We start from the raw sequence: 57,671 nt of genomic DNA, 5'->3' as shown, positions 1-57,671 counted from the left end.
CCGGGGTCGCCGAGCCGGCGGGTCAGCAGGTCCCGTCCGGCCGGATCGGTCGCCTCGAAGGCCGCCGCCACCAGGTAGGTGCGCTTGCCTTCCCGCAGGTCGTCCCCGGCCGGCTTGCCCGTCTGCCCCGGATCGCCGAAGACGCCGAGTACGTCGTCCCGGAGCTGGAACGCCTCGCCCAGCGGCAGCCCGTACCGGGAGTAGGCGGCCCGGAGCTCGGCGGGCGCGTCGGCGAGGGCGGCCCCGAACAGTAGCGGACGCTCGACGGTGTACTTGGCCGACTTGTACCGGGCCACCTTGCTCGCCCGGTCGACCGAGGTGTCCCGGGTCGCCTGGGTGAGGACGTCCAGGTACTGCCCGATGGTGACCTCGGCGCGCATCTCGTCGAAGACCGGTCGGGCCCGGCTCACCGTCACCGGGTCGATGCCGCTGCCGTGCAGCAGTTCGTCGGACCAGACCAGGCACAGGTCGCCGAGCAGGATGGCGCTCGACTCGCCGAACCCGTCGGGTGCACCGGCCCAGCCGGCCGCCCGGTGCCGGGCGGCGAACCGGCGGTGCACCGACGGTTCACCGCGCCGCGTGTCGGAGCGGTCCATCAGGTCGTCGTGGATCAGCGCGCTCGCCTGCACGAACTCCAACGAGGCCAGGCCGCTGACGATCTCCTCGGAGTCCGTACCGCCCGCCCCCCGGTAACCCCAGTAGCCGAAGGCGGGCCGCAGCCGCTTCCCGCCGCCCAGCACGAACGCCTCCAGCGCCTCGACGACCACGACGAGCCCGTCGTCGACGCTGGTCATCCAGGCTCGCTGTCTGGCGAGGAACCGGGCCAACGAGGTGTCGACCCGCTGGCGGAGGCCAGCGCGGTCTACCGGCGGGACGGGGGCGGGTGCGGTCACGCCATGACGCTAGTAGATCGGTCATCGGGCTGCTCAGGACGGCCGGGCTCGCGTCGCCGGGGCATCCTTTTCCTGGTCTGCCGGTCCGCCGGTCCGGCCCTCGGTGGGCGCGACGACCGACATCCGGGCCGGGAGGTAGCGGCGGGCGGCACCGGCCAGCGCGGCGTGCCGCCGCCCGGCCGGCTCGGTCCGGTACGCGGCGAGCCGCCGCCCGGTGCCGGTCAGCTCCGTTGCCGCCCGTGCCGACCCGGACCGTACGGCGTCGAGCAGTGCCGCGTCGGCCACCTCGGCAGCCTGGTCCAGCTCGCCTAGGTCGAGGTAGGCACGGGCCAGCCAGGCACCGTAGACCGCCGACCTCCTCGGCTGGCCGGGCCGGGTCAGCGCGGCGACGAGCAGCGGTTCGGCGCGCAGCGGCCGGTGCAGCGCGGCGAGGCAGCGGCCGGTCATCGCGGCCAGCTCGGCCTCGTCCAGCCAGTAGAGCCAGCCCGGTTCCCGGGGCGGCTGGCGTCGGTCGGCCGCCCGCTCGGCGGCGGTCAGCGCGGCGTACGCGGGCCGGCGCCGCCCGCACCGCGCCGCCGCGAACGCGATCCGGTGCAGCAGCAGCGCCCGCAACCCGGCCGGCGCGGCACGCCGGGCACCGAGATATCCGGTACGGGCGAGCAGCAGCCCGCCCCGGGGGTCGCCGAAGCTGCTGAGCAGGTGGCTCGCCGAGCCGAGTACGTGCGCGCCGAGGCTCCGGTCGCCGGCCCGGGCTGCGGCGGCCAGCGCCAGCCGGTAGGCGCGGAGTGCGCTGCCGAGGTCACCCGCGTCCGCGTGCCACCAGCCGGCGAGCTGCGCCGCCTCGGCCACCAGCGGCAGTGTCCGGCGTTCAGGGCGACCGGTCGCCCGCCGTGCCGTAACCAGCGTGAGCCGACCGGCCGGCGAGGACAGCAGGTCCTCCCCGCAGACCAGGTCGTCCAGCCGACGCAGCCCGCCGATCCCGGCCGCGTCGAGTGGAAGCTCGGTCGCCTCGGGTGGGATTCCGGTCGCGTCGAGTGGGATTCCGGCCGTCGGGTCGCCGTCCGTAGCCACCGTGCCCGGGATTCTCGCGGTCGACTCGCCCGCGAGATGCGGTGTCGGCTCGGCCGGGAAGGTGGCCGTCAGGCCGATCGGGGAGTCCGGGTCGCTGAGCCAGACGTGTGCCGAGGCCAGCAACTCCTGCCGGGCCCGTGTGGCACCCGGCGCTCCGCCGTCCCCACCGTCGGCCCTGCCGGGCCGGCTCGCGGCGGCGGCGACCGCCAGGTCTTCGACGGGTACCTCGAACACGGCCGCCAGCCAGCACAGCCAGAACTCGCCGGGCACCCGCTGTCGGCGCTCCCACCGGGACACCTCGTGCCGGCTCACCGTCGGTACGCCGGAGGCGGCACAGAGCTGCTCGGCCACCCGGAGCTGGCTCCAGCCTCTGGCCAGCCGCAGTTCGGTCAGCAGTTCGCCGAGCGAGCCCGGCGCGGTGGCGGTGCGGTGGGCGGCGGGATCGTACGGGTGGTGCTCGGGTCGGGGCATGGCGGTCCTTCGGCACGAGACGATCTGACGAACCTGCTGCTGACCCCCGCGCACGACCCCGGAGACGGACGACCCGGCTCCCTGCGCGGCCTACTTCCTACCGCCCGGGTACGACGTTCTGCCCCCGACACCTCTTCAACCTGGGTCGCACGGAAGTCGTGACTGTCAACGTGCCGGGGACAGTGGTCCTCGGCCGGTCCAGCCGACGAATCTTGCGAACATCCCGGGCAGATCGGGATCGACGCTCGGATTGAGCGCATGGAGATCGGTCATCGCCTCGTGCAGTACGGCCACCATCAGGATCGACAGGTCAGCCGCCGCCAACCCGAATGTGTGGCGGAGGTGCAGGCGTGCGGCCGGACAGGGCCACGGTGCGGCGCAGGTACGGCAGAGCCAGAGCGGCCGGATCGGCGGGTGGGGGTGGCTTCGTGGCGGCGGGCGGTCGAAGACGGGTGGACGGTTGGCGGGAGTCATACCTCTAACGGTGCCCTCCGCTCTTGACCCTAGTCAAGGCGTAGGGGCAACGATCTAGCGTCCGAGGTGTGGAGCCTGAGCTTGTCGGAGCACACGAGATCCGTGTGATGCTCGGCGGCATCAGCAAGCAGCGGGTGCACGTGATCACCAGCCACCGCAACTTCCCGGAGCCGTACCAGGAACTGGTGATGGGGAAGGTCTGGCGCAAGTCGGACGTCGAGGCGTGGATCCGGCAGCATCGACCGGACCTGGTCGAGGGCTAGCTTCGGCCGGTGGAGGAACTGGTCGGGGTGGCGGAGATCCGCGACATGTTGGGCGGCAATCTGTCCCGGCAGCGGGTACACGTCATCACCAGCCATCGAGACTTCCCGGCCCCGATCCAGAAGCTGCGGATGGGCAACGTGTGGTTGAAGCGGGACGTCGAGGAGTGGATCAGAAACCGGCAGGCTGCCGGATAGGGCAAGCCCTCCGGCGGCTCGGGGTGGTGGTTCAGGGATGGATGGGGATCATCCCGGATCACTCCGCTGCGCTTCCGACCTAGCGTCGGGGGCCATGTCCTCCCTCGCGCGGCAGACCGATGACCGTAGGAACAGCCGGATACCGACCCGATGGACCCGACCGGTGCAGTACCTGACCGTGGGCTGCTCGGTCCTGTTCGTGATCGGTACGGCGCTACAGAACTTCGTGATCATCGACCTCCGGGCGATGGAGGAGATGATGCGGCTGGCCGGCTCCACCGAGGCGCAGGCCAGCGCCGACGCGCCCGGCTTCCTGACCGGGTTCCGGATCGTCGGCTGTGTCTACCTGGTCGGCAACGCCGTCGGACTGCTCGCCGGGACGGGACGGTCCTGGGTCTTCTGGACGGCGCTGGCGGTGAACGCGACCCAGGCGGCCGGGGTGGTGATGATCCCGCCGGAGGTCTTCGAGGCCACCCGGGACCGGTTCGGCGTACCGGGGCTGCTGCCGTCGTACGCCACGGACGGCGGGGCGTTGGTGCTCGCCGTCGTACTGCTGGCGGTGCTGGTCCGGTACCGGCGGCCGTGGGCGTACGCGAGGACGCCGGCACCCTAGCGCGGACGCCGGCCCAGGGGCCGGTACGGCCGCTGGCCCCGGGGCCAGGGTGCTGGCCCCTCCCCACTGGCTCCTCCGCACCGGCCCGATTCGCCGTTCGATCGACGGCGACGGCCCACCCCGACCGGTACGCCCACCCCGGGCACCGGCCGGCACCGGTGGCCGTCGACGCCGATCGAACAGTCGAGGAGTGCCGCCGTGCCCAGCGAGTTGCCGTTCGACCCGGAGAATCCGCCCGACGAGCCGCCGCCGGAGGTGGTGCAGCCGATGGCCTGGCGGCTGGCCGTACGCCTGCACCGGGAGCACAGCCCGCTGCCGGCCGACCCGTCGACCCTGGTGTCCGGGCCGGCCGGGCCGAACGTCTGTCGCACCTGTGCCGACCCCTGGCCGTGTCACGGCCGGAAGATCGCCGTACGCGGTCTACTCGCCGCCTGCCGGAGGCCCGGGGCCGGCTCGTGACCGGGGCGTCCGGGCCGGGAAGTGACCGGCAGGTGGGATCGAAAAGCCGACTCTCCGCCCCTAACGGGACTCAACGGGGCAGGACCGGGGCGCCGCGACCGGTAGAGTCACGACGTGGCGCTCGGTCTTCCCTCCGTTTTTCCCGACTCGCGGCCGGCGATCGGGGACCTCGTCCGTGGTCCCGCGCCGACCTTCTCGTTCGAGTTCTTCCCACCCAAGACCGAGAAGGGCGAGCGGCTGCTCTGGCAGGCGATCCGGGAGCTGGAGTCGCTACGCCCCTCGTTCGTCTCCGTGACCTACGGCGCGGGCGGGTCGAGCCGGGACACCACGGTCGCGGTGACCGAGCGGGTCGCGACCGAGACCACCCTGCTGCCGATGGCGCACCTGACCGCGGTCAACCACTCGATCGCCGAGCTGCGCAACGTGATCGGCCGGCTGGCCGGCGCCGGGGTGCGCAACGTCCTCGCGGTGCGCGGCGACCCGCCGGGCGACCCGATGGGCGAGTGGGTGCGGCACCCGGCCGGGGTGCTCTACGCCGAGGAACTGGTGCGGCTGGTCCGCGAGGCGGGCGACTTCAGCGTCGGGGTGGCGGCATTTCCGTACAAGCATCCCCGCTCGCCGGACATCGCCACCGACACGCAGTACTTCGTCCAGAAGTGCCGCTCCGGTGCCGACTTCGCGATCACCCAGATGTTCTTCGACGCCGACGACTATCTCCGGCTCCGGGACCGGGTGGTGGCGGCCGGCTGCGACACCCCGATCCTGCCCGGCGTCATGCCGGTCACCCAGCTCAGCACGATCGAGCGTTCCCAGCAGCTCTCCGGGGCGCCGTTCCCGCCCGCGCTGGCCGCACAGTTCGACCGGATCGCGGACGATCCGGAGGCGGTCCGCCGGCTCGGCATCCAGCAGGCCAGCGAGATGTGCCGACGCCTGCTCGACGAGGGCGTGCCGGGCATCCACTTCATCACCCTCAACCGGTCGACCGCGACCCGCGAGGTCTGGCAGAGCCTCCAGGCCGGCGTCGGAGTCTGAGCGGATGCGGCCCGAGCCGGCCCAGCGGCCGGGCGGCGAGGCCCGACACCGTACCCGGGCGCGACCCGGGTCGCCCGGCGGCGGTTGAGCCACCGTGGGCAACCGGTTGACGTGGGACGAGTACGCCAACAAGTGGGCGCGACTGCACGGTGGTTTCGATCCCCGGATGGCGACCACGTCGGTGCGCCGCTGGCTGCGGATGTCGTACGCGCTGGGTTGTTTTCTCGCCCGGCTGCGCGTGCCGCCGACTGCGGTGACGGTGCTCGGCGTGCTGCTCTGCGTCGCCGTGCCGGTCACGGTCGGCCAGGCCCGGCCGGGTCCGGTCGGGCCGCTGGTGGCGGCGGGGTTCGTGCTGCTCGCCGCCGTGGCCGACAGCATCGACGGCGCGGTCGCGGTGGTCACCGGCCAGACGACCCGGCTCGGGTACGTCTACGACTCGCTGGCCGACCGGGTCGGCGAGGTCTGCTGGCTGATCGCCTTCTGGCTGGTGGGCGCTCCCGGCGGGCTGGTGGTGGCCGCCGGGGCGCTGTCCTGGCTGCACGAGTACACCCGGGCCCGCTCGGTCTCGGCGGGAATGAAGGAGATCGGCACCGTCACCGTGGGGGAGCGGCCCAGCCGGGTCAGCGTCGCCGTGGTGGGACTGCTGGTGGCCGGGGTGGCACACCTGATCATGCCGGAGCTGGCGGCCGGCACCATCACCGTGGCCACCGCGATCTGGGTCCTGCTCGGCTTCTTCGGCATGGTGCAACTCCTCTCGGCGGTGCGCCGTTCGCTGGACACCGGCAAGGAGCCGACCGGCAGGGAACCGACCGGAAAGCCGTCGGCCGCAGGCCGCCCCGTCGATGCGGAGTCGTCAGGCCGGCAGCCGCTCGGGGACGAGCTGTCGGGTCGGCAGTCGCTCGGGGACGAGTCGTCGGGTCGGCAGCCGCTTGGGGACGGCCGGCAGTCGCTCGGGGACGAGATGTCCGGTCGGCAGTCGATCGGGGAGGGGCCGGCCACTGGTCCTCCCGGCAAGGAGTTGGCCCGACGTGAGCCGACCGGAGTGGAACTCCGCCGCCGCGAACCGCCCGAATAGCAGCAACGGGTCGGAGCGGGCGGGGACGGGTCAGGGCGGGCCGATTTCGCCCGCGACGATCTGCGCGGAGAGCGCCACCATCGGCAGGCCGCCGCCCGGATGGGTGGAGCCGCCAACCAGGAACAGCCCCCGGGCCGGGCCCCGGTTGGCCGGGCGCAGCAGCCCACCGACGCTGCCGTGGATCGCCCCGCCGGGGGCTCCGGCCGTGCCGACCAGGTCGGCCGGGGTACGCAGCTCCCGGAAGACCAGCCGGTCCCGGACGTCGACGCCGCGCTCGGCCAGTACCGCCAGCACCCGGTCGGCGTACGCGTCCGCCAGCCCCGGCCGGCGCCAGTCGACCCCGCCCAGGGTGCGCGCCTGGCGGGGCGCGTTGACCAGTACGAACCACGCCTCGTGTCCGGCCGGCCGGACCAGGGGATCGTCGGGCACACTGACGAAGACCGTCGGGTCGGCCACCGGCCGGGCCGGTACGCCCCGGCCGGGATCGCCGAACACCGCGTCGAACTCGGCGTCGTAGTCGGTCGGGAAGAAGACGTTGTGGTGCGCCAGCCCGGAATCGCCGCGTACCCCGAGCAGCAGGACGAAGCCGGCCAGGCTGCGCTCGGTCAGCCCGGCCAGCCGGTCCGGGGTCGGTAACAGGTCCCGGTAGAGGGTCAGCGCGTCGGTGTTCGCCACCACGACGTCCGCCGGCACCGGGGCGACGGCACCGGCCAGCCGTACCCCGTGCACCCGACCGCCGGCCGCGTCGATGCCGGTGACGGTGCTGCCGGTCGCCACCACCACGCCCAGGTCGAGGCAGCGGGAGAGCAGCGCGTCGGCGAGGGTGCCGAGCCCGCCGCGCGGGTACCAGCCGCCGAAGGCCAGCTCGGCGTACGGGATGGCGGCGAGCGCGGCCGGTGCCCGGCGCGGGTCGGCGCCGGTGTAGGTGGCGTACCGGTCGAGCAGCATCCGGAGCCGGGGTTCGCGCAGGTAGCGCCGGCCCAGCCCGCGCAGCGTCCCGCCGGGGGCGATCGCGGCCAGGTCGCCGAGCCGCCAGGAGAGTCGCGCCAGGTCCCGGGCCGAGTCGACGGGTCGGCGCAGCACGTCCCGCCAGGAGGCGGTCCAGATCCGCTCGGCGCGGCGCCACAGCCGTCGCCAGTCGGCGGCGGCCTCCACCCCGAACCGCTCCGCGATCCGGGCCGCGAAGACGTCCGGGTCGGCACAGGAGTCCAGCACCGTCCCCGGAACTGCCCGGCCGGCCGCCGCGTCTCCGCCGATCGGCGGGAGACCGGAGTCGGTGGTCGGCTGGAGGCTGGGGTCGGTGGTCGGCTGGAGGCTGGGGTCGGTGGTCGGCGGGAGGCCAGAGCCGGTGGTCGGCGGGAAGAAGTGCCGGACGATCGGGTCGAGCGGCGTCAGGTCGACGTACTCGTCGAGCTTGCTGCCGGTCGCCTCGAACAGGTCGGCGAAGACCTGTGGCAGGGTGAGCAGGCTGGGACCGGTGTCGAACCGGAACGTGCCGACCGGCGTCTCCCGGACGTACCGGCCGAGCTTGCCACCGACCACCCCGGACCGCTCGTAGACGGTGACCTCGTGGCCGAGCGCCGCCAACCGGGCAGCGGCGGCCAGGCCGCCCACGCCCGCACCGATCACGACCACCCGACCCACGCCAGCCCCCTCGTTCCGGTCGACCCGTACCGGTCAACCGCCCCGTTCCGGTCGACCGCCGTCGCCGTCGCCGTACCGCTGGCCGGAGCGGCGCGCGGGTGTACCCCGTCGCCGGCTCGGCACGCCGACCGTCCCCTCCACGGATCAGCGCACCCGTCGGCCCCGCCATGTGAGCCGCCCCCGCCTTCGCAGATGGTACGACCGGATGGTGAGCCAGCCGAGGACCGCGACCGACAACGGATGTGTCAATGCGTCCGGCCAGCCCCGGCCACCGGTCGCCCGGGCGCTGACCAGGCGACCTGTCACGCCCAGCAGATAGCCGAGCAGTCCCGCCAGGGCGGCTGCCGGCGCGCCGGCCAGCGCCGCACCGACGGCGAGCAGCGGCGGCAGGGCGTACAACAGGAGCAGCAGGAGCACGACGGCGGTGGCACCGGCCGGCGGACCGAACGCCGCCCAGAGCGACTTGCCGTAGCCGTCCCGCAGCTCCGACCAGGAGCCGTACATCCGGCAGTCGGCCAGCCGGGAGCCGTCGGCGAGCGCGATCCGCCCGCCGGACCGCTTCACCGCCCGGGCCAGCTCGATGTCCTCCAGGACCCGGTCCCGAACCGCCGCGTGCCCGCCGGCCCGCCGGTAGCCGGCCCGGTCCAGCACCAGGAACTGCCCGCCGGCGGCGGCCAGGCTCGGCCGGGGCGAGCGCTCCATCGCAGGCAACGGCAGGAAGGTCAGCCAGAGCCACTGCAACAGCGGCTGGACCAGCCGCTCACCCGGCGAGTCGGCGAGAATCCTCGGGTACGGGGAGAGCAGCACCGCCGAGGCCGACCGGAGCGTGGTCACGGCGGCGGCGACCGCGTACGGGCCGAGCGTCACGTCGGCGTCCACGAAGACCAGTACGGTGGCGGCCGAGCCGGCCCGGTCGGCGAGCTGCTGGCAGGCGTACGGCTTGCCGAGCCAGCCCGGCGGCAGCGGCGCGCCGTCGAGCAGGCGTACCCGGGGATCTCCGGCCGCGACCGCCCGGACCACCTCGGCGGTGCCGTCGGTCGAACCGTCGTCGAGCACCACGATCTCCAGCCCGGGTACGCCCCGCTGGGCCAGCAGCGAACGAAGGCACGGCCCGACCCGGGTCGCCTCGTCGCGCACCGGCAGCAGCACCGCGACCGGCTCGTCGGTGCCGGCGGTGCCGGGCGGCGGACGGCGCAGCCCACGGGTGGCGTTGAGCCAGGTGTGCGCGGTCAGTACGCCGACGATCGCGGTGAGCGCCCAGCCGAGCGCCGTGCCGCTCACGCCGGTCACGCGGGTGCGGCGGCGGGCTCGGCGTCGGACCGCCGTGGGCGTCGGCGGCGGGCCAGGGTCACCGCCAGCGGGCCGGCGACGGCCGCCATGGCCAGGCCGCCCCAGCCGGCCGAGGCGGGCAGGCCCAGGAAGACCGCGTGCGCGAGGACGCTGCCGGCGTAGGTCCAGAGGTAGAGGGCGTACATCGGCGCGTCCCGGTCACCGGCCAGCCCGGCGGCCCGGCCGGCGACCGGCCCGAGCAGCGCCATCAGGAGTACGGCGAAGAGCAGCCAGCCGAGGTAGTTGCTGACCGGGACGTCCGGTACCCCGGGCAGCGCCGGGCTCGGGTCCCGCCAACTCCAGTAGCCCTCGGCGACCATCTGCGGGTCGAGGAACAGGTCCCAGCCGGCCAGTCCCACTGCGGCCAGGGCGACCCGGCCCGCCCTGCGCCGGGTCAGCCGGGCGGCGGCGAGCCAGGCCGGCCAGGCCATCCAGGTCCAGGCCAGCGGGATCACCAGCGGCACCCCGGCGAGTTTCGGGCCCAGCTCGCCGGAGTAGGCGTACCCGCCGAACGGCACGCCGGTGGCCACCCCGAGTGCCTCGACCGCCAACCCGCCCCCGGTGGTGACCAACACCAGTCCGGCGGCCACCCGGGGACCCCGGCTGAGCAGGGCGTGGCTCACCGACAACAGGTAGCCGAGGCAGACCGTGACGACGGTCAGCCGAGCCCGGTCGGTGCCCCCGGTCAGCGGATAACCGATCTGGGCCAGCACCAGTACGCCGAGCACCAGCCAACTCGACCGACCCGACCAGCTCGGCTGACTTGACCAGCGCAACGGGTCCGGCCGGGGTGCCGATCCGGCGGCCTCGGCGGCTTCATCGGCCCCGGTGGGTCCGGCGGTAGTCCGGCCGGGGGTCATCGTCCCGGTGGGGGCAGCGGCAGGTCCCGGCCAAGTACCGCGAAGGACCGCTCGTCGCCGGGGAAGCGGAAGTTCCGCAGGACGTCCACGAAGCCGAACCGCCGGTAGAGCCGCCAGGCCCGGGAGGTGCGCTCGTCCGCCTCCGGGGTGGAGAGCAGGGTGGTGCTGCCGTCGGCCATGCCGAGCAGGGCGCGGAGCTGGCGGGCACCGAGCTGGTGTCCCTGGGCGGCCGGGCGGACGTGCAGCTCGACCACCTCGAAGCAGTCTGTGAACCAGGTCTTGCGGGCGTCAGCGGAGAGCGCGTTGTAGACCTGGTCGTGCCACCACTGCCCGGGTGCGGAGAGGTATCCGTAGCCGAATCCGACCAGGTGGCCGTTGGTGCTGAGGGTGGCGACGGCGCGGAACCCCGGTCGGCGTACGTGGGTCGCGATGTAGCCGCGCCGGGCCTCCAGCAGTTCGGCCCGGTACCCCATCGCCTCGCCGTAGACCGACACCACGTCGTCGAGCCGCCGGGCGAGGTCGTCCGGTTTCCACGGCACCAGCCTCATGGTCGTCCGCTCCTCACTACCTGGCCGGTGCCGGGCTCCGGGTCACCGCCGGACGCGACCCAGCCGAGTACCGCCGGGTCACCGGCGAGATTCCGTACCTCGAACCGCGCGAACAGTTCCTCGGCGTACCAGCGTTGGCTGGCGGTACGAGTGATAGCCGTGCGGTGCTCCGGGGAACGGTACGCGAACTGACGCAGGTACGTCGCGTTCCGCCACACGCTGACCGTGCCCTGCCAGCCGAGCGGCGCCTCGCCGATGCCGAACCGGGCCAGCAGGCCGGGAGCGTCCCGCAGTGCGGCGGCGACGGGGGGCACGGCCCGCCAGAAGGTACCGGCCCGCAGCGGGCGCAGCCGGGCCCGGGTCAGCGCCAGTACCGGCGCCGCTGCCGCTGCCGGCCCGCCCGCCGACCCGGACCGGGGCACGCCGGACGGTTCGCCGTCCCGCCCGGAGCCGGGCACGCCGGACGACCCGGACCGGGGTACGCCGAACGGCTCGATCCCGGACCACCGGCCCCGGCTGGCCAGCGGGCGTAGGTCGAGCCGGGCGCCGGCCAGCGCGACCTGTCGCCAGGCCCGCCCCACCGGGGTCTCGTCGAACGTGTCGGCCCGAGCGGGGTCGGACCAGACGACCAGTGCGGCCCAGCGGGTGAGGTCGGCGTCGGTGGGCCCGAAGCCGGTACCCGTCCCGGTGCCGAGCAGCTTGCCGAACCGTACGCCGGGAACGGCCCGCAGCCGGCGCCGGTCGACGGCCATCCGGGTCAGCACCCGGGGCAGGGCGCCGGGCGCCACCCGCCAGACGTGCAGGGTGACCAGCGGTCCCGGGGCCGGCTCGCCGGGCGGCCCGCCGGACACCTCGCCGCCCACGCCACGGTCCGGCTCGCTCACGTCACAGTCCGGCTTGCTCATGCCACGGTCTGGCTCGCTCACGCCCTGGTCCGGCTCGGTCATGCCGTGGTCCGGCTCGGTCATGCCGTGGTCCGGCTTGCTCATGCCATGGTCCGGCTTGCTCACGCCACCTCGGCGGAGGTGCCGGCGGTGATTCGGAGCAGTTCGGCGTAGGTGGTCGGGAAGACGGCCCGGGGCACGCCGCCGGCCGCCCAGATCTCCGGGTAACCGGCGAGCGCCGCGTCGACCAGGGTACGGATCGGTTTCGGGTGCCCGAGCGGGGCGACTCCGCCGATCGGCTGGCCGGTGTGCTCGCGGACGAACTCCGGGGTGGCCCGCTTCAGCGCGGTCAGCCCGAGTTCCGTGGCGACCCGGCCGGTGTCCACCCGGTGTGCCCCGGAGGTGAGCACCAGCAGCGGATCGCCGTCCGCGTCGAAGATCAGCGAGTTGGCGATCTGGCCGACCTCGACTTCCAGGGCGGCGGCTGCCGCAGCGGCGGTGTGTACTGCCTCGGGCAGGATCCGGATCAGGCTGGCCGCGCCTGAGCCGTCGCGCCCGCCCGCGTTGTCCAGCGCGTGCTGCACCGCCTGCACGTTCGGATGTGGCTGCATGGACTCCATCTTGCCTCCCGGAACAGTGGCCTCCCCGCCTCCCCGCCTCCCCGCTTCCCTGCCTCTCTGCCTCCTCGCCTCTCTGCCTCCCGCTTCCCTGCCCTCCGTCCCCGGGGTCGGCCGTCGGCCGGCCGGGCTGACGAAGGTCGTACGGTCGGGATGACCTTTGGGTGGGGTGGGCGCCGGAAAAGACGACTATCTTGAGGCGCTATGCGGGTGTTGCGGCGAATTTTGCTGGTGGTGCCGACGCTTCTGCTCGGCGGAGCGGCGGTGGCCGTGCTGGCGCCGGGCGGGCTGGGCGACCCGCGACCACGGGTGGTGACCGAGGGACCGTCCGCCGAGGCGTACCGGGACGTGGTCGGGCAGGCCGGTGAGATGCCCGGCTGGCTGCACAACCTCGGCGAGTACGGCGGGGCGGCCGGTCTGCTCGTCCTCGCCGGCCTGCTGGCCCGGTTGGGCTGGCTCGGCTGGCGGCGCAGCCGTACCCCGGACACCCTCGGCGTGCTGCTGGTCGGCCTGGGCACGATGCTGGCGTACCTGGTCAGCGAGGCGCTGAAGCTGGTCGTCGACCAGGAGCGGCCGTGCCGGGCGTTCGACGTGGTGGTCTGGGTGTCCTGCCCGCCGGCCGGGGACTGGTCGTTCCCGAGCAACCACTCGACCCTGGCGGGTGGGCTGGCGGCCGGGCTCGTCCTGCTGGCCCCGAGGCTCTGGTATCTGGCGGTGCCGGTGGCCGGCGCGGTGGCGGCGTTGCGGGTGGTGGCCGGCGTGCACTACCCGCACGACGTGCTCGCCGGGCTGCTGCTCGGCGCGGCGGCCAGTACCGCACTGCTGGTCGCGCTGCGGCCCGGTACTCGCCGTTGAGCCCCTGGCCGGGACACTCCGCAGGTCGCTAGGTCGCTAGGTCGCTAGGTCGCTCCGGGAAGGCCGCTCCGTCAGCCGGTCGACGAAGGGGGGCCGGCAGGCCGGTCCGCCGGTTCCGGCCTGGCGACGACGGGTCAGCGGGGTACGACGACCGCGTCGGGAGCGGGGACGGGTGGTGTACCGGACGGCGGCTCGGCGGTCCGCTCGGTGATCCGGGCCGTCTCGGCGAGCGCCACACCGGCCAGTACCAGCAGCCCGCCGCCGAGCTGGGCGGCGTTGAGCGCCTCGCCGGCACCGAGGGCGATCCAGGCGACCGTGGCGGCGATCACCGGCTCGACCATGCCGAGGATGCCGACACTGGTCGCCGGCAGGTGCCGCAGCCCGCCGGTCACCAGCAGGAACGGCACGATCGAGCCGAGCAGCACGACGTACCCGCAGAGCAGCGCGACCGGCACGCCGCCGCTGGTCTCCGCCAGCGGTGCCCAGCCGCCGGTGCCGTGGGTGACCGCCCGGGTGAGCAGGCCGGCCACGGCGGAGGCGCCGAACGCCCAGGTGGTCAGGGAGAGCGTGTCGTGCTCCCGGACGCCCCGGGCGCCGAGCACGTAGTAGGCGGCCAGCACCACGGCGGCGCCGAGACCGGCGAGTACCCCGAGGCCGTCCAGTTTGAGTTCTCCCCAGATCTCGGCCACGCAGGCCAGACCGGCGAGGCTGGCCGCCAGCCCGACCCAGAGCCGGGGGCGTACCCGCTGGTGCTGCCCGAACCGGGCCCAGAGCGCGACCAGCAGCGGTGCGGTGTATTCGAACAGCAGCGCGATACCGACCGGCATCCGGGAGATGGCGACGAAGTAGAGCATCGGGGTCAGGAAGAACCCGGCCAGGCCGTAGACGACCAGCAGCGGCAGTTGTTTCGGGGTGATCCGCAGTCGGCGGGCACCGGGCCGGAGCAGCAGGCTCAGCACGAGCAGGCCGGCGAACGCGCCCGCCGCCCGGATCAGGGTGAGCTGCGCGGCCTCGATACCGGCCTGGAGCACCAGTTTGGAGACGGTGCCGTTGACGGCGAACAGCACTCCCGAGGAGAGCACCAGGAGTACGCCGAGGGCGGGTCTGCGAGTCGTCACCGGGTGAGGGTAGCCGGCTACCGGTCAGGAGCCGAATAGCTTTTGGTCATTACCGCACCGCCCACTGCCCACCGCCCACTGCCACCGCCCGCCGGCTGCCGCCTTGTCGCCCATGGCTGCCGCCTTGTCGCGCATCGGTCTCGCCGGCTGTCGCCCCGCTGCCGCCGCCCGCTGACCGCCGTCTCGTCGCCCCGCCGATCTCGCAGGCCCGGCGGGGCGGTATCGAGGTCATCCATCGATGACGTTGACTTGATTGAAACGGTTCGATACGTTGCCGACGTCGGGAAAGCCCTTTCCGATCCGGTCCTGTCCCACCGGTGCGCCGAGATCCGACGCCGGGTGCGGCAGCAGGCCGGTGCCGACCGGGCGGCCGACCTTGCCGCCGCGTCGCCTCGACGTACCGGCTCCGGTGGTTGTCCCGGCGTGCCGTCCCCGGCCGTCGCCCGGCACCGGGCCTTCCCGGCCACCGTTCCCAGCTCAGGAGGACCCATGACGTTCACCACCATCCACCGCAGGCCGCCGGACGGCCGCCCGCGACGACGCGCGTGGCGGGCCGGCCTGGTGCTGGCGCTCACGACCGTGCTGGTCGGCGCCGGCACCGCCGTCGCACTGCCGCCTGCGGCGGCGGCCACCATCGACACCAGCGCCTACTACGTGTTCGTCTCCCGGCACAGCGGCAAGGCGCTCGACCTCTACAACTTCGCCACGAACGACGGCGCGCCGATCGTGCAGTGGGCCCGCAGCGACGGCAACCAGCAGCAGTGGCAGTTCGTCGACGCCGGCAGCGGCTACTACAAGATCCGGTCGCGGCACAGCGGCAAGTTCCTGGAGATGCCGAACACCTCGGACGGTACCCAGTTGATCCAGAACGCCGACAACGGCACCACCCGCCAGCACTTCGGGGTCGCCGACTCCGACGGCGGGCACGTACGCCTGATCAGCCGGCACAGCGGCAAGGCGCTGGACGTCTGGGAGTGGTCCACCGCCGACGGCGGGATCATCGCCCAGTTCCAGGACCTGGGTGGCTACAACCAGCAGTGGCAGATGGTCAGGATCGGCTCCGGCGGCGGGGGTAGCGGCTGCGGCAGCGGCTCGTTCAACGCCGAGGCGGTGCTGAACGGCAGCACCTGGACCGCCCGCAACGGCAGCAGCACGGTCTACACCGGCGGCGACATGCGCTCCGCGATGCAGGCCGCGGTGAACAGCCTCTCCTCGGGGCGTACCTCGAAGCAGCGGGTGGTGGTCCGGGGCTCCGGCTCGATGGGCGCCGGTACCCGGCTGTCGCTGCCGAGCTACACGATCCTGGACGTCTGCGGCACGATCAACGTGACCGGTTCCGGCTCCGGCGACCAGGCCCCGGTGTACGCCAGGGGCGCCACCGACATCGAGGTGCAGCACCTGAACCTGACCGGTTCGCCGCTCTACGGCATCTTCATGCGCAACGTGAACAACCTGACGCTGGGTCAGATCGACATGCGACTGAACAGCGGTCTCGGGGTGCGGATCGACAACCACGGCGGCGACCGGGCGGTGAAGGTCCGCAACATCCGGATCGACAACGTGTACGTGCAGGGCACCAGCAGCCAGGGCGTCGAGACGTACGGGGTGGACGGGCTGACCGTCGGCACCGTCACCGCGCGCAGTGTCGGCGAGTCCGGGCTGCTGCTCAACGACACGGTCAACGCCACCGTCGGTACGGTCGACGCGGACAACGCCGGCGCCGGCACCGGGTACGCGGCGTTCCGGATGGCCAACCGCAACGGCCGGGTGGGCAGCAGCTACCCGACGAACATCCGGGTCGGCAACGTGATCGCCCGGGGCGGCGGGCGCGGGATCTTCTGCGTCTCGGAGAGCGGCGGCGCGGTGATCGACCGGGTGACCATCGCGAACACCGGCAACAACTCGATCCTGATCGAGAACTGCTACAACGTCACCATCGCCGGGCAGTCCGGCACGGTGACCGGTGGCGGCGAGGTCCGGATCGCGGCGCGGAGCGAGTTCCCGATCTCCTCCGGCATCACCCTGCAGAACCTGACGGTCTCCAACACCAACATCACGCAGAACCCCTGCGGTGGCGCCAACAACGTCATCCGGAACGTCACCCGGAACAACTCCACGCTGAACTGGTGCTGACCCGTACCCGACAGGTGCACCGGCCGGTCGCGTTCGCTTGCGTTTTTGTCGGTGCCGGGGTGTACTCTCTCCAGTAGTTAGAACGAGTGTTCGATTGGGCGGGGCTCGATGGAAGTCGGCCCGCCGGCCGGGCGCTCGGGCTGACGCCGGGGGCGGCGTTCGCGGCGTAACCCCCGAGTGCGGTTTCGCGGACCGCACGGGATCCGGACCCGCGAATCCGGACCCATCAGGCAGGTCGTCGTCCGCCGCCCACGACCCCCGGGCGGCGGACGACGAACCCGCCGGTTCGGTCGGCCGGGTGTGGTGTGGGGAAGCGTCCACATCCGGCCGGCTACCGCCGATGCGTCTTCCTCCGCAGCGGCCATCTCGACCAGGTGCGTCAACCCCCGGCCGCCGCGCTGGCACAGGCCAGCACGGTCGTTCCGGCCGACGGCGCTGACGCGGTGAAACGGGTACGCGGAGGAGACAGTCCCATGCCGACCAGCCAGGCTCAGGCGCCGACGGTGCCGTCGCACGTGCTGCCGCACCGCACCCCCGCCCAACTACTGACGATCGCCCGGAGAGGGCTGGCGGAGGCCGCCGAGACCCGCCCCGACGGCCTGCGGTACGCCGCCGCACACCTGGCCGCGCTGCGGGCGGCGGCGGCGATGCTCGCCGCCCGGGCCCGTCCCGCACCCACCCGCCGGAACCGGGTCACCAGTGTCTGGGCGCTGCTGGTGGTCGTCGCCCCGGAGTTGGGGGAGTGGGCCAACTACTTCGCCACCGGCGCCACCAAGCGGGCCGCCGCCGAGGCGGGCATTCCCCGGGTGGTGAGCGCCCGGGAGGCCGACGACCTGCTCCGCGCGGCCGAACAGTTCGTCGCGGTGATCGAGGTGGCGCTCGGCGTGGCGCACCAGCCCGTCCTCGACGGGATCGCCGCCTGACCGCGACGGACCGAGTACGGAGACGACGGCGGGCGGCAACGGAACACACGGGGGAGCAGGGTCGAGATGGCGGGGCGGATGGCGGCCGGTTCCGCCGCCCTGGCTGACCTGGTCCGCCCGGCGAGCGGCACCGACCCGGCCGGCGCGCACCGGCTGCTTCCGGTACTCCCCGAGCTGGCCGGACTGCTGCCCAACCGAGGACTGCGCCGGGGCAGTACCGTCGCGGTCGGTCCCGGCCATCCGGCCCGGGGCGGTAGCACGTCGCTGATGCTGGCGCTGCTCGCCGAGGCGTCCCGGGCCGGGTCGTGGTGTGCCGTGGTCGGGGTGCCTACCCTCGGCGCCGCTGCCGCCGCCGACCTCGGCATCGAACTGGACCGGCTCGCCCTCGTCCCCTATCCCGGCCCGGAGTGGGCGACCGTGGTCGCCGCGCTGATCGACGGGGTCGACGTCGTGGTCACGGCGGTGCCCGGCACGGTCTCCGCCTCGGTCGTCAGCCGGCTGGCCGCCCGGGCCCGGCAACGCGGCAGCGTGCTCGTCCCGTACGGCCGCTGGGCCGGTGCCGACGTGACGCTCCAGGTGGTCCGGGGAGCCTGGGAGGGGCTGGAGCAGGGCCGGGGCAGGTTGCGCCGCCGGGAGGTGACGATCTCCGCCCGAGGTCGTGGCGCGGCGGCCCGGCCCAAGGAGATCCGGGTGTGGCTGCCCGGCGACCGGTCGACCCGCGCGACGAAGCCGACGCCGTCCCGGCGTACCTCGCTCACCGTCGTCGGAAAATAACGTCCCGCAGTTTCCGGGCCGGGTCACCATGAATCGAACACACGTTCTAAGATCGCATATCTGCTGGTCGAGGGAGGTGTGCGGTGGCGCCGGTGCGCACGATGCTGCTCTGGTGCCCCGACTGGCCGGTGATCGCGGCGGAGATCGTCGACGGGGTGCCGGCAACCGCCCCGGTCGCGGTGCTGTACGCCAACCGCGTGGTCGCCGCCTCCGCCGCCGCCCGTGCCGAGGGCGTACGCCGAGGGCTGCGCAAGCGGGAGGCGCAGAGCCGCTGCCCCCGGCTGACCGTGCTGGACCACGACCCCGGTCGGGACGTACGCGCCTTCGAGCCGGTGGTCGCCGCCGTCGAGGAGGTGGTGGCCGGGGTCGAGGTGATCCGGCCGGGGGCGTGTGCGGTCGCCGCGCGCGGCCCGAGTCGATACTTCGGTGGCGAGGAGCAGGCCGCCGAACGAATCGTCGAGCACGTCGCGCAGACCTGTGAGGTGGAGAGCCAGATCGGGATCGCCGACGGGGTCTTCGCCGCCGGACTGGCGGCCCGGTCCGGTCGGGTCGTCCCGCCCGGTGCCACCGCCGGGTTCCTCGCCGGCCTGCCCGTCGAGGCGCTGGGCCGGCCGGGGCTGACCGACCTGCTGCGCCGGCTCGGGCTGCGTACCCTGGGCGACTTCGCGGCGCTGCCGGCCGGGGACGTACTGGCCCGGTTCGGTTTCGACGGCACCCTGGCCCATCGGCTGGCCGGCGGTGACGACCACCGTCCGCTCGCGGTCCGCCGCCCGCCGCCGGACCTGGCGGTGACCGAGACGTACGACGATCCGCTCGACCGGGTCGACGCGGCCGCGTTCGCCGCCCGGACGCTCGCCGAGCGGCTGCACGAGACGCTCGCCGGGCACGGGCTGGCCTGCACCCGGCTCGCCATCGAGGCGGTCACCGCGCACGGCCAGGAGTTGCGCCGGGTCTGGCGGCACGACGGGCTGCTGACCGCGGCGGCGATCGCCGACCGGGTGCGCTGGCAGCTCGACGGCTGGCTGACCGGGACCAGCCGGCGGCCCGGCTCCGGTCGGGTCGGCCCGCCCCGGCCGACCGCCGGGATCATCCGGCTGCGGCTGGTTCCCGAGGGGGTGCTGGCGCACGTCGGCCTGCAACCCGGGCTGTGGGGCGAGACGGGGGCGGAGCGGGAGCGGGCACACCGGGCGCTGAGCCGGGTGCAGGGCATCCTCGGTCCCGAGTCGGTGGTGACCGCGGTGCTCGGCGGTGGGCGGTCTCCGGCCGACCAGACCCGGCTGGTGCCCTGGGGCGACGAGCGGGCGCCGGGCCGGCCGGCAGCTCCACCGTGGCCCGGTCGGCTGCCGTCCCCGGCACCGGCCGTCGTGCTGCCCGAGCCGCTGCCGGCGGCGGTCTACGACGCCACCGGAGAACTCGTCCGGGTGACCGCCCGACTGGAGATCAGCGCCCCGCCGGCCCGCCTGGAACTGGCCATCCCAGCGCCCGGCAGAGCCGCGCCTGTGCCGCCGCCGGCCGCTGTGCCCCCGACGGTCACTGCGCCCCCGACGGTCACTGCGCCGTCGAGGGCCGCTGTGTCGTCGAAGGTCGCCGGGGCGTCGACGGTCGCCCTGCCGTCGACGGTCGCCGGGGCATCGACGGCCTCTTTGCCGTCGAAGGTCGACGGGGCGCCGTCGACCTCCGGGATACCGGTAGCCGCCGGGGCCCCGTCGACCTCTGGAGTGCCGTCGACATCTGGAGTGCCGACGGCCCCCACGGCCTCCATGGTCTCCACAGCCTCCACGGCCTTCGTCGGGTCGGTGGAGATCGTCAGTTGGGCCGGTCCGTGGCCGGTCGACGAGCGCTGGTGGGCTCCGGCGGAGGCCCGGCGGCGGGCCCGGTTCCAGGTGGCGCTGACCGACGGGACGGCGCTGCTGCTCTCCCTGGCCGGCGGCACGTGGTGGGTGGAGGCGATCTATGACTAGGCGGGCCGGCATCGGGCGGCCCGTGGTCGAGCGGTCTGTGCCCGGGTGGTCTGTGGTCGGAAGGTCCGTGGTCGGGTGGGCGCGGCGGACCATCACCGGGCGGACGCCGTGGGCTGCGCCAGCCGGCATATCTCCGCCGACAGATATGCCACAGAGGCATAAGTATGCCTCTGTGGCATGGTCCTCAATTGGCATGTGCCTGCTCGGGCGGCCACACCCGGTGACGGTGCACCTGCCGTCGGCGCACCTGCTGCTGGCCCGTCCGGTGACGGTCCACCTGCCGCCGGCCCGTCCGGCGGCTGCGCACATGCCGACGCCCCTCCCGCCGCCGACCCGGACGGCGTTGCCCGGCGGAGACCACCGATGAGCTTCCACAACCCTGACATGCCCTGGTCGGAGCTGGAGCGCGTGCTCTCCGGCCGACCCGGGGGGCCGGGCGAGCCACGGCTGCGCGTGGTGGACCCGCTCGCGGTCGACGCCGACGGCGGCGACTCCCCGGCCTGGACCCGCAGACGGCCCGGTTACACCCCGCCGGAGCCGCCGGCCCCGGTCGAGGGCGCGGTGCCGTACGCCGAACTGCACGCGCACACCAACTTCAGTTTCCTCGACGGGGCCAGCCATCCGGAGGAACTGGCCGAGGAGGCGGCCCGGCTCGGCCTGACCGCACTGGCGGTCACCGACCACGACGGGTTCTACGGGGTGGTGCGGTTCGCCGAGGCGGCCCGGGCACTGCGGCTGCCCACCATCTTCGGCGCCGAACTGTCGCTCGGGCTGCCCGGCCCACAGAACGGCGAACCGGACCCGCTCGGCCGGCACCTGCTGGTCCTCGCGCACGGCCCGGAGGGGTACGCCCGGCTGGCCAGCACCATCGCCCGGGCACAGTTGCGCGGCGGGGAGAAGGGCCGCCCGGTCTACGGCGAGTTGGAAGAGGTCGCCGAGGCGCTGAAGGACCACGTACTCGTGCTCACCGGTTGCCGGAAGGGGACGGTGCCGGCGGCGCTGCTCACCGAGGGGGTCGAGGCGGCGGCCCGGGAACTGGACCGGCTGACCGCGCTGTTCGGGGCGGAGACGGTGGCGGTGGAGTTGACCGACCACGGCGACCCGTACGACGGCGACCGCAACGACGCGCTCGCCGAGTTGGCCGCCACCGCCGGGCTGCCCACCGTGGCAACCAACAACGTGCACTACGCCACCCCGTCCCGGCGACGGCTGGCGACCGCGCTGGCGGCGGTACGCGCCCGGCGCAGCCTGGACGAGATCGACGGCTGGCTGCCGGCGGCCGGTACCGCACACCTGCGTAGCGGCGCGGAGATGGCGGCCCGGTTCGCGGCCTATCCCGGCGCGGTGGCCCGGGCCGCCGAGTTCGGTGCCGAGCTGGCCTTCGACCTGAACCTGGTCGCCCCGCGACTGCCGGACTACCCGGTGCCGCCGGGGCACACCGAGATGAGCTGGCTGCGCGAGCTGACCATGGAGGGCGCGCTGCAACGTTACGGCCCCCGCGACGCGCACCCGGAGGCGTACCGGCAGCTCGAACACGAGCTGGAGATGATCGAGGCGCTCGGTTTCCCCGGCTACTTCCTGGTGGTCTACGACATCGTGAAGTTCTGCCGGGACAACGACATCTACTGCCAGGGCCGGGGCTCGGCGGCGAACTCGGCGGTCTGCTACGCGCTTTGGATCACCAATGTGGACGCCGTCCGGCACCAGCTCCTCTTCGAGCGCTTCCTCGCCCCGGAGCGGGACGGCCCGCCGGACATCGACGTCGACATCGAGTCCGACCGCCGGGAGGAGGTGATCCAGCACGTGTACAAGAAATACGGCCGGGAGCACACCGCGCAGGTCGCCAACGTCATCTCGTACCGGCCCCGGTCGGCGGTGCGGGACATCGCCAAGGCGTTCGGTTTCTCGCCCGGCCAGCAGGACGCCTGGAGCAAGCAGATCGACCGGTGGGGCAGCGTGGCGGCGGTCGACGTGGACGACATCCCCGAGCACGTGATCACCTATGCCAACGAGTTGCAGACGTTTCCCCGGCACCTCGGCATCCACTCCGGCGGGATGGTGATCTGCGACCGGCCGGTGATCGAGGTGTGCCCGGTGGAGTGGGGGCGGATGCCCGGCCGCACCGTGTTGCAGTGGGACAAGGACGACTGCGCCAGCGCCGGGCTGGTCAAGTTCGACCTGCTCGGCCTCGGCATGCTCTCGGCGCTGCACTACGCGTACGACATGATCGAGTCGACCCTCGACCTGAGTTCGATGTCCCTGGACGACCCCGAGGTCTATGCGATGTTGCAGCGGGCCGACTCGGTCGGGGTGTTCCAGGTGGAGAGCCGGGCGCAGATGGCCACCCTGCCCCGGCTGAAGCCGAAATGCTTCTACGACCTGGTGGTCGAGGTGGCGCTGATCCGGCCCGGCCCGATCCAGGGCGGTTCGGTGCACCCGTACATCCGGCGCAAGAACGGGCTGGAGCCGGTCGACTTTCCGCATCCGCTGATGCGTAACGCGCTGGAGAAGACCCTCGGGGTGCCGCTGTTCCAGGAGCAGTTGATGCAGCTCGCGATCGACCTGGCCGGCTTCGACGCCGGTGGCGCCGACGAGCTGCGCCGGGCGATGGGCTCGAAACGCTCGGCCGAGCGGATGGCGCAGATCCGGGACCGGCTCTACGCCGGGATGGCGGAGCGGGGCATCACCGGCGACGTCGCCGACGACGTCTATCTGAAGCTCTCCGCCTTCGCCAGCTTCGGCTTCCCGGAGAGCCACGCGATGAGCTTCGCCTATCTCGTCTACGCCAGCTCCTGGCTCAAGCGCTACCATCCGGCGCCGTTCCTGGCCGCGTTGCTGAACGCCCAGCCGATGGGCTTCTACTCGCCGCAGACCCTGGTCGACGACGCCCGCCGGCACGGTGTCGAGGTACGCCGCCCGGACATCAACGCCAGCAACGCCAAGGCGACGCTGGAATCCACCTATCAGACCCGGTGGGGGAGCGAGCCCGGCGAGCCGCCGCACCGGTGGGGGCTGGGCGGCCCGGCGGTCCGGCTCGGGCTGTCCGGGGTACGCACCATCGGCGACGACCTGGCGGAGAAGATCGAGCGGGAGCGGACGGCGCACGGGGCGTACCGGGACATGGCGGATCTGGCCCGCCGGGTCGGGCTGACCGCCGCACATCTGGAGGCGCTGGCCACCGCGGACGCCTTCGCCTGCTTCGGGCTGACCCGCCGGGCCGCGCTCTGGGCGGCCGGCGCGGCGGCCCAGGACAAGCCGGACCGGCTGCCCGGCACCATCGCCGGAGCCGAGGCGCCGACCCTGCCCGGGATGGACGCGGTGGACCGGCTGGTGGCCGACGTCTGGGCCACCGGGCTCTCCCCGGAGAGTCATCCGGCGCAGTTCGTCCGGGCCCAGCTCGACGCGGTCGACGCGGTACCGATCGCCAGGCTGGCCCGGTGCGAGCCGGGGCAACGGGTCCGGGTCGGCGGCATCGTCACGCATCGACAGCGTCCGGCCACCGCCGGTGGGGTCACCTTCCTCAACCTGGAGGACGAGACCGGCATGCTCAACGTCACCTGCTCACCGGGGCTGTGGCAGCGCTACCGGAAGGTGGCCCGGACCAGCACCGCGCTGATCGTGCGGGGCAAGCTGGAACGGCACGACGGGGTGACCAACCTGGTCGCCGACCGGCTCGACGCGATCACCCCACCGGTCACCCCCGCCTCCCGCGACTTCCGCTAGCCAGCGCATTAGGCTCGTCGGGGTGGAGCGAACTCAGAGCCGTCCGGCCGGCCCGGCGAGCGGCCCGCGTACCGCCGTCGTCTGGACCGTGCTGCGCCGTGAACTTGCCCGGCAGCAGGGCAGGGCGCTCACCGTGCTCGACGTCGGCGGCGGGACCGGCGGATTCGCGGTGCCGCTGGCCGAGGCGGGCCACCGGGTGACGGTGGTCGACGCCAGTCCGGACGCGCTCGCCGCGCTGACCCGGCGGGCCGCCGAGGCCGGGGTCGCCGATCGGGTACGCGCGGTGCAGGGCGACGGTGACGCCCTCGCCGGGCTGGTCGAGCCGGCCAGCGCCGACCTGGTGCTCTGTCATGCCGTGCTGGAGGTGGTCGACGATCCGGCCGGGGTGGTCGGGGCGATCGGCACCGCACTGCGGCCGGGCGGCGCGGCGAGCGTACTGGTGGCGAACCGGGCCGCCGCCGTGCTGAGCCGGGTCACGAACGGGCACCTGGACGTCGCCGCCGCGCTGCTACGGGACCCGGACGGGCACGCCGGATCCCGGGACACCCTGCGGCGGCGTTACGACGCCGACGGCGCCGCCGCGCTGCTGGAGGCCGCCGGGCTGGCGGTGGAGCAGACCCACGGGGTACGCGTCTTCGCCGACCTGATCCCGGCGGTGGCCGCCGAGGCGGACCTGCCGGCCCTGCTCGACCTGGAGTTGGCCGCGTCGGCCCAGCCGCCGTACCGGGACATCGCCGCCCAGTTGCACCTGTTCGCCCGCCGTCCGGCATGACGAGTCCCGGCAACCCACTCGACCTGGTCCGGCCGCACTACTTCGGCGGCAGCCTCGCCGACGTGCTGCCCAGCGCGCTGTCGGTGCTCGGCGTACCGACCGGCGACTCCGGGGCGGTCGACCGGGCCGACCCGCTGGGACTGGCCGGGCAGCTCGCCGGGGTACGCCGGATCGCGGTGCTGCTGGTCGACGGGCTCGGCTGGTACCAGTTGCCGACCGCCGCCCCGCACGCGCCGACGCTGACCGACCTGGCCGCCCGGTTCGGACGCCCGCTCACCTGCGGTTTTCCCTCCACCACCCCGACCAGCCTGGTCAGCCTCGGCACCGGTGCCGCGCCCGGCGCGCACGGCGTGCTCGGCTTCCGGGTCAACGTCCCCGGCACCGACCGGGTACTCACGCACATCGACTGGCCGAGGTCCCCGGTCGACGGCCCGACCTTTCCCGGCGGCGGCCCGGGTTCCCCGGTCGGCGGCGACCGCCCCAGCGGCTCCTGGCCGCCCACCGGAGTCGTCGAGCTGCCCGGCGGCGATACGTTTCCCGGTGCAGGCGCGTTTCCCGGTGTCGACACGTTTCCCGGTGTCGGCGGGCCGGCGAGCCCGGCGGTGCCGCACCTTCCCGGGGCGCCGGCCGGTGGCCCGGTGCCCACGCCCGCCGCCGGATCGGGCGACGACCCGGATCCGCACCGGTGGCAGCCGTTGCCGACCCAGTTGCAGCGGGCCGAGGCGGCCGGGGTCGCGGTGACCGTGGTCAGCCGGCCGGCGCTGGCGAACACCGGACTGAGCGTGGCCGCCTACCGGGGCGGAACGCATCGGGGCGCCGACGACGTAGACGCGCTGGCCACCGAGATGCTCGGCGCGCTCACCGCCGGGGACGGCCCGACCCTGGTCTACGGCTACCACGCGGACGTGGACCGGCACGGCCACCACAGCGGCATCGACTCCGCCGACTGGCGGGCCGCCGTCACCGAGGTCGACGCGCTGGTCGCCCGGCTGGTCGACGGGCTGCCGCCGGACGCCGCGCTGCTGGTCACCGCCGACCACGGGCAGCTCGACATCCCGGCCGAGGGCCGGTACGACCTGGACACCGACCTCCGGCTGCGGGCCGGGGTACGGGTGGTGGCCGGCGAGGCCCGGGTCCGCTACCTGCACACCCTGCCCGGGGCGACCGCCGACGTGGTGGCCGCCTGGACCGAGGTGCTCGGCGAGCAGGCGTGGGTCGCCACCCGGGAGGAGGCGGTCGCGGCCGGCTGGTTCGGCCCGGTACCCGAGGCACACCTGCCGCGCATCGGTGACGTGGTGGTCGCCTGCCTCGCCCCGACCGTCGTACTCGCCTCGAAGACGAACCATCCGATCGAGACGACGCTTGTCGCCTACCACGGCTCGTGTACGGCCACCGAGATGACGATCCCGCTGCTGGTCGTACCGCCACTGCGAGGTTGACCCCGCGCCCGGCTCAGGCTCCGGCCGCGGCGAGTCGGGCCAGGTGCTCGTCGGTGAGGGTGAGGTCGAGCGCCGGTAGTGCGGCGGCGTACTGCTCCGGGGTGCGGGGGCCGAACAGCGTGACGAACTCCGGCTCCCGCTGGTGCAGCAGCCAGGCCAGCACGAGCTGGTTGCCGGTGACTCCCAGTTCGGCGGCCAGCTCGGCGACGGCGGCGAACCGGGCGTCGGTGTCCGCCCCCCGGTACGACTCCATCACGTGGTGGTCCCGCCGCTTCGCCAGGTCGTCGTAGCTGCCCTTCAGGATCGGCGAGTACGCCACCAGCGTCACCCCGTCGTTCGCCCGCAGGTAGTCGAGCTGTTCGTCGTCCACAATCGACAGCGTGTCGGCGCCGGGGCGGGGGCGCAGGTAGGAGTGCTGCTGTTGCAGGGCGACCGGGGCCGGCCAACCGTACCGGTCGGCGAGCTGGCGGATCCGCTCCAGCCGCCAGGTGCGGACGTTGGACCAGCCGACGTACCGGATCTTGCCGGCTGCGACCAGTCCGGCCAGCGCCTCCAGGGTCTCCTCCAGCCGGGTGTTCCGGTCGTCGACATGCACGTAGTAGAGGTCCACGTGGTCGGTGCCGAGCCGGCGCAGGCTGTCGTCGAGCGCGCGGCGCAGCGTGTCGCCGCCGGCCCCCTCGTACTGCCGGCTGGCCGCCTGCGGGTCGTGCGGGTTGTCCCGTACCGCGGCCACGTCCCGGATCCAGGCGCTGCCCTTGGTGGCCAGGAACACCTCGTCGCGCCGCCCGGTGCGGTGCAACCAGCGGCCGAGCAGCCGCTCGCTCTCACCGCCGACGAAGGGCGGGCCGGGCCACCAGGCGTAGCAGTTCGCGGTGTCCAGGAACGTGCCGCCGCCGTCGAGGTAGCGGTCGAGGATCGCGTACGACGACTCGTCGTCGGCGAGCGTGCCCATCAGCATGCAGCCGAGCGCGAACTGGCTGACCTGCTCACCGGTCTGCCCGAGTGGCACCGTCTTCATCGGCTTCCTCCCCGTGTCCGTGCTGTGCCGGACCGCCAATGGTAGGAGCCGAAGCAGGCGGGGGCCACCGGGGTCGGGCTCGCGGTTCCGTCGTACCCCCGGGTTAACCTGCCGGTATGGGTCGTAGCCAGTCCGTGCCGCGCGGCAGTGATCCGCGCTTCGGCCCGGACGCCGACGACTCCGGCTCGCCGATCCTGCACGTCGACATGGACGCGTTCTTCGTCGCGGTCGAGGTGCGCCGCCGACCCGACCTGCGGGGCCGGCCCGTCGTGGTCGGCGGGGTCGGCCCGCGCGGCGTGGTCAGTTCGGCCAGCTACGAGGCCCGGGAGTACGGCGTCCGCAGCGCGATGCCGACGATGCGGGCCCGGGCGCTCTGCCCGTCGGCGGTCTTCCTGCCGCCCGACTTCGCGCAGGTCACGGCCGCCTCCCGGGCGGTGATGGAGATCTTCCGCGACGTGACCCCGCTGGTGGAGCCGCTCTCGCTGGACGAGGCGTTCCTCGACGTGGCCGGGGCACGCAAGCTGCTCGGCCGGCCGGCGGAGATCGCCCGGCTGATCCGGGCCCGGGTCGCCGAGCAGGAGGGTCTGACCTGTTCGATCGGAGTGGCGCCGACCAAGTTCGTGGCCAAGCTCGGTTCCACCCGGGCCAAGCCGGACGGGCTGCTGGTGGTGCCGGCCGGCCAGGTGCTGGAGTTCCTGCACCCGCTGCCGGTGGAGGCGCTCTGGGGAGTGGGGGAGCGGGCGGCGGAGACGCTGCGCCGGCTCGGCCTGCGTACGGTCCGGGACATCGCCGAGGCGCCGGTCGGGCTGCTCCGGAGCAACCTGGGCGAGGCGGCCGCCGCCCACCTGCACGAGCTGGCCTGGGGGCGGGATCCGCGTCGGGTCAGTCCGGAGCACGCGGAGAAGTCGATCGGCGCCGAGGTCACCTTCGACACCGACCTGGCCGATCCGGAGACGATCCGGCGGGCACTGCTGGCGCTCGCCGAGAAGGTCGGCGTCCGGCTGCGCCGGGCCGGGCAGGTCGGCCGGACGGTGTCGATCAAGGTACGCTTCGCCGACTTCCGGACGGTCAACCGGTCCCGCACCCTCGGCGGTCCGACCGACGTCACCCGGGAGGTGTTCGACACCGCCTGGGCGCTCTTCGACGCTCTCGGCCCGGGTGACCGGATCCGCCTGATCGGCGTCCGCGTCGAGGGGCTCAGCGACGGCGACCAGACGCCGCGACAGCTCGCACTCGACGCGCCCGAGCACGGTTGGCGCGAAGCGGAGGCCGCCGCCGACGCCGCGGCTGCCCGATTCGGGCGTTCCATGGTGCGTCCGGCGAGTCTGTTGGGGCGCGGCGACCTGCGGCGGACGGAAAATCCGGCGCGGCCATAGGTCGTCCCGCTTTCCGACCCGCGACCCCCCTCGTAGACTGGCGGGTAAGCAGCCGGTTGGCTGCCACGGTCTGTCGGTCCGAGCGGACCGGCCAGCATGACCGGGGAGGAGTGCCGTGCCGCTCTCGGAGCACGAGCAGCGGCTGTTCGAGCAGATCGAGCAGTCGCTTGCCGAGGACCCTAAGTTCGCCTCGGCTGTGCGCGCCAGCGATCCGCGTTTCCACGCGCGGCGTCGCCTGCTCGTCGCGGTCAGCGTGATCATCGCTGGCCTAGCATTGGTCGTCTACGGCACGGTGAGCAAAACTCCGCTGCTCGGAGTAGCGGGCTTCGTGGTGATGCTCGGTGCGGCCGCGTTCGCGATGCTGTCGCAGCGTAAGGCGCAGTCACCGGATCTGCACGTGGTCGGCGGCACCACCAGCCGCCGGGTTCGCGGGCGACGCCTGTCGTTGATCGACCGACTCGAGGAGAGGTGGCGTCAGCGGCCGGAAGGCCACCGCTGACCGTTTCCCGTCCGGGGGGCCAACCCCGCTGACGGGGTCGCCGGGATCAGTCCCGGCGACCACTGACGATTCTCCATGCCTGCACACCATCGTCGGCGGCTTGCCACCGCCGGCCATTCGCGTCTTCCGGGCCTGCCCGACCTGCCGTTGTCCGCCGCACCCGGCCTGCCGCCGTTGTCCGCTGCGCCCAGCCCGGCGTTGTCCGCCGCACCCGGCCCGGCGTTGTCCGACCGCACCCGGCCTGCCGTGATCGGCGGCGCGACCTGCCGGCCGGACGACCTGCCCAACCTCCGGTAGCCCGAAGGGCCCACCCCGGCGCTCGCGGGGTGGGCCCTTCGGGTTGGTGCGGGTCGGGTGGACCGGGTGATCCGGCCTCCCGGCTCAGCGGGACGGGCGGTTGGCCAGCACCCGCCGAGGGCTCCAGCGCAGCAGGCGGTCCCGGAACCGGCCGGTGAACCCGACGAAACCGGCCGACAGGTCCATCGCCGCCAACCGCCAGCGGTACAGCACCGACGGCGGGAGGGTGGCCGCCACCAGCCGGGTACGCCGGTCGGCCCCGGCGCTCAGCGCCCGGCGTACCGAGCGGAGGGCGTCGGCCAGCGGGCCGTGCCGAAGCGGCTCGCGGGCGTACCTGGCCCGTTCCTCGGCGTGCCCGAGCAGGCGTACCGCCTCGTCGGCGGTGCCGGCGGTCAGCCCCTCCCGGACCAGTCGGTCGGCGGTGGCCCGGGGCGTCTCGGCCGGATCGACCCGGACCCGGAAGTCGACCAGGGTGTCGACCAACTCGTCCCAGGCGGCGTGCGCGTCGGCCCGGGCCCGGGCCAGTTCGGAGTCGCTGAGCACCACCCGGGCCACCCCGGGCGGTACGTCCCCGTCCGCCGTCACCGAGGCCAGGGTGCTGGCCGCGGCGGCGGCCCGGACCTGACGGCGCCGCCGGAGCAGCACCCGCCGCAGTGCCGGCACGGTGAGCAGCAGGACCAGCAGCACCGCCACGGCCACCACCCAGAGCGGCCAGCGGGGACCACTGTCCGGGGCGATCCCGGCACCGCCGTCGAACGCCTCGTCGAGCGGGCGCTCCGCGCCGTCCGGCGACTCCGCACCGGCCGACGGGTCGGCGGTCGGGCCGGCCGAGGCCGACGGGGCGGTCGGGGACTGCTCGGGCGCGTCCGGGTCCGGTGCCCACTCGGAACGCCACGACCCGGTGATGCTGGCCGCCGGGGTCGGGTCGAACGGTACCCAGCCGATGCCGGTGAAGTAGACCTCGGTCCAGGCGTGCAGGTTGTTGTTGGTCAGGGTGTACGTGTTGCTCGACCGGTTGGCGCTGGTGAAGCCGAACGCGACCCGGGCCGGTACGCCCGCCTCGCGGACCAGCCAGGTCATCGCGGCGGCGTACTGCTGGCAGAAGCCGACCTTGTTGGTGAGGAAGTTGACGATGTCCTGCCCGCTGGTGCCGCCCTCGGTGTTCAGGGCGTAGCTGAACCCGTTCTTCCGGGAGAAGTGGTCGTAGATGGCCCGTACCCGGTCGTAGTCGTTGCGCTTGCCGGTGGTCAGCCGTCCGACGAGTTCCTCCACCTCCCGCACCGGCTCGACCGTCGTGTACAGCTTCCGGAACGCGTGCTCCGGCGCGAGCTGCGGTGCCGCCGCGAGCGCGGCCGGGGTGTACTCCGAGCGGACGAACTCGAACGAGTACTTCTTGTTCCGCGAGGACGCCCGCTCCGAGTAGAGGACCTGCATGGTCGGGTCGTAGCGCCAGTTCCCGTCGACGTTGCGGGTGCTCACCGGTGCGGTGTAGACCGGCAGGAACGGCATGGCGAAGTCGACGATCTCCACCTCGGCCTGGTACTGGGTACGGGTGATGCCGGCGTTCTGCTCCCGGCTCATGTCGCGCGGGTCGGGCAGTCCCTGGGTCACCGGCGCGCCCTCCGGCGAGCGCGGCCCGAAGCCGGTACGCCCGAAGTCGTCGGCGACGGCGAACCGCAGGTAGAACGGGTCGGGGTCGTTGGTGGTCACCTTGACCATGTCGCGCTGCTCGGAACGGTTGAGTTCGCCACTGAGCTGGGCGAAGAGGTTGACCCGGCCCGGCGAGCCGCCCTGCCCGGGCCGACCGTTGCCCTCGCCACCACCACCGGTGCCGAGCTGGCTGAGCAGCCCCGAGGTCATCCCCGGTACGGCCAGCGGCAGCAGTACGGCGACCGCGACGCCGATCACCGCCAACCGCCGGCCGGCGGCGGCCAGCGGGGACGGCTCCCACACGTCCACGTCCCGCCCGTCGCCGGTGAACCGCCGTCCGAAGTGGCGTACCCGGTCCACGTTGTCGGCGGCGAGCAGCCACAGGAAGCCGACCGCCCCGATCACGAACGGCACCGCCGAGACGCTGTCGACGTGCACCGCCACCGGCACCGAGTAGATCGCCAGCATCGGCAGCCCGGCCAGGGCGGGACGGCGCATCCCGACGGTGAGCAGGTCCACCACGATCGCCACCCCGCCGACGCCGAGCGCGGTGATGAACAGCAGCGAGTCGAGGTCCTGCACCGGGACGCCGTACGAGCGCATGTCCTCGCCGGAGCTGGCGAGCAGCGAGCCGAAGTGGGTGAGGGTGCCCGGCGTGGGCAGCAGGGAGACCAGTTCCTGCCCGCTCGGGAAGATCCAGGTGAGCCCGAGCAGCAGCGCCGCGACCATGCTGAGCCCCTGGGCCCACACCGGCGCCCGCCACCACCGGGTCAGCGTGGCCGCGCCGGCGATCAGCCCCACGACGACGGCGCACTGCACCAGCCAGGTCCACCGGTCGTAGATGGTGGACATCGGGGCGGCGGCGAGCAGGGTCGCCGCTGCCGCCACGAACCCCAGGTGTCGGCGTCCCCTCATCAGTTCTCCCTGTCCGTGCCGGCGCTGCCGGTCCGCTTCATCCCGCCGCCCTCATCCCGTCGCCGGTACCGCTTCCGGCTCGTGCGACCGGTCACCGCACCCCGCCGGCGACCGTCTCGGCCAGTACGGCCCGCCAGGCGAAGCCCTGCGAGCCCCGGGCCGCCTGCGGCCAGAGCGCCGGCAGCTTGCTGCCGTGTTCGACACCCACCACCCGCCAGCCGCTCTGCATCAGGGCCAGCGCTGCCGCGCCGTGCGCGTGGTTCGCCTCCTCGCGGGCCTGCGGCGTCAGGTTGAGCCAGGTCGAACTGTCCACCAGGAAGGCGATGCAGGTGGCGCCGTTGCCGCGCAGCCCGGCCAGCAGGTCCGCCTCGGCGGTGGTCAGCGTGCCGAGCAGGGCGATGACGAGCCCGCCGTCGGAACGCTGCCGAACCCGTTCGACAAGTGTCGCCACGTCGCCGCGCTGGGTCAGCCGGACGTCGGCGAGGTAGTCCAGCAGCAGCCCTTCGCCACCGGCGTCGTTCGCGCTGGCGTCGATCCCGGAGTCGCTGACCAGCCGGAGCTTGTAGCCGGCCTGCCGCAGGTGGACGGCGATGCTGGCGACAGCCGACACCGCCCACTCGAAGCTGGCGGTCGGACCCTCGCCCCGGTGCGCGAACGCCCGGGTGTCCAGTACCACCGTCGCCCGGCTCTCCCAGGGCTGCTCCTCCCGGCGCACCATCAGCTCGCCGGTGCGCGCGGTGGACTTCCAGTGCACCCGGCGCAGGTCGTCGCCGCGCCGGTATTCCCGAGTGGCCGCGTCGTCCTCGCCGTGCACCGCCACCGAGCGGGCCCGGCTCTCCCCGGTGCCCGCGTACTCGCCGGCCAGCCGGACCGAGGGGAGCGGGGCGACCTGCGGGATGACGGTCAACGGGTCGACGCTGGGGAACGCCCGGGTCAGCTCGCAGAGCCCGAACGGGTCGGTGAGCCGGATGACCAGCGGGCCGACCTCGTACCGGCCGCGTACGTCGGCCCGCACGGTGTACGCCACCGAGCTGGCCTGGTGCGCGCCGAGGCGTTCCAGCACCACCCGGGGACGGCTGCCGAGGGCGTACGGCAGCCGGTCCTCCAGCAGCAGCGTCCCGGTCGGCAGCCGGGACATGTTCTGCAACCGGAGCACCACCCGGGAGCTGGCGCCGACCGGCACCCGGTGCGGCTCCAGCGAGCGGCTGCACGCCAGCTTGTAGCGGCTGCGGCCGACGTAGAGCGCGGCCAGCAGCGGCAGTACGCCGAGCAGGACGGCGACCCTGAGCAGGTCCTTCTCGCCGAGGATCAGCGCGGAGATCGCCGCTGCCACGGCGGCGGCCAGGAAGGACCGCCCCCGGGTGGTGAGGCCGCGCAGCGCCTCGCGCACCGTCACCGCCTCCGCGGCTCGTACTGCGAGCGCCCGGTGCCGTCGCCGGACGGCGGCCGGGTGTCGTACGGCGACCGCTGCCGCTCGTGCGGCAACGCCAGCCGGTGCACCAGCTCGGAGACGATCGCGTCGGTGGTACGCCGGGCGAGCTGCGCGTCGGCGGTGGGGATCACCCGGTGCGCCAGCACCGGTACGGCGAGCGCCTGGAGGTCGTCGGGGAGTACGTAGTCGCGCCCCTCCAGCGCGGCGACCGCCCGGGCGGTACGCAGCAGTTGCAGGGTGGCCCGGGGGGAGGCGCCGAGCCGCAGGTCGGGGGATTCCCGGGTGGCGGTGACCAGGTCGACGGCGTACTGCTTGACGGCGTCGGCGACGTGCACGTCGCGTACCGTCGCGATCAGCTTGCGTACGGTGGCGGCGTCGGAGACCGGACGTAGCTCGTGGATCGGGTCCCGGCCGCCGTGCACGTCCAGCATGGCCAGCTCGGCACCGGGGTCCGGGTAGCCCATCGCGATCCGGGCGGTGAACCGGTCGCGCTGCGCCTCCGGCAGCGGATAGGTCCCCTCCATCTCGATCGGGTTCTGCGTGGCGATCACCATGAACGGCGTCTGTAGCTCGTAGGTGACGCCGTCGACGGTGACCTGCCGCTCCTCCATGCACTCCAGCAGCGCGGACTGGGTCTTCGGCGAGGCGCGGTTGATCTCGTCGCCGACCACCAGGTTGGCGAAGACCGCGCCCGGCTTGAACTCGAAGTCGTGCGTCTCCTGGTTGTAGACGCTGACCCCGGTGACGTCGCTGGGCAGCAGGTCGGGGGTGAACTGGATGCGTCGGACCGAGCAGTCGATGGACCGGGCGAGCGCCTTGGCCAGCTTGGTCTTGCCGACCCCCGGTACGTCCTCGATCAGGAGATGCCCCTCGGCCAGCAGTACCGCGAGTGCGAGCCGGACCGTGGCGGTCTTGCCCTCGATGACCTCTTCGATGTTGGCCACGATCGCGTCGCTGGCGGCACGAAACTGGTCGCTCGGCAGCGTGCCACCCAGTTCGTCCCAGGTCTGTTGAGTCACGGGCCTCCTCCTCGTCGGTCACGGCCGCCGCCTAATAAGAGTCCTTGGGCCGGCCGTATGGTTCGCGGGAGAATACGTCCGTCCGGAGTAACCGGATCAGTGACCGGATCACCCGCATCACTCAGGCTAGCCGTATTCGGCGGGAGAGCCGAGCACACCCGAGAGCCCGGGGTCGGATCCCCGGCCGGTAGCGGCGGCGTCCCCCGGCCGGTATCGGGTGCGACAGCCCTGCCCGGGGCGCGGTACGATGGCCCCATGTCCAGGGTCCACCTGCTCCTTAGCGAGCCGTGCTGACGCGACAGACAGCGACAGCACGGCCACCCCTCCTGCGTGAGGGGCTTTTTTATGCCCGGAGAACGGACCCGGCCCACAAACCTGAATTTCGATGCCCCGCCAGCCCGGTCGACCAGGGCGAGCGACGACGGACGTAGCGAGGAGACGACATGACGACCGAGGCAGCCGAGCCGGCGGCGGACATCCCGCCGTTTCGGTACACGGCCGAGCTGGCCGGCGAGATCGAGGTGCGCTGGCAGGACCGGTGGGCCGAGCAGGGTACGTTCCGGGCGCCCAACCCGGTCGGTCCGCTGGCCGATCCCGGCCATCCTCGGGCGGACGCGGAGAAGCTGTTCGTGCTGGACATGTTCCCGTACCCGTCCGGGGCGGGACTGCACGTCGGGCATCCGCTGGGCTACATCGGCACCGACTGTTACGCCCGCTACCAGCGGATGGTCGGGCGGAACGTGCTGCACACGATGGGCTTCGACGCGTTCGGGCTGCCCGCCGAGCAGTACGCGGTGCAGACCGGCACCCACCCCCGGACCACCACCGAGGCGAACATCGGCTACTACCGCTCGCAGCTACGCCGGCTGGGACTGGGGCACGACGACCGGCGCTCGGTGGCGACCATCGACACCGACTACTACCGCTGGACCCAGTGGATCTTCCTACAGGTCTTCAACTCCTGGTACGACACCGACGCCGCCAGGGCCCGGCCGATCGCCGAGCTGGTCGCCGAGTTCGAGGCGGGCACCCGGGCCACCCCGGACGGCCGCGCGTGGGCCGAGCTGACCGCCGACGAGCGGCGCCGGATCGTCGACGACCACCGGCTGGCGTACGTCTCCGAGGCGCCGGTGAACTGGTGTCCGGGGCTGGGCACGGTGCTGGCCAACGAGGAGGTGACCCCGGACGGCCGCTCCGACCGGGGCAACTTCCCGGTCTTCAAGCGCAGCCTGAAGCAGTGGATGATGCGGATCACCGCGTACGGCGACCGGCTGATCGAGGACCTGGACGCGCTGGACTGGCCCGAGCCGATCAAGCTGCAACAGCGGAACTGGATCGGCCGGTCGACCGGCGCGCACATCGAGTTCCCGACCGACGCCGACCCGATCCGGGTCTTCACCACCCGGCCGGACACCGTCTTCGGGGCCACCTACATGGTGCTGGCCCCGGAGCACCCGCTGGTCGACACGCTGGCCGGTACCGCCTGGCCGGCGGGGACCCGGGACGTCTGGACCGGTGGCCAGGCCACTCCCCGGGCCGCCGTGGACGCCTACCGGAAGTCGGCCGGGGCCAAGACCGACATCGAGCGGCAGGCCGAGAACCGGGAGAAGACCGGCGTCTTCGTCGGGGCGTACGCCACCAACCCGGTCACCGGTGCGCAGATCCCGATCTTCATCGCCGACTACGTACTGGCCGGCTACGGCACCGGCGCGATCATGGCGGTGCCGGGGCAGGACGAGCGGGACTGGGAGTTCGCCGAGGTCTTCGAGCTGCCGATCGTACGTACCGTGCAGCCGGCGGAGGGCTTCGACGGCAAGACGTACACCGGGGAGGGGCCGGCGATCAACAGCGCCGCGCCAGAGCGCGGCCTGGACCTGAACGGGCTGTTCGTCGCCGACGCCAAGGCGAAGATCATCGAGTGGCTGGAGGCGAACGGGCACGGTTCCGGCGCGGTCACCTACCGGCTGCGGGACTGGCTGTTCAGCCGGCAGCGCTACTGGGGCGAGCCGTTCCCGATCGTCTACGACGAGCAGGGCAACCCGGTCGCGCTGCCCGAGTCGATGCTGCCGGTCGAGCTGCCCGAGGTCGACGACTTCGCGCCGCGCACCTTCGACCCGGAGGACGCCGACTCCGACCCGGAGACCCCGCTGTCCCGGCGCAAGGACTGGGTCGAGGTCGAGCTGGACCTGGGCGACGGGCCGAAGCGGTACACCCGGGAGACCAACGTGATGCCGCAGTGGGCCGGCTCCTGCTGGTACGAGCTGCGCTACCTGGACCCGACCAACGCCGAGCGGTTCGTCGACCCGGCCAACGAGGCGTACTGGATGGGTCCGCAGTCGCCCGGCGACCCCGGTGGCACCGACCTGTACGTCGGCGGCCAGGAGCACGCCGTGCTGCACCTGCTGTACGCCCGCTTCTGGCACAAGGTGCTGTTCGACCTGGGCCACGTCTCGTCGTTCGAGCCGTACCGTCGGCTGTACAACCAGGGCATGATCCAGGCGTACGCCTTCAAGAACGACCGGGGCGGCTACGTCGAGGCGGCCGAGGTGGAGGAGGTCGACGGCCAGTACTACTTCGCTGACCAGCAGGTCACCCGGGTCTACGGCAAGATGGGCAAGTCGCTGCGGAACGTGGTGACCCCGGACGAGATGTGCGAGGCGTACGGCGCCGACACGTTCCGGGTCTACGAGATGTCGATGGGCCCGCTGGACGTCTCCCGGCCCTGGGAGACCCGGGCGGTGATCGGGGCGTACCGGTTCCTGCAACGGGTCTGGCGGACGATCGTCGACGAGCAGACCGGCGAACTGCGGGTCACCGACGCGCCGGCCGACGAGCAGACCCGCCGGCTGCTGCACCGGATCGTCGACGGGGTCCGGGGCGACCTGGACGGCATCCGGATGAACACCGCGATCGCCAAGCTGATCGAGCTGACCAACGGCCTGACCCGACTGGACGCGACCCCCCGTGAGGTGGCGGAGCCGCTGCTGCTGATGCTGTCGCCGTTCGCCCCGCACATCGCCGAGGAGCTGTGGCAGCGGCTGGGGCACGCCGAGTCGCTGGCGTACGAGCCGTTCCCGGTGGCCGACCCGAGCCTGCTGGTCGCCGCGACGGTGACGTACCCGGTGCAGGTCAACGGCAAGGTCCGGGGCCGGGTCGAGGTGCCGGCGGACGCGGCCGAGGAGGCGATCCGGTCCGCCGCGCTGGCGGCGGTCGCCGACCAGTTGGGCGGTCGAGAGCCGCGCAAGGTGATCGTGGTGGCCGGCAGGATGGTCAGCGTCGTCGCCTGACCGCTCGGTCCGGCCGGCACCGCGCTGCCGGGTGGCGCGGTGCCGGCCGGGCACGCCGCGTCGGCACCGCAGCCCGTGACCCGATCGGCGGCGCCGGGGACGACACGGACGGGCTCCGGCCTGCCGGGTGGCTCTTTCTCCGTCGACCTGGACACCAGGTGCGTTACCCATGCCGGGTAGCGCATCTGGTGTCCAGGTGAGCGGCGGCGGACGGCGCGGCGGCGGGGCTACTGCGCGACGAGGCGGAAGGACTGGGCGGCGGTGCCGTTGCAGGCGTACTGCACCAGTTGCACGCTGTCGGCGGTGGCGGCGCCCGGCACGTCGAGGCACTTGCCGCTGAGCCGGTTGACCAGTCGGTAGTAGCCGTCGGCCTCCGCCACCGGCTGCCACTGCTGGTTGTTGCCGCCGCTGTAGGTCCAGAGCTGGACCGGTGCGTTGTCGGCGGTGGACACGTTTGTCACGTCCAGCGACCGGGCGCTGTTGCCCCGGTTGTTCACCCGGACGTAGCCGCCGCTGGTCGGTTGGAACTGGTACTGCTGGGCCAGGCTGGCGTTGCAGGCGTACTGCTGGATCGCGGTGCCGTTGGCGGTACCGGCGGCCCGGGCGTCCACGCACTTGCCGCTGCTGCGGTTGACCAGGGTGTACCAGGCGGTCGGGGAGATCGGGTCGGCCGGCGGGGGAGTGCCGCCACCGCCGCCACCGAGCCAGCGCAGCCCGTCGACCAGGAAACGGTTCTGCGTCTCGCTGGCGAAGGTGGAGGAGAGCGGCACGTTGTTGGCGTAGTCCATCGCGTTGTGGCCGAAGTTGGCGTACAGCATCTTGTAGTTGCTGTTGGTCCAGACGATCGGGTAGTAGCCGCTCCGCCAGGTCTGGTTGGGGTCGGTGCCGAGCGGAAAACTGCTCGGGTCGACCGAGGCCAGGATGTCGATGTTCGGGTTGGTCCGCAGGTCGCGGCTCCAGGAGTACCACTCGCTGACCGACGAGGTGAAGGTGGCCGGCAGCCCGGTGGTGGACGGGTGGCTGCGGTCCTCGACCCGCAGCACGGCGGTGGTCGGTCCCCAGGTGTTGGACTGGAAGGCCCCGGTGCCGAGGAACTGGTTGTGGTACCAGTCCCAGCCACCCGGGTTGGTGGTGAACGCCGAGACGTGGAAGCCGAGCCAGGCCCCGCCGTTCCGCATGTACTGCTCGAACGCGGGGCGCTGGGCGACCGGCGGCAGATCGTCGAGGAAGACCACCACCTGGTAGTTGGCCAGGTTGGCGGTGTTCAGCCGGCTCCAGTCGTTGGTGGCGGTGTAGCTGAAGTTGTGCTGGGCGGCGGTCTGCGGGAACCACCGGTTGGCTTCCTGGACGAAGCTGATGTGCGCCGCGTCCCAGGTGCCGTTGTAGAAGGCGATGACGTTGAAGGCCGGTGCGGCGGCGGCTGCGGCCCCGGCGTTGCCGTGGGCGGGCTGGGCGAAGGCGGCCACCAGGGCCAGACAGAGCGCGAGGAACTGGGCCACCTTCCGGGGCACGGTGTGGCGGCGGGTACGGGCTCTCATGCGCGTCCTCTCGGTCGCCGTCGCGCAGGCGGGGGTGGGCGCGACGATCGATGACACGCTATGGCTGGAAACGATCTTGTGTCAATATCCGACTTAACCGGAGTGTGCAATTCGCCTGTCTTGTGGCGATGCCCGACCTAACTGTAATGAAAGCTTACCAATCCACCGGCCAGCCAGAGCGCACCCGGCGTGCATCCGTCGTGCTGACTGCCCGGGGAAGTTGTCCGGAGCGACTAGCCTGCGTTCCGGCAGCGTGCGGCCGGCTGCCGTCGTCGTTCGGGCCAGCCGGGGAAGGGACACGGACGGGCATGGCGGATCGGGAACTGAACGGGTACCGCGCGGACCTCGCCGCGCTGGCGGAGGGGTCGCCGTCCGACCGGCTCGCGGCGGTACGCCGGCTGCTGACCGTCGCCGACCGTCGGCCCGAACTCCGACAGCCGGTCGCCGACGCGATCTGTGACCACCTGCGGAGCCCGGCGCCGCCGACCGACGACGGGAAGCGTGACCCGGTCGCGGGTTACGGGGACGCCGAGCAGCGGCGGGTCGTTCTCGATCTGCTCGCCGGGCGGCTGCGTTCCGACGCGGGCGGGCACTGGTCGGAGATCAGCCTCGACCTGTCCGGCACCACCCTGGTCGACCTCGACCTGCGCGGCTGTGCGCTGGCCGAGGGGCGGTTCGCCGACACCCGGTTCGTCGGAACGGCGTCGTTCGACGGGGTCCGGTTCGACGGCGAGGCGCTGTTCCCGCGTACGGTCTTCGAAGGTGACGCCCGGTTCGACGGCGCCCGCTTCGGCGACGAGGCGGTCTTCGGCCGGACCCGGTTCCGGAGGACGGCCAGCTTCACCGGCGCCGAGTTCGGCGGGATCGCCTGGTTCGGCCGGGGCGCGGAGACGCTCTGGGAGGACGACCCGGCCTGGGAGACGATCGAGGAACTGACGCCGCTGGCCTGGGACGAGCTGAACGAGACCGATCCGGAGTGGCCGGTCGCCGTCCTGATCGAGGACTACCAGGACTGGGAGGAGGGCGGCGACGGAGCCCGGTTCGCTGGGCCGGTTTCGTTCCGGGATGCCCGCTTCGGCGGCCCGGCCTGGTTTCATCACGCCCGGTTCGGTGCGTCGGCAGACTTCCGGGACGCCGTGTTCGCCGCCCGGGTGCACCTGGACCAGCCCGCCGTCGAGCTGACCGGTGCCCGCTGGTCTAACGAGAACCATGACGGGTACGGGGCGACGTACTGGCCACTGGGCTGGGTGACCGAGTCCGGCAGTGGCCGGCTGGTGCCGGACGACGACGTCCGCCCGTACGCCCGACAGCTCGGCGAGCCGGATCCGGACGTTCGGCGTACCGGGCCGGTGCTGCTGGCCGAGCTCGGTGACACCCGTCCGGAGCTGCGGGAACGGGTGGTCGACGCGCTCTGCGCGTACCTGCGTACGCCGCTGTCGTTCCTGGTCGGTGGCGAGCTGGATGCCGCCCAGGCCGAGGAGCTCCGGCTGCGTCAGGAGATCCAGCGGGTACTCGCCGCCCGGCTGCGCCCCGCCGCCGACCCGTACTGGCCGGAGACGAACCTCCGGCTCTGCGGCGCCACCCTGGTCGACCTCGACCTGAGCGGCGGCAACGCCGGGTACGCCGATTTCGTCGGCGCCCAGTTCCACGGCACCACCAGCTTCGCCGGCTGCCGGTTCGAGCGGGCCGCCTTCGACCTCGGCGCCGGCAGCGGAGTCGCCACCTTCCACGGCCCGGTCGACGTCACCGGTGCCCGGCTCGGCACCGAACTGCCGCTCGTACCCGACACCAGCGGCGATTTCGGCCGACCCTGACCGGCGCCGCCCGGATCAACGCGCAGCACGATCAGCCGCAGCGCCTCGCCGGCCTGGAACAGGTCGGTGAGGGCAGGCAGAACCGGCAGACTCAGAGCAGGTCCTCGACGGTGATCGGCAGGTGGCGGATCCGTCGCCCGGTGGCGTGGTGTACGGCGTTGGCGATCGCGGCGCTGGTGCCGACGATGCCGATCTCGCCGACCCCCTTCACGCCGAGCGGGTTCACCACCGGATCCGGCACCTCGATGGTGTCGATGGTGATCTCCGGGACGTCGGCGTTCACCGGTACCAGGTAGTCGGCGAGACTGGCGTTGGCCCAGCGTCCGGTGTTCGGGTCCATCCGGGTCGCCTCCAGCAGGGCCTGGCTCAGCCCCCAGAGCATCCCGCCCATCAACTGGCTGTGCGCGGTCTTGCGGTTGAGTATCCGGCCCGGGGCGAAGACGCCGACCAGCCGGCGTACCCGGACCAGGCCGAGGTCGGCGTCGACGGCCACCTCGGCGAACTGGGCCCCGAAGGTGTGCATCGCGTAGTCCGTCATGGGCGCCAGCACCGGCATCCAGGTGCCCACCGTCTCGACGTCCGGAATGTGGTTCCGGCCGAGCAGTTCGGCGTACGTCTCGCCGACCTCGGGCCGGTCGCGCAGGCACATCCGGCCGTCCCGGACCACCACTGCGGCCGGGTCGGCGCCGTGCAGCGGCGAGTGCTGGTCCGCCACCGCCTGCCGGACGAGCTGGTCCCGGAGTTGGGTGCAGGCGAGGTGCACCGGCGAACTGGTGGCCCCGGAGCCGGCCGAGCCGACCGCGGCGGCGACGTTCGGCAGGTCGGTGGTGCCGCCGACGAACCGTACCCGGTCGACCGGCAGGCCGAGGCCGTCCGCCGCGACCTGCGTCATCGCGGTCAGCGCGCCGGTGCCGAACTCCGAGATGCCGGCTTCGACGACCACGCTGCCGTCGATGTACATCCGGGCCCGGGCCCGCTGCGGGCTGATCGGGGCGGCCACCGGATAGGCGGCGGTGGCCATGCCGGTGCCGATCTGCCAACGCCCCTCCCAGCGGGTGCCGGGCGCCGGGTCGCGGCCGGCCCAGCCGAAGAGTTCGGCACCGCGTTGGTAGCACTCCCTGAGCCCCTTGCTCGACCACGGCTTGCCGGTGTCGGGGTCAACGTCGGCGTGGTTGCGCAGCCGCAGCTCCACCGGGTCGATTCCGATGGTGTGCGCCAGTTCGTCCATCGCGGACTCCAGGGCGAACATCCCGGTCGCCTCGCCCGGACCACGCGTGAAGGTCGGGGTGATGGTGTTGCCCCGGGCCAGCCGGTAGCCGCCGGCGTAGTTCGGCGCGGCGTAGGTGATCGCGGGCGACTCCAGGGAGGTCTCGGCCCAGTCGTCGAAGTGCGAGGTCAGCGAGATCTTGTCGTGGGTGAGGGCCGCCAGCCGCCCGTTCCGGTCGGCGCCGAGGCGGATCCGCTGCTCCTGCTCCTCCCGGTGCCCGCAGGAGTGGAACATCTGGTCCCGACTCAGGGTGAGCCGGACCGGCCGGCCGACCTGGCGCGCGGCGAGCGCGGTGAGGGTGACGTGCGGCCAGATCAGTGCCTTCGCTCCGAAGCTGCCGCCGACGAAGTGGCTGACCACCCGGATCCGGGTCGGTGGCAGGCCGAGCAGTTCGGCGACGCTGAGCTGGGTGGCGGTCGGCCCCTGGGTCGAGTCGTACAGGGTGAGCCGGTCGAGGTCGTCCCAGACCGCCGTGGTCGTCGACATCTCCAGCGGGTTCTGGTGGTTGGCCGCGAACCGGTAGGTCAGGTCGAGGGTCAGCTCGGCGTCGCGCAGTCCGGACTCCGGGTCGCCCCGGTCGGGATTGCGGCCGGGTACCAGCCCACCGAAGATCCGCTGCGGCTCGTACGCCTGGTCGCGTACCTGGTCGAGCAGGGTCGCCGACGGCGTCTCGGCGTAGTTCACCTGGACCAGGCTGCCCGCGTACTCGGCGCGTTCGACGGTGTCGGCGACGACGACGGCGATCGGCTGCCCGGCGTAGTGCACCACGTCGTCCTGCATCGGGAAGAAGCTCTGCCCGTGTGCGGTGAGTCCGGCCAGCGACGGGAAGAGCTTCGGCTGGGCGGCGACCCGGGGCAGGTCGAGATGGGTCAGTACGGTGTGCACACCGTCCGCGACGCTCGCCTGCCGGCAGTCGATCCCGATGATCCGGCCGCTCGGCACCCGGGCACCGACCAGTACCGCGTGGGCGAGGTTGGGCAGGTTCAGTTCGCCGGAGTAGCGGGCCGCGCCGGTGACCTTGGCCCGGCCGTCCACCCGGTCCAGGGCTGCCCCGAGTACCGGGCTCACGACACTGCTCCGCTCATGGTGGGTTCCCGTCGTCGCTGACCATCCGGGCGTCGCCGGTGACCGTGCTCAGGGCCCGGACGATGGTGCGCCGGCCAAGTTCGATCTTGTACGCGTTCATCCCGTGCGGTACCGCCCCGGCCAGTTCGGCGTCCGCCGCCGCCCGGAACGACTCGATCGTCGCCGGGGCGCCGACCAGCACCGACTCGGCCTGTCGGGCCCGCCACGGCTTGGTCGCCAGCCCGCCCAGCGCCAGCCGTACGTCGGTGACCACGCCCGCGTCGATGGCGACGGCGACCGCCGCCGAGGCGAGCGCGAACTCGTACGACTCCCGGTCCCGCACCTTCAGGTAGATCGAGGTACTCGCCATCGGCAGCGGCGGCACCTCGACCGCCACCACCAGTTCGCCGTGCGAGATCGCGTGTTCGCGGTCCGGGGTGTCGCCGGGCAGCAGGAAGAAGTCGTCGGCGAGGATCTGCCGGTGCCCGGCCGGCCCCTGGGTGAGCACCACGGCGTCCAGCGCGACGAGGGCCACGGCCAGGTCGGCGGGGTGCGTGGCGATGCAGTGCTCGCTGGTACCGAGGACCGCGTGGCCCCGGTTGACGCCGGTCAGCGCCGAGCAGCCGGTACCCGGTTCGCGCTTGTTGCACGCCGCCGCCACGTCCCGGAAGTAGCCGCAGCGGGTCCGCTGCATCATGTTGCCGCCGATGGACGCCATGTTGCGCAGTTGCGGCGAGGCGCCGAGCAGCAACGCCTGCGAGATCACCGGGAACCGGCGCCGTACCGGCAGCGCCTGGGCCACGTCGCTCATCCGGGCGACGGCGCCGATCCGTACCCCGCCGCCGGGCAGTTCCTCGATCTGTCGCAGCGGCAGGTCGTTGATGTCCACCAGCCGCCTGGACCGGGCGACGTGGATGCGTTGCAGGTCGACCTCGTTGGTGCCGCCGGCCAGGAAGGTGCTGCCCGGGTCGGCGGTGACGGTGCCGATCGCGGTGGCCACGTCCGCCACCCGGGAGTAGCTAACCGGTCGCATCGGGTCCGCCCGTTCCGGCCTCGTCCCGGACCTGCCGGATCGCGGCCCGGATGTTCGGGTACGCCGCGCACCGGCAGATGTTGCCGCTCATCCACTCCCGGATCGCGTCGTCGTCGGCGGCGTGCCCCTCGGCCAGGAACGCCACCGCCGACATGATCTGCCCGGGGGTGCAGTACCCGCACTGGAAGGCGTCCTGGCTGACGAACGCCGACTGCATCGGGTGCAGGTCCACCCCGTCGGAGAGCCCCTCGATCGTGGTGACCTCGCGGGTCTCGCAGGTGATTGCCAGGGTGAGGCAGGCCAGCACCCGTCGCTTGTCCACCCAGACCGTGCAGGCGCCGCAGGCGCCCTGGTTGCAGCCCTTCTTGGTGCCGGTGAGGTCGAGCCGGTCGCGGAGCGCGTCCAGCAGGCTGACCCGGGGCTCGACCAGGATGTTCCGGAAGGTGCCGTTGACGGAGAGCCGCACCACGACGGAGTTCGGGCCGCGTACCACGGCGGTGTCGGCAACCTCCACCGCGCCGGCCGTCTCGGCGTACGACTTCACCCGGTCACCTCGCTGACCATCGGCTACTGGACCTCGGCTTCCGCCGGGTGTGCCGGTCCGGCGGCGGGAACGCCCACCGCCGGGGCCGGGGATCGCCCGGCCCCGGGGTGAGGCTCGACCAGCCGTCCTCCGGGGGCTGCCGCTCGGGAGGACGGTGGTGCCTTCAGCGTATCGGCGAACAGTCCTTATAGGGCAAATACCCCGAAATGCACACGCCGCCCGAGGTCCTCGCTCGGGACGCCCGCCCGCTGCCGACTACTCCGGATCCGGGACCGGGTTCGGGGCCGGGCGGGCGGTCCGGGCGGCGCGTTCCGCCCGCCACCAGCGCACCGCCAGCACGGCGGTGGCGACCAGACCGAGCGCGCCGGGGCTGACCGCCAGCCAGTTGATCTCGTCCGGGGAGACCGCCGCCGCGCCCACCGCCGCGTACCCGAACGCGGACGGGGCGGCGGCCAGCACACTGCCCAGCAGGAACGGGCCCAGCCGGGCGCCGGTGGTGCCGTAGCCGTAGCTGATCAGCCCGAACCCGCCGATCGGGATCAGCCGTACGCTGACCACCCCGAGCACACTCTGCCGGGCGAACCATCCGTCGAGCCGGGCCAGCCGGCCGCGTACCCGCTCCGCGACGAACTCCCGACCGAGCAGTCGGCCGACCGCGAAGCCGGCGGACGCGGCGATCAGGGCGGCGGCCAGCGTGTAGCCGGCGCCGAGCAGCGGCCCGAAGATCGCTCCCCAGACCACCGTGATCGCCGTCCGGGGAACCAGTGCGACCAGCAGCAGCGCGCCGCCACCGATCGCCGCGACCGGCGCCAGCGGACCGAGCCGATCGGCCAGCCGGGGCAGCTCGGCCACCTCGGGCCGGGGCGCCAGCAGCAGCCCCAGGCCGAACAGGCCGAGCACCAGGAGCAGTAGGGTGAACCGCGCGACCGACCGCTGCCGGAGCAGTTGCCGGACGCGCCCGGTCACTGCCGTACGGCGGCCAGGGCCGCGCTGCGTTCGGCCCGGAGCCGGTCCGCCCAGGTGTCGTCCAGCGGCGGAAGCTGCTGCCACCCGGTCGCCCAGCGCAGCAGCAGGTCGGCCAGGGCCGGGTTGCGGGCCAGCGCCGGACCGTGCGAGTACGTGCCGAGCAGCTTGCCCCGCCACGCCCCCTCGGTACTGCCGTCGTTGCCGATCCCGGTGCTGACCCGGGCCAGCGCGGAGACCCCGGGCCCCAGGTGGGTACGCCCGCCGTGGTTCTCGAAGCCGCTCAGCGGCGGCAGCCCGAGCCGGGGGTCGATGGCACCGGCGAGTTCGCCGACGGCCCGGGACGGTCCCCGGTCGGAGTGCAGGTCCAGCAGGTCCAGCCCGGCGCACTTGGTGCCCTTGGCGAAGAACGAGCCGCCGAGCAACTGGTAGCCGGCGCAGACCGCGAAGACCACCGAGCCCTGTTCGGCGGCCCGGCGCAGCCCGCCGTCCGCGATCAGTCGCTGCGCGCCGAGGGCCTGCGGGCCGTCCTCGCCGCCGCCCAGCAGGTAGATGTCGGCCGAGACCGGCAGCCGTTGGTCGGAGCGGACCTCGATGCATTCCACCGGCATGCCGCGCAACCTGGCCCGGCGCTCCAGGATCAGCATGTTGCCCCGGTCGCCGTAGGTGGAGAGCAGGTCCGGGTAGATCCAGACGATGCGCAGGCTGCTCTCTCCACCGCCCTGGCCGGGCATGCGGTAGGCGGGCTCAGTTGACACGGTCCAACTCCGCTCGGATGTCCTGGAACGCCGTGTAGTTGGCGATGACCTCGAGCCGGCCCGGCGGGACGCCCGTGATCGCTTCGGTGAAGGTCCGGACGTGCTGGAACGGCACACCGTTGACGTCCAGCCGGACCGCCAGGTCGTACGCCCGGTCGCCGGTGATCAGCACCTGCCGGCCGCGCAGCGGGGCGAAGTCGACGTCGAACAGCCACGAGGTGTCCAGTCCGTCGGGGTCCCGGGCGTTGATGGACAGCAGGGTCGGCGCCTCCTCGGCCATGTCGAACGCCTCCAGCCAGCTCGCCGGGTTCTTCGCCAGCAGCAGTCGGATGGTGCGCCCGTCCTTGACCACCTGGGCGTACCGACCGGCGACCGAGGCGACCCCACCGAGCCGGGACACCGCGTCGGTCGGCCGTACGCCGAACTCGGCGGCCACCGCCAGCGCGGTCGCCGCGTTGCCGAGGTTGACCCGGCCGGGCAGTTGCAGGACCACCTTGTGCCAGTCGCCGGCCGGGTCGACCACGCCGTCGTCCTCGACCACCCACTGCGGCTCCGGCCGGCGCAGCCAACAGCCGGTGCACCACCACTGGTCCGCCATCCGCTCGATCGGGGCGCCGCACTCGGGGCAGACCCACGAGTCGTCGTGCCAGCGCTGACCGGCGCTGAACCAGGTGACGGCCATCGGGGCGAGCTGCGGGCTGCGGGTCGCCGGTGGCGTCGCCGCCCAGACCACCATCGGGTCGTCGGCGTTGGCGACCACCCGTACCGACGGGTGCCTCACCAGCGCGGCCCGCCAGAGCTGGGCCATCATGGCGACTTCCTTGGCCCGGTCGAGCTGGTCCCGGGAGAGGTTGAGCAGCGCCACCACCCGGGGCTCGGTCGCCTCCAGCACCTGGGCCAGGTAGTGCTCGTCCACCTCCAGTACCGCATAGGGGGTGCTGCCGGCCTTGGCCAGTGCCGAGGTGTGCCCGGTGGGCATGTTCGCCCCGAACGAGTTGGTGGCCACCTGCCCGAGTACCCCGACCGCCGCCGCCGTCAGCCGGGTGGTGGTGGTCTTGCCGTTGGTGCCCGAGACCAGCGCGATGGCCCGGCCGGACGCCAGGTGGGCCAGGAGATCGGGATCGATCTTGAGACCTATCCACCCGCCGATCACCGAGCCGTCGCCCCGGCCGGCAGCCCGGGACAGGGCCGCGGCGGTCCGCGATACCGAACTGGCCACCTTTGCCCGGAGAGGCATCTTCCCGTCCGTCACGCGAGCGAGGTTACCGGACGACGCGGGCCGGATGACCGCCGCACGAAACTACCCGGCTCCACCGGGCCGCTCCGGCCCCTGACCGCCGACGCCGCGACGGCCGCTCCGGCACCCGACCGTCGGCGCCGCGACGGCCATTCCGGGCGCCCGACCGCCCGCCTGCGGCGGTGGCGATCGGCTCCGGTCCGGCCCCGGGAACCGGTGTCCGTTCCGGGGCCGGTCGTCCGGTACCGCCGGTGCGGTCCGATCCCGGCACGGCACCTCGGCGGGGTACCCGATTGCTACGCTCGGCGCCCGATGAACTCCTCCGTCGCCGCCGTGCTGCGGGCCCTCGCCGACCTCGCACCGGCTGCCCCGGAGCGGGTCCTCGACGTCACCCGGCCCGGCCAGCCGCTGATCTGGCTCGCCGATCCCCGGTCCTGCCGCCGGTCCCGCGAGGTGGAGCGGCTGGCCGCCGCCGACCTGCTGCACCGGGACGAGCGGACGCTGCGCCGTGGCTGGGGACTGGTCGGCGGGGTGGTCGAGACCGACGGCGGCACCCGGAAGGTGCGGTTGCCGCTGCTGTACGAGCCGGTCCGGCTGGAACGCACGCTGCGCGGCTACCGGGTCGTACCGGCCGGGGATTTGGAACTCACCCCGCTGGTCGAGGACCGGGACCTGGCCGCCCGGTTGGAGGCGGCGCCGGGGCTGGGCGCGGCTGACTGGCTGGACAGTACGGGCGCCGAGGCGTGGTTGCGCACCGTCGCCGAGGCGGCCGGCCTGCCGGTGGGCGAGGTCGACCGGACCCGGCGTACCGGTCGGGCGAGCTTTCCGGCCAGGGCGCCGGTGCTCTACGTCTCGGCGGTGCTGTTCGGGGTACGGGACGTCGCCGGGCTCGCCCTCGGCGACCGGCTGCGTGCCTGGGCCGGCCGCCCCGACGTCGAGTCCAGCGCCCTGGCCCTGGTGTACGGCACGGCCGCCCCGGAGCAGCCGGCCGGTCCCGCCGACCCGGCCGACCCGGTCGACTCGCCGCTGCCGCTGAACGAGTCCCAGACCGAGGTCGTACGCCGGGTCCGGCACCAGCCGGTGACCGTGGTCTCCGGCCCGCCCGGCAACGGCAAGAGTCATGCCGTGGTGGCGTCGGCGCTCGACGTGGTGGACCGGGGCGGCAGCGTCCTGGTCGTCACCCAGTCCGCGCACGCCGCCGACGTGCTCGGCGAGCTGCTGGACCGCTATCCGGGCCCGCGACCGGTGCTGTTCGGCGATGCGGAACGCCGCTCCGCGCTCGCCGCCTCCCTGGAACTCGGCGCGGATCCGGAGGTGACGGCGGCGACCCTGGCCGCGGACCGGGTCGCGGTGGCCGAGGCGACCACCGAGGTGGCGCGGGTGACCGGCCAGCTCACCGAACTGCTCGACCTTGAGATGCTGGCCGGCTCGGTCGAGCGCTGGGCGCCGGTGGTCGGCGGGCTTCGACTCGACGTACCCGGTGCCTTCGTGCCCGGGGCGGACCTGGCCTGGGCCGTCCGGGCGGCGGAGCGGGCCCGGGCCTCGGCCGGCGCGTGGTGGCGGCGCTGGCTGCCCTGGCCACCGGGTCGGCGGTTGCGGCGCCGGCTCGGCGCGGCGGGCACGGTGTCGCTGGACCGGCTCGACGACGCCGTCGCGGCGGCCCGGGCGGAGGTCGCCGCCGCCCGGCTGGCGACCGTCGGCGGTGCCGACCCGGGTCCGTTGTGGCCGGTGCTGGCGCAGGCCCGGCAGCGGTTGTCGACGGCGCTGGGTACCGCGATGCGGCATCGCAGCCGTGGCCCGGACCGGTGGGACCCGGCCGGCCGGCGCAGCGCCGCCGCGCTCGGCGGTGCGTTGCGGGCCGGCCGCAACCGGCGCCGGGAACTCCTCGCCGAACTGAGTGGGGAGTCACTGGTCCGGGCGCTGCCACTGTGGATCGGTACGGTCACCGACGTCGAGGAGCTGTTGCCGCCGATCGCCGGGCTCTTCGACCTGGTGATCCTGGACGAGGCGTCGCACACCGACCAGATCCGGGCGGCACCGGCCCTGGCCCGGGCCCGCCGAGCCCTGGTGGTGGGCGATCCACGGCAGCTACGGTTCGTCTCGTTCGTCGCCGACGTCGACGTGGCGGCGACGCTGGCCTGGCACGGCCTCGACAACCGGGTCGACGTACGCCGGGTCAGCGCGTTCGACCTGGCCGCCGGGGCCGCTCCGGTCACCTGGCTGGACGAGCACTACCGCTGTGCACCGCATCTGATCGAGTTCTCCGCGCACCGGTTCTACGACGACCGGATCGCGGTGGCCACCCGTCATCCGGGCAACGAGACGTCGGACGTGATCGACGTGCGGACGGTGCCGGCGGCCGCTGCCGAGGCGGGGGTGAACCGGGCCGAGGTGGCGGCGGCGGTGGCCGAGGTACGCCGACTGGCCGAGGCGGGCCGGGTCGGCATCGGAGTGATCACCCCGTTCCGGGCCCAGGCCGACGCGCTGGAGTCGGCACTGGTGGCAGCGTTTCCGGTGACCGAGATCGAGCGGCTCGGGCTGCGGGTCGGCACGGTCCACTCGTTCCAGGGCAGCGAGGCGGAGACGGTACTGGTGTCGCTGGCGGTGACCGATCCGGTCCCCGCCGGGCGGATGCGTTTCCTGACCGATCCGAACCTGTTCAACGTGATGGTGACCCGGGCGCGGCGCCGGATGGTCGTACTCACCTCGCAGTCCGCCCCGAACGGCCTGCTCGGCGACTACCTGCGGTACGCGGCGGTGCCGCCGGAGCCGCGCGGCGAGCCGGTCGCCGACGCGGCGTCAACCTCGCCGTCCAGGGCTGGGGCGAGCAGCCGGCCGAGCCGCTCCGGCGTGGCGCCACCCACGGCCGGGCCGGCCGCGCCGACCGGCGGCGGTGGGTCGGCGGGCGCGGTGCCGGTCCGGTCCGAGGCGGGGTTCCCGGTTCCGGTCGGCTGGCCGGCCGCGCTGGCCACCGAGTTGACCCGGGTCGGGCTGCCGGTCCGGCGTCGCTATCCGGTCGGGCGCTGGACGGTGGACCTCTGCGTCGGTGCCGGTGGTGCGGCGGTCGGGCTGAACTGCGTGGTGCACCCGGGCGGCCCGGCGGCGCACATCGCCCGGCACGACGCGCTCGTCCAGGCCGGGTGGGTGGTCGTCGACGCCTTCGCCAGTCGGTGGGGCGGCGATCCGGTCCGCGCCGCGCTGGACGTCGCGGCCCGTTGGCCGGAGCTGACCTGAGCCTTTGCCGGCTCTCGACTGCCGCCGTCGTCCCGGGTCGGGGCGGCGGGGCGGCCCGCGCCGCGAATTTTTCCTCCACTTTCCTCCCCACCCCGGTAACCGAGGGCCGTCCGACGAGCGGATGGGTCCGGAAAAAGGGTGTATTTCCGGGCGCCCGATCTCCGGCGTACCGCTGTCGGATAGTGGACCTTCGCGTGGGGGTGCCCATTTCCCTCCACCGACGGCCACCCCTTCTGACGTGCGGTTTCATCCGGAGGACAGCCGGTCTTTCCGGGCGATTCCGGTTGCGGGTGGAGGGAAGTGGAGTAGAGTGGGGCGCGATGGGGGGCCAGGAAGGCCCGCCGGCCCGGGGGGCAGCGGCGCCGCGAACGTCGCTGGTTGGGCGAGGGGGTTGGGCCGGTGTTTCTCGGCACGCACACCCCGCGCCTGGACGACAAGGGCCGGCTGATCCTTCCGGCCAAGTTCCGGGACGAGCTGGCGGGAGGTGTCGTGATCACGAAAGGGCAGGAACGCTGCCTCTACGTCTTCCCGATGCCCGAGTTCCAGCGGATCGCCGGGCAGTTGCGCGAGCAGCCGATGACACACAAGGCGGCCCGGGCCTACAGCCGGGTCTTCTTCGCCAGCGCGCACGACGAGATCCCGGACAAGCAGGGCCGGGTGACCATACCGATCCACCTGCGGGAGTACGCCGCACTGGATCGTGAGCTGGTGGTGATCGGGGCCAGCACCCGGGTGGAGATCTGGGACAAGCGAGCCTGGGAGACCTACCTCTCGGAGAGCGAAGAGGACTTCGCCGACATCGAGGAGGGGGTGCTGCCGGGCGGACTGTAGGGCGGCGCGTGCCGACGCCCGACGTACTGCGAGATCTCCACCCGCTCGAAGTTCCTGGCGCCTCTTCCCCGGTGCCAGGCGCGATCCCCCGACGGTCCGAAGGTCGGCCCGGGGGAGCAGAGCGGATGGGGATCTGGCGGTACGACGAGCGCAACTGATACCGGGCACGTCCGGACGAGACAGCGGTCACTGGGGGTCGACATGGGGGAGCTTCGCGGTACGCACGTGCCGGTGCTGCTTGAGCGATGTCTCGAGCTGCTCGCCCCCGCGCTGGACCGGGCCGACGGCCGGACGACCGTCTACGTCGACGCCACCCTCGGACTGGCCGGCCACGCCGAGGCGGTGCTCGCGGCGCATCCGCGTACCGTCCTGGTCGGACTCGACCGGGACACCGAGGCACTGGCCCACGCCCGGGCCCGACTGGAGCGATACTCGGACCGGACGCACCTGGTGCACGCGGTCTACGACGAGCTGCCCGAGGTGCTGGACCGACTCGGCTACGACCGGGTGGACGGCATCCTGTTCGACCTGGGTGTCTCGTCGCTCCAACTCGACGCGCCCGACCGCGGGTTCGCCTACGCGCAGGACGCGCCGCTGGACATGCGGATGGACCAGTCCGCCGGTACGACCGCCGAAGAGGTGGTCAACACCTACTCGCACGGCGAGTTGGCCCGGGTGCTCAAGGTCTACGGCGAGGAGCGGTTCGCCGGCCGGATCGCCTCGGCGATCCTCCGCGAGCGGGAACGGAACCGGCTCACCTCGTCGGCCCGGCTGGCCGAACTGGTCAGGGAGTCCATTCCGGCACCTGCCCGACGTACCGGGGGACATCCGGCCAAGAGGACGTTTCAGGCTTTACGGATCGAGGTAAACCGGGAACTGGCGGCGCTGGAGACGGCGTTGCCGGCCGCCCTGGACGCGCTGTCCGTGGGTGGTCGCGCGGTGGTGCTGTCCTACCACTCGTTGGAGGACCGGATCACCAAGCAGGTGCTCGCCGGCCGTGCCCGGAGCACCGGGCCGGTCGACCTTCCGGTCGAACTGCCCGGTACCGGGCCGATGCTGCGGCTGCTCAGCAGGGGAGCTGAGCTGCCGGGCGAGGCGGAGGTCCAGGTCAACCCGCGGGCCGCCTCGGTGCGGCTGCGGGCGGCCGAGCGGATCGAACGGGACGGCGGTAGCAGCACGACGACGAGGAGGGCCGTCCGCGAACGGCCCGGCCGGGTCGTCGGGGAAACGGGTTCGACCGGTGCGGGGGCATCGAACGGGTCCGACGGAGCGCGACGGGAACTGCCGCGGCCGGCAACCGAGGGCGGCGGCACGACGGTACAGGGGGAGGGAAGATGAACGTCAACAAGCGCGAGCGCCGGGAACAGCCCGACGCGACGCGCGACGCGCAGCAGCGCACACCGCGGTCGGGGGGCCGGACCACGGTGCAGCGGGCGCAGCGGGCGGGCGACGGCCGGTCGAACCCGGCGTCGGAGGCCCGGGTACGGGGGACGCGACGGTATCCGACCCAGGGCAGTGCCGCCCTGCGTGAACGGGACTGGGAGCAGCCGGCGGAGTCCGCCCGGGGCCTGCGGGTCTGGGACAGCTCCGACGAGCAGCCGGACAACTCGGCGGAGGCAGCGGCGCCGGCCCGGCGGTCCCGGCTCCGGGTGGCGCCACCACTGCCGGTGGCGCGGCCACGGGTCTCCTTCGTGGCGCTGATCCTGGTGCTGGTGGTCGGCGGGATGCTCGGCATCCTGGTGGTCAACAGCAAGGTCAACGAGAACGCGTTCCGGCTGGAGCGGTTGCAGCAGCAGCAGTCCACGCTGGACATCCAGCAGCAGGAGTTGGAGCAGAAGATCGCCGAGGCGGAGGTGCCGGGCAACCTGGCGGCCCGGGCCCGCCAACTGGGCCTGGTCGACTCGGGGCCGCCCGCCTTCATCCGGCTGCCGGACGGCCGGGTGATCGGGGTTCCGCAGCCGGCGGGTGGCGAGCCGGCGATCACCAGCCAGCAGGGCGCCGGGGGATGATCCGGTGACATCGCGGTCCGACGAGCCGCGCCGGGACGCTTCGGTGTCCCGGCGCGGCTCGTCGCGTGCCGGCCGGGATTCCGACGACCGTGGCTCCGGCACCGGCCAGCCGACCCGGTCCGGTTCCGGGCTCGGCGGCATCTCCGACGCCCGGGCGTACACCCCTCGGGGCCGGACCGTGCGGGACAGCCCGGAACTCCGGCGTACGGCGGGCGGCGCGGGCGGTTCCGGCGACCCGGCCGGGCGGTCCCGGCGTACCCCCAGGACGGGACGGTCGGCGGACCCGTTCCGGCCGGCGTTGCAGGTGCTCGACGGCGGCCGGGCCGGCGCGGCCCGGACCGCCCGGCGGACCGTGCCGGCCGGCACCGGACGCACCATCACGCCGCGCCCGGTCCGGGGCGGCGACGTCGCGAAACCGGTACGCCGACGCCCGGCCGACCCGGCCGGTGGCCCGAGCGGGGCGACCGCCGGCTCGCCACCCCGGCGCCCGGCCCGGCGCCCCCGCCGGCCACCACGGCTGGCCGACGCGCACCGGCGGCTGCGGCTCGGCACGCTGCTCGCGCTCGCCATGTTCACCACCATCGGCATCCGGCTGGTCGCCCTACAGGTCGTGGACGCCCCGGAGTACGCGGGCGGCGGCGTCGGCGACCGGCTGCGCACAGTCGTCCTGCCGGCTCCCCGGGGCGCCATCTACGACCGGTCCGGGGCGGCGCTGGCACAGAGCGTCGAGGCCCGGTACGTCTACGCCGACCCGGAGATGATCGAGGACCCCGGCAAGCACGCCACGAAGCTGTCGCCGCTGCTCGGCCTCCCGGTCTCCAAGCTCACCGAGGAGATGAGCAAACGGAAGCGGCCGGACGGGCGCCCGACCCGCTTCGAATACCTGGCCCGGAGCGTCGAGATCAACACCGCCGAAGAGATCATGAAGCTGAACCTGGCCGGCATCGGCACCGGGCGGGACGAGCGGCGCGAGGTGCCCGGCGGCGACCTGGCCGCCAACCTGCTCGGCTTCACCAGCCAGGACCGGGTCGGCCTGGAGGGCATCGAGGCCCGCTACGACGAGCTGCTGCGCGGCGTGAACGGCGAACGGGAGTACGAGGTCGGCAACGGTGAGCTGGCCGCCGAGATCCCCGGTGGCTACAACAAGGTCACCGCGGCCCGGCCGGGCAGCTCGCTGCAACTCACCATCGACCGCGACCTGCAATACATGGTGCAGCGGATCCTCGCCAAGCGGATGCAGGAGGTCGACGGGCTGACCGGCGCGGCCGTGGTGCTCGACGTACGCACCGGCGAGGTGCTCGCCCAGGCCAGCTATCCGACGTACGACGCGGCCGACTGGGACAAATACCAGGCCAGTGACCGCAACGACGCGGCAACCAGCTTCGTGGTCGACCCCGGCTCGGTGCACAAGGCGATCGTCTTCGGCGCCGGGCTGGAGGAGGGGGTGATCACCCCGAACACCGCGTGGCCGACGCCGTACAGCATCCGCAAGGGCGACCAGCCGTTCCGGGACACCCACAACGCGCAGGGCCGCAAGCTGAGCGTCGCCGGGATGCTCGGTTTCTCCTCGAACGTCGGCACCATCCGGATCGCCGACAAGCTCGGCGCGCAGAAGCTCTACGAATACCAGCTCAAGTTCGGGTTGGGCCGGCCGACCGGCGAAGGGGTGCTGGGCGAGGCGTCCGGGCGGGTGCTCAAACCGTCCGAATACAGCGGCTCGACGTACGGGTCGGTGCCGATCGGGCACAGCGTCGACGTCACCCCGTTGCAGATGGCCGCCGCCTACGCGGCGATCGCCAACAACGGCACCTGGGTCCAGCCGCACCTGGTGCGCGAGATCATCGGGCCGGACGGCAAGCGCAAGCCGGTACCTGCCCCGGAGACCCGGCAGGTGCTGCGGCCGGAGACCGCCGCCGCGCTGCGTACCCTGCTGGAGGCGCCGGTCACCATCGAGGGCGGCACCGCCACCCAGGCGGCGATCAAGGGGTACCGGGTCGCCGGCAAGACCGGTACCGGGTCGCGGGTGGTCGACGGCCGGTACGCCCCCGGCGAGGTCGCCTCGTTCATCGGGATGGACCAGGCCGACGACCCGCGTTACGTGATCGCGGTCTTCGCGCACACCCCGGCCGGTGGCGGCGGGGACGTCTCCGCGCCGGCCTTCAAGGAGATGATGGAGTACGTGCTCCGTCACTATCGGGTGCCCGCCACCGGCACCGCACCGCCGAAGTTCGTCGTCTATCCGCGATGACCTGCCGAAACGGGACATCATCGGTGGGTGCGGGCAAACCACCGGGGCGGCTGTGCGGGGTGGACCCCCCGACGGGGTAGGGTCTGACGCCGTGCCCGGCAATCCCCGTCCCCGCGCCGTGACGCCGGTCCGGCTCGCCGATCTCGCCGCGCGAGTCGCCGCCGAGTCGCCCCCGGACGCCGCCGACCTGGCGGTCACCGGAGTCACCCATGCCAGCACCGAGGTGCACCCCGGCGACCTCTACGCGGCACTTCCGGGTGCCCGCCGGCACGGCGCCGAGTTCGTCGCCTCGGCGGCGGCGGCCGGCGCGGTGGCCGTACTCACCGATCCGGCCGGCGCCCCGGCGGCGGCCGAGGCCGGACTGCCCGTCCTGGTGGTGCCGGACCCCCGCGCGGTGCTCGGCGAGCTGGCCGGCGCGGTCTACGGCGACCCGACGGCCGGGCTGACGGTCATCGGCATCACCGGCACCGCCGGCAAGACCAGCACCACCTACCTGATCGAGTCGGGGTTGCGGGCCGCCGGACACGTCACCGGCCTGATCGGCACCGTCGAGTGCCGGCTCGGCGACCTGGTGGTGGAGAGTGTCCGGACCACCCCGGAGGCGACCGACCTGCACGCCATGCTCGCGGCGGCCCGGGAGCGGGGCGTCACGGCGGTCGCGATGGAGGTCTCCAGCCACGCCCTGGCGATGGGCCGGGTCGGCGGGGTCCGGTTCACCGTCGGCGGCTACACCAACTTCGGCCACGACCACCTGGACTTCCACGCCGACGTCGCCGACTACTTCGCGGCCAAGGCGCGGCTCTTCGACGGCCGGTGCGACGTCGAGGTGCTCAACGCCGACGATCCGGCGCTGGCACCGCTGCGCAAACCGGCCACCGTCAGCTACTCGGCGGCCGGTGACCCGGCCGCGACCTGGCGGGCCGGCCAGATCCGGGAGTCCGGCTACACCCAGACCTTCACCGCGTACGGCCCGGACGGTTCGGCCGTCGACGCCGGGGTGGCGCTGCCCGGCCGGCACAACGTGGCCAACGCGCTGCTGGCGATCGCCGCGCTGGTCGGTGCCGGTGTCGACCCGGCCGTCGCGGCCCGGGGGGTGGCCGCCTGCCCGGGCGTTCCCGGCCGGCTGGAACTGGTCGAGGCGCCCGGCCCGGTGCGCGGGGTGGTCGACTTCGCGCACACCCCGGACGCGGTGGTCGCCGCGCTGACCGCGCTGCGCGACCTGACCACCGCCGGCAACCGGCTGATCTGCGTACTCGGCTCGGGCGGCGACCGGGACCACGGCAAGCGCTCGCTGATGGGCGCCGCCGCCGCGGCCGGGGCCGACCTGGTGGTGGTGACCGACGACAACCCGCGCAGCGAGGACCCGGCGGTGATCCGGGCCGAGGTGCGGCGCGGCGCGGAGCAGGGCGGCGAGCCGGCCCGGGTGACGGAGGTGGCCGGCCGCCGGGCCGCGATCGACGAGGCGGTCCGGCTCGCCGAACCCGGTGACGTGGTGGCGGTGCTCGGCAAGG

Annotated in this window: 45 protein-coding genes and 1 pseudogene (2 of these 46 only partly in view); 24 read left to right on the top strand and 22 right to left on the bottom strand. The window is 73.4% G+C overall.

From position 1 onward, the window contains the following. From Pen02_RS24940 to Pen02_RS42855, 3 genes are all read right to left on the bottom strand, one after another. On the bottom strand, positions 1 to 893 hold the 5' portion of the coding sequence (locus tag Pen02_RS24940; RefSeq protein WP_203868487.1) for a polyprenyl synthetase family protein. It extends 190 nt beyond the left edge of the window; the window shows 893 of its 1,083 coding nt (coding positions 1–893); it begins with the start codon at positions 891 to 893; the stop codon falls past the left edge of the window. A 33-nt stretch (positions 894 to 926) separates the two neighbouring features. Then, positions 927 to 2,435 (bottom strand): helix-turn-helix domain-containing protein, encoded by a 1,509-nt coding sequence (locus Pen02_RS24935; protein ID WP_203868486.1) that lies wholly within the window; start codon positions 2,433 to 2,435, stop codon positions 927 to 929. A 165-nt stretch (positions 2,436 to 2,600) separates the two neighbouring features. Continuing rightward, positions 2,601 to 2,759 carry a hypothetical protein gene (locus tag Pen02_RS42855; RefSeq protein ID WP_307837729.1) on the bottom strand — a complete coding sequence of 53 codons (159 nt, stop codon included), beginning with the start codon at positions 2,757 to 2,759 and terminating at the stop codon, positions 2,601 to 2,603. Positions 2,760 to 2,977: 218 nt separating this feature from the next. Here Pen02_RS42855 and Pen02_RS24925 point away from each other — a divergent pair, with 218 nt between their 5' ends. The 6 genes and pseudogenes from Pen02_RS24925 to Pen02_RS24900 form a co-directional block, all read left to right on the top strand. Continuing rightward, the gene (locus Pen02_RS24925) at positions 2,978 to 3,172 is read left to right on the top strand and encodes a hypothetical protein (protein ID WP_203868541.1); all 195 of its coding nucleotides are present in this window, start codon (positions 2,978 to 2,980) and stop codon (positions 3,170 to 3,172) included. A 9-nt stretch (positions 3,173 to 3,181) separates the two neighbouring features. After that, entirely contained in the window at positions 3,182 to 3,367 is a 186-nt protein-coding gene (locus Pen02_RS24920; protein WP_203868540.1) for a helix-turn-helix transcriptional regulator, read from the top strand. Positions 3,368 to 3,530: 163 nt separating this feature from the next. Continuing rightward, on the top strand, positions 3,531 to 3,980 hold the full coding sequence (locus tag Pen02_RS24915) for a hypothetical protein (protein ID WP_203868484.1): 450 nt from the start codon (positions 3,531 to 3,533) through the stop codon (positions 3,978 to 3,980). 198 nt (positions 3,981 to 4,178) lie between these two features. Then, on the top strand, positions 4,179 to 4,439 hold the full coding sequence (locus Pen02_RS24910; protein ID WP_203868483.1) for a hypothetical protein: 261 nt from the start codon (positions 4,179 to 4,181) through the stop codon (positions 4,437 to 4,439). 114 nt (positions 4,440 to 4,553) lie between these two features. Next, the gene (gene metF, locus Pen02_RS24905; RefSeq protein ID WP_203868482.1) at positions 4,554 to 5,471 is read left to right on the top strand and encodes a methylenetetrahydrofolate reductase [NAD(P)H]; all 918 of its coding nucleotides are present in this window, start codon (positions 4,554 to 4,556) and stop codon (positions 5,469 to 5,471) included. 94 nt (positions 5,472 to 5,565) lie between these two features. Beyond that, a pseudogene (locus Pen02_RS24900) lies at positions 5,566 to 6,246 on the top strand (CDP-alcohol phosphatidyltransferase family protein); the annotation flags it as partial. A 330-nt stretch (positions 6,247 to 6,576) separates the two neighbouring features. On the opposite strand, the gene Pen02_RS24895 reads toward Pen02_RS24900, so the two are convergent. The 6 genes from Pen02_RS24895 to Pen02_RS24870 form a co-directional block, all read right to left on the bottom strand. Beyond that, a complete protein-coding gene (locus tag Pen02_RS24895) occupies positions 6,577 to 8,175 on the bottom strand; it encodes a phytoene desaturase family protein (RefSeq protein ID WP_372445661.1) in 1,599 nt (532 codons plus the stop codon). Between the two features lie 159 nt (positions 8,176 to 8,334). After that, positions 8,335 to 9,471 carry a glycosyltransferase family 2 protein gene (locus Pen02_RS24890; protein ID WP_203868480.1) on the bottom strand — a complete coding sequence of 379 codons (1,137 nt, stop codon included), beginning with the start codon at positions 9,469 to 9,471 and terminating at the stop codon, positions 8,335 to 8,337. 5 nt (positions 9,472 to 9,476) lie between these two features. Next, positions 9,477 to 10,295, bottom strand: a complete 819-nt coding sequence (locus Pen02_RS24885; RefSeq protein ID WP_239141221.1) for a carotenoid biosynthesis protein — start codon at positions 10,293 to 10,295, stop codon at positions 9,477 to 9,479. 80 nt (positions 10,296 to 10,375) lie between these two features. Next, positions 10,376 to 10,927 (bottom strand): GNAT family N-acetyltransferase, encoded by a 552-nt coding sequence (locus Pen02_RS24880; RefSeq protein ID WP_203868478.1) that lies wholly within the window; start codon positions 10,925 to 10,927, stop codon positions 10,376 to 10,378. Next, positions 10,924 to 11,916 (bottom strand): monooxygenase, encoded by a 993-nt coding sequence (locus Pen02_RS24875; protein WP_239141219.1) that lies wholly within the window; start codon positions 11,914 to 11,916, stop codon positions 10,924 to 10,926. Before Pen02_RS24875 ends, Pen02_RS24880 begins: the two co-directional genes overlap by 4 nt. Positions 11,917 to 11,933: 17 nt before the next feature. Continuing rightward, positions 11,934 to 12,422: a YbaK/EbsC family protein gene (locus tag Pen02_RS24870; RefSeq protein WP_203868534.1), complete on the bottom strand. Its 489-nt coding sequence runs from the start codon at positions 12,420 to 12,422 to the stop codon at positions 11,934 to 11,936. A gap of 216 nt (positions 12,423 to 12,638) precedes the next feature. Between Pen02_RS24870 and Pen02_RS24865 the strand changes: the two genes are divergently transcribed. Beyond that, positions 12,639 to 13,283, top strand: a complete 645-nt coding sequence (locus Pen02_RS24865) for a phosphatase PAP2 family protein (protein WP_239141218.1) — start codon at positions 12,639 to 12,641, stop codon at positions 13,281 to 13,283. A 134-nt stretch (positions 13,284 to 13,417) separates the two neighbouring features. Here Pen02_RS24865 and Pen02_RS24860 read toward each other — a convergent pair whose 3' ends face one another. Together Pen02_RS24860 and Pen02_RS24855 are read right to left on the bottom strand one after the other, a co-directional pair. Then, positions 13,418 to 14,401, bottom strand: a complete 984-nt coding sequence (locus Pen02_RS24860) for an EamA family transporter (protein WP_203868477.1) — start codon at positions 14,399 to 14,401, stop codon at positions 13,418 to 13,420. 228 nt (positions 14,402 to 14,629) lie between these two features. After that, a complete protein-coding gene (locus tag Pen02_RS24855) occupies positions 14,630 to 14,851 on the bottom strand; it encodes a hypothetical protein (protein WP_203868476.1) in 222 nt (73 codons plus the stop codon). A 39-nt stretch (positions 14,852 to 14,890) separates the two neighbouring features. Here Pen02_RS24855 and Pen02_RS24850 point away from each other — a divergent pair, with 39 nt between their 5' ends. The 7 genes from Pen02_RS24850 to Pen02_RS24820 all read left to right on the top strand — a co-directional run bounded on the left by Pen02_RS24850 (position 14,891) and on the right by Pen02_RS24820 (position 26,126). Further along, a complete protein-coding gene (locus Pen02_RS24850; protein WP_203868475.1) occupies positions 14,891 to 16,534 on the top strand; it encodes an RICIN domain-containing protein in 1,644 nt (547 codons plus the stop codon). Between the two features lie 473 nt (positions 16,535 to 17,007). Next, complete coding sequence (locus Pen02_RS24845) at positions 17,008 to 17,457, top strand: SAV_6107 family HEPN domain-containing protein (protein WP_203868532.1); 450 nt, start codon at positions 17,008 to 17,010, stop codon at positions 17,455 to 17,457. Between the two features lie 66 nt (positions 17,458 to 17,523). After that, positions 17,524 to 18,231 carry a DnaE2-dependent mutagenesis accessory factor ImuA' gene (gene imuA' / locus Pen02_RS24840; RefSeq protein WP_239141216.1) on the top strand — a complete coding sequence of 236 codons (708 nt, stop codon included), beginning with the start codon at positions 17,524 to 17,526 and terminating at the stop codon, positions 18,229 to 18,231. A gap of 83 nt (positions 18,232 to 18,314) precedes the next feature. Next, positions 18,315 to 20,192 carry a DNA polymerase Y family protein gene (locus tag Pen02_RS24835; protein ID WP_239141214.1) on the top strand — a complete coding sequence of 626 codons (1,878 nt, stop codon included), beginning with the start codon at positions 18,315 to 18,317 and terminating at the stop codon, positions 20,190 to 20,192. A 363-nt stretch (positions 20,193 to 20,555) separates the two neighbouring features. Then, on the top strand, positions 20,556 to 23,915 hold the full coding sequence (locus tag Pen02_RS24830; protein ID WP_203868474.1) for an error-prone DNA polymerase: 3,360 nt from the start codon (positions 20,556 to 20,558) through the stop codon (positions 23,913 to 23,915). A 7-nt stretch (positions 23,916 to 23,922) separates the two neighbouring features. Next, a complete protein-coding gene (locus Pen02_RS24825) occupies positions 23,923 to 24,687 on the top strand; it encodes a methyltransferase domain-containing protein (protein ID WP_372445660.1) in 765 nt (254 codons plus the stop codon). Then, the gene (locus Pen02_RS24820; protein ID WP_203868472.1) at positions 24,684 to 26,126 is read left to right on the top strand and encodes an alkaline phosphatase family protein; all 1,443 of its coding nucleotides are present in this window, start codon (positions 24,684 to 24,686) and stop codon (positions 26,124 to 26,126) included. The genes Pen02_RS24825 and Pen02_RS24820 overlap by 4 nt, the downstream gene beginning before the upstream one ends. Before the next feature lie 13 nt (positions 26,127 to 26,139). Here Pen02_RS24820 and Pen02_RS24815 read toward each other — a convergent pair whose 3' ends face one another. Continuing rightward, a complete protein-coding gene (locus Pen02_RS24815) occupies positions 26,140 to 27,144 on the bottom strand; it encodes an aldo/keto reductase (protein WP_203868471.1) in 1,005 nt (334 codons plus the stop codon). Positions 27,145 to 27,260: 116 nt separating this feature from the next. Between Pen02_RS24815 and Pen02_RS24810 the strand changes: the two genes are divergently transcribed. Then, entirely contained in the window at positions 27,261 to 28,520 is a 1,260-nt protein-coding gene (locus Pen02_RS24810) for a DNA polymerase IV (protein ID WP_203868470.1), read from the top strand. Between the two features lie 115 nt (positions 28,521 to 28,635). Then, entirely contained in the window at positions 28,636 to 29,019 is a 384-nt protein-coding gene (locus tag Pen02_RS24805; RefSeq protein ID WP_203868469.1) for an SCO2097 family morphological protein, read from the top strand. Between the two features lie 381 nt (positions 29,020 to 29,400). Here the strand turns inward: Pen02_RS24805 and Pen02_RS24800 are convergent, their stop codons facing one another. From Pen02_RS24800 to Pen02_RS24790, 3 genes are all read right to left on the bottom strand, one after another. After that, complete coding sequence (locus Pen02_RS24800; protein ID WP_203868468.1) at positions 29,401 to 31,881, bottom strand: transglutaminase TgpA family protein; 2,481 nt, start codon at positions 31,879 to 31,881, stop codon at positions 29,401 to 29,403. Between the two features lie 91 nt (positions 31,882 to 31,972). Further along, the gene (locus Pen02_RS24795; RefSeq protein WP_203868530.1) at positions 31,973 to 33,271 is read right to left on the bottom strand and encodes a DUF58 domain-containing protein; all 1,299 of its coding nucleotides are present in this window, start codon (positions 33,269 to 33,271) and stop codon (positions 31,973 to 31,975) included. A gap of 2 nt (positions 33,272 to 33,273) precedes the next feature. Next, positions 33,274 to 34,332 (bottom strand): AAA family ATPase, encoded by a 1,059-nt coding sequence (locus tag Pen02_RS24790; RefSeq protein WP_203868467.1) that lies wholly within the window; start codon positions 34,330 to 34,332, stop codon positions 33,274 to 33,276. Positions 34,333 to 34,775: 443 nt separating this feature from the next. Between Pen02_RS24790 and leuS the strand changes: the two genes are divergently transcribed. Beyond that, positions 34,776 to 37,619 carry a leucine--tRNA ligase gene (gene leuS, locus Pen02_RS24785; protein WP_203868466.1) on the top strand — a complete coding sequence of 948 codons (2,844 nt, stop codon included), beginning with the start codon at positions 34,776 to 34,778 and terminating at the stop codon, positions 37,617 to 37,619. 227 nt (positions 37,620 to 37,846) lie between these two features. Here the strand turns inward: leuS and Pen02_RS24780 are convergent, their stop codons facing one another. After that, a complete protein-coding gene (locus tag Pen02_RS24780) occupies positions 37,847 to 39,157 on the bottom strand; it encodes a ThuA domain-containing protein (RefSeq protein WP_203868465.1) in 1,311 nt (436 codons plus the stop codon). Positions 39,158 to 39,465: 308 nt separating this feature from the next. On the opposite strand from Pen02_RS24780, the gene Pen02_RS24775 reads away from it, so the two are divergent. Continuing rightward, positions 39,466 to 40,971, top strand: a complete 1,506-nt coding sequence (locus tag Pen02_RS24775; RefSeq protein WP_203868464.1) for a pentapeptide repeat-containing protein — start codon at positions 39,466 to 39,468, stop codon at positions 40,969 to 40,971. 91 nt (positions 40,972 to 41,062) lie between these two features. On the opposite strand, the gene Pen02_RS24770 is transcribed toward Pen02_RS24775, so the two are convergent. The 6 genes from Pen02_RS24770 to Pen02_RS24745 all read right to left on the bottom strand — a co-directional run bounded on the left by Pen02_RS24770 (position 41,063) and on the right by Pen02_RS24745 (position 47,838). Then, on the bottom strand, positions 41,063 to 43,306 hold the full coding sequence (locus Pen02_RS24770; protein WP_203868463.1) for a xanthine dehydrogenase family protein molybdopterin-binding subunit: 2,244 nt from the start codon (positions 43,304 to 43,306) through the stop codon (positions 41,063 to 41,065). Between the two features lie 13 nt (positions 43,307 to 43,319). Further along, positions 43,320 to 44,336 carry an FAD binding domain-containing protein gene (locus Pen02_RS24765; RefSeq protein WP_203868462.1) on the bottom strand — a complete coding sequence of 339 codons (1,017 nt, stop codon included), beginning with the start codon at positions 44,334 to 44,336 and terminating at the stop codon, positions 43,320 to 43,322. Continuing rightward, the gene (locus Pen02_RS24760; protein ID WP_239141240.1) at positions 44,323 to 44,829 is read right to left on the bottom strand and encodes a (2Fe-2S)-binding protein; all 507 of its coding nucleotides are present in this window, start codon (positions 44,827 to 44,829) and stop codon (positions 44,323 to 44,325) included. Before Pen02_RS24760 ends, Pen02_RS24765 begins: the two co-directional genes overlap by 14 nt. A 306-nt stretch (positions 44,830 to 45,135) precedes the next feature. After that, positions 45,136 to 45,846 carry a TVP38/TMEM64 family protein gene (locus Pen02_RS24755; protein WP_203868461.1) on the bottom strand — a complete coding sequence of 237 codons (711 nt, stop codon included), beginning with the start codon at positions 45,844 to 45,846 and terminating at the stop codon, positions 45,136 to 45,138. Next, a complete protein-coding gene (locus tag Pen02_RS24750) occupies positions 45,843 to 46,577 on the bottom strand; it encodes a type 1 glutamine amidotransferase (protein WP_203868528.1) in 735 nt (244 codons plus the stop codon). Before Pen02_RS24750 ends, Pen02_RS24755 begins: the two co-directional genes overlap by 4 nt. Positions 46,578 to 46,590: 13 nt before the next feature. Continuing rightward, positions 46,591 to 47,838: a Mur ligase family protein gene (locus tag Pen02_RS24745; protein WP_203868460.1), complete on the bottom strand. Its 1,248-nt coding sequence runs from the start codon at positions 47,836 to 47,838 to the stop codon at positions 46,591 to 46,593. A gap of 312 nt (positions 47,839 to 48,150) precedes the next feature. Here Pen02_RS24745 and Pen02_RS42620 point away from each other — a divergent pair, with 312 nt between their 5' ends. The 6 genes from Pen02_RS42620 to Pen02_RS24715 form a co-directional block, all read left to right on the top strand. Continuing rightward, complete coding sequence (locus Pen02_RS42620; protein WP_203868459.1) at positions 48,151 to 51,072, top strand: DEAD/DEAH box helicase; 2,922 nt, start codon at positions 48,151 to 48,153, stop codon at positions 51,070 to 51,072. 399 nt (positions 51,073 to 51,471) lie between these two features. Beyond that, positions 51,472 to 51,903 (top strand): division/cell wall cluster transcriptional repressor MraZ, encoded by a 432-nt coding sequence (gene mraZ / locus Pen02_RS24735; RefSeq protein ID WP_203868527.1) that lies wholly within the window; start codon positions 51,472 to 51,474, stop codon positions 51,901 to 51,903. A gap of 201 nt (positions 51,904 to 52,104) precedes the next feature. Next, entirely contained in the window at positions 52,105 to 53,241 is a 1,137-nt protein-coding gene (gene rsmH / locus Pen02_RS24730; RefSeq protein WP_203868458.1) for a 16S rRNA (cytosine(1402)-N(4))-methyltransferase RsmH, read from the top strand. Continuing rightward, a complete protein-coding gene (gene ftsL / locus Pen02_RS24725; RefSeq protein ID WP_203868457.1) occupies positions 53,238 to 53,912 on the top strand; it encodes a cell division protein FtsL in 675 nt (224 codons plus the stop codon). The genes rsmH and ftsL overlap by 4 nt, the downstream gene beginning before the upstream one ends. A 4-nt stretch (positions 53,913 to 53,916) precedes the next feature. After that, positions 53,917 to 56,160, top strand: coding sequence for a peptidoglycan D,D-transpeptidase FtsI family protein (locus tag Pen02_RS24720; protein WP_203868456.1), 2,244 nt, complete (start codon positions 53,917 to 53,919; stop codon positions 56,158 to 56,160). A gap of 52 nt (positions 56,161 to 56,212) precedes the next feature. Continuing rightward, positions 56,213 to 57,671, top strand: partial view of a UDP-N-acetylmuramoyl-L-alanyl-D-glutamate--2,6-diaminopimelate ligase gene (locus Pen02_RS24715; protein ID WP_203868455.1) — the 5' portion only. Its footprint extends 113 nt past the window's final position; only the first 1,459 of its 1,572 coding nucleotides appear in the window; its start codon is at positions 56,213 to 56,215; its stop codon lies beyond the right edge, outside the window.

It is taken from the genome of Plantactinospora endophytica (assembly GCF_016862915.1).
Classification (GTDB): Bacteria; Actinomycetota; Actinomycetes; order Mycobacteriales; family Micromonosporaceae; genus Plantactinospora; species Plantactinospora endophytica.
The sequence above is the reverse complement of the archived record's forward strand: the minus strand, read 5'-3'. Positions and strand labels throughout refer to the sequence as shown.

Bases quoted from the DNA above. Each gene is read 5' to 3' on its own strand.
- Pen02_RS24750 (WP_203868528.1), bottom strand. From the start codon at position 46,577: ATGCCCGGCCAGGGCGGTGGAGAGAGCAGCCTGCGCATCGTCTGGATC.
- Pen02_RS24765 (WP_203868462.1), bottom strand. From the start codon at position 44,336: ATGCGACCGGTTAGCTACTCCCGGGTGGCGGACGTGGCCACCGCGATC.
- Pen02_RS24850 (WP_203868475.1), top strand. From the start codon at position 14,891: ATGACGTTCACCACCATCCACCGCAGGCCGCCGGACGGCCGCCCGCGA.
- Pen02_RS24870 (WP_203868534.1), bottom strand. From the start codon at position 12,422: ATGCAGCCACATCCGAACGTGCAGGCGGTGCAGCACGCGCTGGACAAC.
- Pen02_RS24820 (WP_203868472.1), top strand. From the start codon at position 24,684: ATGACGAGTCCCGGCAACCCACTCGACCTGGTCCGGCCGCACTACTTC.
- Pen02_RS24780 (WP_203868465.1), bottom strand. From the start codon at position 39,157: ATGAGAGCCCGTACCCGCCGCCACACCGTGCCCCGGAAGGTGGCCCAG.
- Pen02_RS24875 (WP_239141219.1), bottom strand. From the start codon at position 11,916: ATGAGCAAGCCGGACCACGGCATGACCGAGCCGGACCACGGCATGACC.
- Pen02_RS24830 (WP_203868474.1), top strand. From the start codon at position 20,556: ATGAGCTTCCACAACCCTGACATGCCCTGGTCGGAGCTGGAGCGCGTG.
- Pen02_RS24745 (WP_203868460.1), bottom strand. From the start codon at position 47,838: ATGCCTCTCCGGGCAAAGGTGGCCAGTTCGGTATCGCGGACCGCCGCG.
- Pen02_RS24880 (WP_203868478.1), bottom strand. From the start codon at position 10,927: ATGAGGCTGGTGCCGTGGAAACCGGACGACCTCGCCCGGCGGCTCGAC.
- leuS (WP_203868466.1), top strand. From the start codon at position 34,776: ATGACGACCGAGGCAGCCGAGCCGGCGGCGGACATCCCGCCGTTTCGG.
- imuA' (WP_239141216.1), top strand. From the start codon at position 17,524: ATGGCGGGGCGGATGGCGGCCGGTTCCGCCGCCCTGGCTGACCTGGTC.
- Pen02_RS24935 (WP_203868486.1), bottom strand. From the start codon at position 2,435: ATGCCCCGACCCGAGCACCACCCGTACGATCCCGCCGCCCACCGCACC.
- Pen02_RS24810 (WP_203868470.1), top strand. From the start codon at position 27,261: ATGGGTCGTAGCCAGTCCGTGCCGCGCGGCAGTGATCCGCGCTTCGGC.
- Pen02_RS42620 (WP_203868459.1), top strand. From the start codon at position 48,151: ATGAACTCCTCCGTCGCCGCCGTGCTGCGGGCCCTCGCCGACCTCGCA.
- Pen02_RS24775 (WP_203868464.1), top strand. From the start codon at position 39,466: ATGGCGGATCGGGAACTGAACGGGTACCGCGCGGACCTCGCCGCGCTG.
- Pen02_RS24800 (WP_203868468.1), bottom strand. From the start codon at position 31,881: ATGAGGGGACGCCGACACCTGGGGTTCGTGGCGGCAGCGGCGACCCTG.
- Pen02_RS24845 (WP_203868532.1), top strand. From the start codon at position 17,008: ATGCCGACCAGCCAGGCTCAGGCGCCGACGGTGCCGTCGCACGTGCTG.
- rsmH (WP_203868458.1), top strand. From the start codon at position 52,105: ATGGGGGAGCTTCGCGGTACGCACGTGCCGGTGCTGCTTGAGCGATGT.
- ftsL (WP_203868457.1), top strand. From the start codon at position 53,238: ATGAACGTCAACAAGCGCGAGCGCCGGGAACAGCCCGACGCGACGCGC.
- Pen02_RS24815 (WP_203868471.1), bottom strand. From the start codon at position 27,144: ATGAAGACGGTGCCACTCGGGCAGACCGGTGAGCAGGTCAGCCAGTTC.